This is a genomic window from Actinoplanes sp. NPDC048796 (assembly GCF_040650035.1).
Taxonomy (GTDB): Bacteria; Actinomycetota; Actinomycetes; order Mycobacteriales; family Micromonosporaceae; genus Actinoplanes.
Genome location: NZ_JBEZGO010000017.1, coordinates 55,977 through 112,082, shown reverse-complemented (window position 1 = coordinate 112,082; position 56,106 = coordinate 55,977). Strand labels below are relative to the sequence as shown.

Below are 56,106 nucleotides of genomic sequence, written 5' to 3'. Positions count from 1 at the left end.
TGGCTGGCGCAGGCCCTGGCCCTGGCCGGCGAGCAGGAACGGGCACGCGAGGTGTTCGAACGGGCAGCCGCCCACCGCAACGATGTGGATCTTCTGGCCGAGGAGGTGGACCCCGGCACCGGTGATCTGCTCGGGAACTTTCCGCAGGCCTTCAGCCACATCGGCCTGGTCAACGCCGCGTGGGCGATCACCGAGGCGGCCCGGGACCACCCGGGACCCCCTGGTGGGGCCGCCCGGTGGTGAGCCAGGGTCTTGCACGGGTTCGGTGAACACCCTGGCCGCGCGAACGTTAGGGACAACGACGCCAACGGCATCTGGGGGGATCGACCGTGGTAATTCACCTTCGCGCGGACCGCAGCAGGAACCCTCTGCGGATCGGCACACATGAGATCGACGTCAACGGCGTCGCGCAGCGCTACCACGTCCGCGGCAGCGGCACGGAGGTCTGCGTGGCCGTCCCGGGCGGCCCGGGACTGTCCTGGGAGTACCTGCGGATGCCGGCGGTCGAGCGGCGCGTCCGGGTCGTCTACGTGGAGCCGCTCGGCACCGGCGCCTCGGGCCGGCTGCCGTCGCATCCGGACGGTTACACCCGGCCCGTGTACGCCGAGGCGCTCGACCGGATCCTCGACCGTCTCGGCCGCGACCGGGTGCACCTGCTCGGCCACTGCCACGGCGGCCTGGTCGCCCAGTACTACGCGCTGCGCCGGCCCGAACGCCTGGCCGGGCTGATCCTGCACATGAGCTCGCCGGTCACCGGAGAGGAACAGGCCACCGAGACCCGTCACCAGCTCGAGCGTTTCGTCCGGCGCAACCAGTGGAACCCGGCCCTGCCGGCCGTGCTCGACGCCCTGCACGCCATCCAGGACGCGGCCGACGACCGCGCGCTGACCGCGGCCACCCGCGACGCGCTGCCCAGCCAGTTCGCGCACTACTGGGCCCGCCGCGACGAACTGGCCGGCCTGCGCCCGAAGATCCGCCGCTCGTACCTGTCGGCGCCGGAGCCGGTCGACGACCGCGCCGACCTGCCCGGCCTGCGGGTGCCGACGCTGGTGACGGCCGGCATGTACGACATCATCGGCGGCACCCGCTGGGCCCGGGAATTGCATTCGCTCATTCCGTACGCCCGTCTGCTGCTCCTGGCCCGCAGCGGCCACCTCGGCCACATCGAGGAACCGGAGCGCTTCGCCGAGGGCGTGCTCGATTTCGTGGCGGCCACCCCGGCGACCGCGGCCCGGGCGGTGGCGGCCTGAGCGCTTTTTTCCGTCTGATGATTCCGGTGGTCCTGAAATCGTTTCGCGTTGCCGATTCGTGCTACGGTCGGCGTCTCATTTCTTCCGTCTGCGGTGGCCGACTGATGCAGCGGTCGCCGCAGACGGGAACCACCATGCTGGAACCCTCCGGAAATCGAGGAAGAAATGATCGTTGCAAGGCAGCTCATCGTCGATGAGCTGCGGCGGCGCGGCCAGGCCAGGCGGGCCGAGTTCGTCGAGGAGCAGTTGCCGGACGAGGTCGACTCCACACGTCACGGCGGTCTGCTGGCCACCCTGCGCATCGACCTGGCCGACTTGGCGGCCGCCGCCGAGCGCCGTACGACGGACTGAAATTGTTTTCTGTGCTAGCGTGGCCCGCGTTGCGGACTTGATTTCCCGTAGGCGTTTTCTTTTCATTCTTTCGCCGGCGTGATCAATTCGGTGACCCTTCGCATCATCCATGCCCGCAGGGAGAAAAGATCATGGCTACCGGCACCGTCAAGTGGTTCAACGGCGACAAGGGCTTCGGCTTCATCACCCAGGACGGCGGCGGCTCCGACGTCTTCGCCCACTTCTCGGCGATCCAGACGTCCGGCTTCCGCAGCCTCGAGGAGAACCAGCGCGTCGAGTTCGACGTCGCCCAGGGCGCCAAGGGCCCCCAGGCGGAGAACATCCGCCCGCTCTGACTTCCGTACGCACGACGGCCGGCCCCGACGGGACCCGGCCGTCGTCGTTTTCCCGGCCCGTTCTCGTCAGGTCCAAGCCTCGGCCGCGGTGACCACCTCGCGCCCGGCGCCGGCGGCCTCCTCGACGGCCAGCGCCAAAGCCTGATCCTGAAGACCCTCGGCCAGCGGGTACGGGGGTGGGCCCTCACCCCGGACCCAGGCGGCCATCGCGTCCAGCAGGGTCGCGGTGGCGATCTCGTCGTCGTTGAAACGGTGACCGGGATAGGGGTTGCGGTAGAGAACCCGATCACCGCAGAGAATCGTCTCGGTGTCGAAGCCGTTGAGGTCGAGATCGTGCCCGCTCTGGCGGCGGATCAGCGGGGTGCGGGCGATCGTGCGCGGCGCCGGCATGTGAACGATGTCGTCGTCGTGGAGCTCGCCGTGCGTGCCCCGGACCAGCAGCCGCCGGTGGCGCAGCAGATTGCGGGTCTGCCCGCTGGTGAAGTCGTAGACAGCGGAACGACCGTCGCCAAAGTCGACAGTGGCGATCGTGGTGGTGGCCGCCCTAGGCAGCGGATCATCAGTCCACCCGGACCGATCGAGCGGCGCGAGCAGAGGCGCGGTGGTACGCACGGCCCGCACGGTGGCCGGCGCGCGTCCCACCCCCAGCATCCCGCGGATGAGGGAAATCGCATGGTGCTGCTGAGTGGAGGAGACGTGCACCTGCGTGGCGGCCCCGATGATGCCCGAACGCACCGCGGCAAGCCGAGCAGCATGCGACGGCACAAGCAGATATTGCTCGGCGACTTGCACCATCCCGGAGTCCCCAACTGCCGCCCACAGCGCCCGCAGCCCCGCCAAGCCGTATTCACCGCCCGCCGTCCCCGACGTCCGCAGACCTGGTAGGCCGGTTCCGCCGCTTGCTGTCCCGGTAGTTCGTGGATCGGATGGGCTGGTTTCGCTGCTTGCTGTCCCGGGCGCCCGCAGACTTGACAGGCCGGATCCTCCTCCTTGGTCCGCGGGCGGACCCGGCGGGCCGGATTCGCTGACCGCTGCCCACGGCGCTCGCCGACTCAGCAAACCCGAAATATCGGAAATGTCGGGAAGAAGGGGCCCTGCCGTGGGCGAAGGCAGCGCCGTGGCCGAGGGCAGCGCCGTGGCCGAGGGCAGCGCCGTGGCCGAGGGCAGCGCCGTGGCCGAGGGCAGCGCCGTGGCCGAGGGCGCGGCTGTGGGCGAGAGTAGCGCGCCGGGCAAGGGCGACGCGGTGGGTGAGGGTGGTGCGGTGGGTGAGGGTGGCGCGCCGAGTGAGGGGAAAGCGGTCGGCGACGGCGACGCTGTGGTCGAGGGCGACGCTGTGGTCGAGGGGAAAGCGGTGGGCGAGGGTGAGGCGCCGGGCGAGGGGAAAGCGGTGGGCGAGGGTGGTGCGGTGAGCGAGGGTGGCGCGCCGGGCGAGGGGAAAGCGGTCGGCGACGGCGACGCGGTGGGCGAGGGTGGCGCGGTGAATTGGAGTGCGGGGTTGGCCGGTGGAGTTTCGGCCAGGACCGGGAGGTTCAGCGCTATGGCTTCGAGGATGAAGGTGGGGTTCGCGGAAGGTGGGACCGCCGTGACCAGGAAGTCGGGATGGGTCTGGCGTACGCACTCCGCCAGCGACGTGAAGGTGGGCAGCGGCATCGGGCGGGATGTCCGCACGACCGCGCCTACGCATTCGAGGCCCGGCAATGCTTGCGCCAGCCGGTAGTAGGTGGCAGCCCGGAAGCCGAAGCCGGCCAGGACGAAGGAGGTCATAGGGCGGCATCCGGGTGAGGGGCCGCCGGGAAGGCCGGGATGGAGGAGCTCATAGGGTGAGGGGCCGCCCGGAAGGCCGGGATGGAGGAGCTCATAGGGTGAGGGGCCGCCTGGAAGGCCGGAGTTGGCGAGGTCATAGGGCGGCGGCCGGGCCGGTGGAGTCGCGGACTATCAGCTGGTGGCCGGTTCGGCGGCGGCGGGGGCGGGCCGCCCGTGGCTTGAGGGCCAGGTCCAGCGCCATTCGGCCCATGTCGGTCATGGGGAGGCGGATCGTGGTCAGGCTCGGGGCCAGGTCGGCCGCCACCGAGACGTCGTCGAAGCCGACCACCGACATGCGGGACGGGACCGGGATGTGGTGTTCCCGCAGGGAGGACAGCACGCCCATGGCCATCGCGTCGTTCAGGGCGATGATCGCCGTGGTCGACGGATGGTCGCGGAGGATCTGTTCGGTCGCCACCCGGCCGCCCTCGCGGATGAAGTCGGTGTGCAGTACCGGCATCGCCGCCGGGTCCAGGCCGTGGGCTCGCATCGCCGCCGCCACCCCGGCCATGCGGTCGGTGACCGTGGTCAGGGCGGCCGTGCCGGCCACGACGGCGATGTGGCGGTGGCCCAGGCCGATCAGGTGCTCGCCCAGCGCGAACCCGCCCGCCTCGTTGTCCGGCAGCACCGCGTCGGCGCTCAGGCTGTGCCGGCCGATCACCGCCAGCCGGCCGCCGTCACGCTCGTAACCCTCCAGCACCGAGCGGGACTGCGACTCCACCTGGGGGTCGCTGTATCCGGAGCCGGCCACGATGATGATGCCGACCCGCTGGGCGATGAGGCTGCGGATCTGGCGCAGCTCGTGGGCGGGGTCGCGGCCGGAGTGGCAGATCTGCACGAGCAGGCTCTGTTCGCCGGCCAGCTGGATGACGCCGCCGGCGATCTCGGAGAAGTACGGGTCGTCGACCTGGTGGACGACCAGGCCGACGGTCGAGCTGGCGCCGCCGGCCAGGGTGCGCGCGTACGGATTGGCGACGTACCCCATCTCGAGTGACACCTGCCGGACCCGGTCGGCCACTTCCTCGCTGACGCCGTCGCGCCCGGACAGGGCGCGGGACGCGGTCGCGAGGGAGACGCCCGCTCGTTGCGCGACATCGATGAGGCGAAGCCCGGGGCCTGGTTTCGGCATCGTCAACTCCCCAGCTATTGCCAGTGATCTATGGCACAGGTTAGCGTACGTAAGCGCTTTCGGAAGCGCTTTCGTACTCGGTGCAGAGGAGCGTCCGAGGATGCCGATAAATTCTTTCCGCGCCATGACTACCGCAACCGCCGTGTTCGCCCTGGCCGTGGGAGCGGCCGGATGTTCCGGAGATGATCAAGGAAGCAAGGGCGGCAGCGATCCCATCGTCGTGGGTGTCTCCCTCCCGCTGACCGGCGACTTCTCCGAGCCCGGCAAGGGTGTGCAGGAGGGCTACGAGGCCTGGGCCAAGGTGGTCAACGACAAGGGTGGCCTGCTCGGCCGCCAGGTCGAGCTGAAGATCCTGGACGACCAGTCCAACGCCGACCGGGTCGTCGCCGACTACGAGCAGCTGATCGGCAAGGACCAGGTCGACCTGGTCGTGGGCCCGTTCTCCACCCGCCTGGTGGTGCCCTCGGCCCGCGTCGCCGAGGAGTACGACATGCTTTTCGTCGAGCCCGCCGGCGCCGCCAAGGAGGTCTTCGAGCAGGGCTTCAAAAACCTGTTCTACGCCGCCCCGGCCGTCGCCAACGACCACTACAACCACCTGGCCGAGCACATCCTGGCCCTGCCGCCCGACCAGCGTCCCAAGACAGCCGCCTACGCGGCCATGGACGACCCGTTCGCGCAGGGTACGGCGTACGGCCTCAAGGAAAAGCTCGAAGCCGGCGGCGTCAAGACCGTCGTGAACGAGGTCTACCCGCCGAACACCACCGACTTCAGCGGCATCGCGGCCAAGGTGGCGGCGGCCAAGGCCGACGTGCTCGTGGGCGGCTCGCAGTACCAGGACGGCGTCAACCTGATCGTCGCGCTGCAGCAGCTGGGCTATCAGCCCAAGCTGGCCGCGTTCTCGACGGCTCCGACGAACCCCGAGTTCGCCAAGGCGATCGGCAACAAGACCACCGGTATCCTGTCGCCGACCGGGTACAGCCAGGACGCCCCGTACGAAAGCAACAAGGAGTTCGTCGAGAAGTTCAAGGCGCAGTTCGGCAAGGCGCCCGAGGAGGATCAGGCCAACGGCTACACGACGGGCCAGGTCGTCGCGGCCGCGGTCACCGCCGCCGGCTGCGCCGAGCAGGGCGAGTGTCAGAAGAAGCTGGTCGACTGGCTGCACTCGAACAAGGTGGACACCGTCGTCGGCCCGCTGAGCTGGGACGCCACCGGCAAGCCGCAGGGCGCCCACATGATCCAGCAGTGGGTGGACGGCGACATCAAGATCGTCCTGCCCGCGGACGTCAAGGAGGCCGACTTCGTCTACCCGAAACCGGCCTGGTGACCACGATGCTCCTCTTCCAGAGCATCCTGCTCGGCCTGCTGCTCGGCGGCCTGTACGCCCTGCTCGCCTCCGGGCTGACGCTCTACTTCGGCATCATGCGGGTCGTGATGATCGCCCACTCGGCGTTCCTCATCCTGGCCGCCTATCTGGCCTGGTGGATGCACGACCGGGTCGGCATCGACCCGCTGCTGTCGATGGTGGTCACGGTTCCGCTGTTCTTCGCGGCCGGTGTCGGGCTGCAGCGCCTGCTGCTGACCCGGCTCCGGCCGGCCACCCTCACCATGATGTCGGTGCTGTTGACCTTCGCCATCGCGCTGACCGTCGAGGGCCTGCTCGGCTACGCCTTCACCGGCACGCAGCGCCGGATCCAGCTCGGCTACAGCTCGGCCAGTCTCGAGATCTTCGGGGCCCGGGTCGCGGTGGTCAAGCTGATCGCGTTCGTCCTGGCCGTCGTGGCGCTTTCCGGGCTGTACGTCCTGATGAAGCGCACCCGGTTCGGATGGGCGCTGCGGGCGACCATCCAGCATCGTGACGCGGCCCGGCTGCTGGGCATCGACACCGAGCGGGTGGCCGGCTACGGCTTCGGCATCGGCCTGGCCACCGCGGCGATCGGCGGCACGGCGCTGTCGCTCGACACCACCATCTACCCGTCGCTGCACTGGCACTGGATCGGCCCGCTGATGGCCATCATCGTGGTCGGCGGCCTGGGCAGCGTGCCCGGCGCGGCGGCCGCGGCGATGGTCCTCGGGATGGCGCAGAGCCTGCTGCAGATCCCGATGGGCACGACGTGGGCGCAGACCGTCTTCTACGTGGCCCTGTTCGCGACGCTCGCGTTCCGGCCGCAGGGATTCTTCGGAGGCCGCCTTGCCCAACGCTTCTAAGAAAATTGCCATGGGTACGGCGATAGCGCTGCTCGCCGCCGCGATCCTCGTGTTCCCGAGCGTCGCCCCCAACCCGTACATCCTGTCCTCGGGTGTCCTGGTCCTGAACTACGCGGTTCTGGCCACCTCGTGGAACTTCGTCGGCGGCTTCACCGGCTACATCTCGCTCGGGCACGGCGCCCTGGCCGGTCTCGGCGGGTACGCGACGGCGCTGCTGGTCGTCAAGGCCGGGCTGCCCTCGTTCGCCGCGCTGGCGGCGGCCGCCCTGCTCGTGGCGGCGCTGGCCGTGCCGCTGGGCATGGCCGCCCTGCGGGTCCGCGGCGCCTCGTTCGTCATCGTGTCGATCGCGCTCGTGCTCATCCTGCTGCTGGTCTTCCAGAGCTGGGCGTCGTTCACCGGCGGCTCGCGCGGTCTCGTCGTGCCACGGCCGTTCGACCTGAGCCGGCCGGAACACCACCGGGTCTTCTACTACCTGTTCGCCGGGCTGCTGGCGATCGCGGTGCTGGCCTGGTGGCTGATCGACCGGTCGCGCTTCGGGCTCCGGCTCAAGTCGATCCGTGAGGACGAGGACAAGGCCGAGGCACTGGGTACGCCGACCTTCGCGTACAAACTGATCGTCTTCGTCGTCTCGGCCGGGTTCACCGCGCTCGCCGGTGGGCTGTACGCGCTGTGGTTCGGCGATCTCGACCCGGTGTTCCAGTTCTCCATCCTGACCGGCTCCTATCTCGTGCTGATGGCGCTGCTCGGCGGCGTACGCAACCTGTTCGGCCCGGTGGCCGGGGCGATCCTGGTCGGCACCGCTCTCGAATACTTCAAGGTCGAGTACGGCGACACGCCGCTGCACCTGGTCGCCACCGGCGTGCTGCTGGGGCTGGTCGTGCTCTTCATGCCCGACGGCGTTCTCCCGGCCATCGGTGATCTCTTCAAGCGGTTCGGCCGTACGAGGAGTTCCTCCATCCGCGAGGTGACAGCAGCCGAACTGGCCGAGCAGCGAAAGGCGGCGGTATGAGTCTCGCGACGCACGAGCTGCGCAAGGCGTTCGGCGGCGTCACCGCGCTCGACGGCGCCACCGTGGAGTTCCACGAGGGCAAGGTCAACGCCCTGATCGGGCCCAACGGCTCGGGCAAGACGACCTACTTCAACTGCGTCACCGGCATGATCAAGCCGGACTCGGGGCGGGTCACCTACCAGGGCCGCGACCTGACCGGAAAGGCGCCGCACCGGATCGCCCGGGCCGGTCTCGGCCGTACCTTCCAGCTGTGCCGCACGTTCCCGCGGATGACCGCCCTGGAGAACGTGCTCGCGGCCGTCCCGCGCGGCGGCCTGCGAAGCGCCGGAAGCCGGGCCGACATCGAGAAGGCCATGAGCTGGCTGACCCGGCTCGGCATCGAGCATCTCGCGGGCAGCGAGGCCCGCGACATGTCCTGGGGCCAGCAGAAGCTTCTCGAACTGGCCGGGGTGCTGATGGCCGAGCCCGAGACGGTCCTGCTCGACGAGCCGGCCGGCGGGGTCAACCCGGCGCTGCTCGACCGGATCGGCACCCTGATCCGCCAGCTGAACGCCGAGGGGCGCACCTTCGTCATCGTCGAGCACAACATGGACCTGGTCATGAGCATCAGCGACCACATTGTGGTCTTCGACCGGGGCCGGCCCATCGCGGAGGGACCGCCCTCGGTCATCCGCTCCGATGAACGCGTGCTGGGGGCGTACCTTGGCGTCTGAATTCGAATTCGAACTGGTCGATGTCCAGGCCGGCTACGGCCGGGCGGCGCCGGTGCTGCGCGGCTTCAGCGTCGCGGTGCCCGCCGGATCGATCGTGTGCCTGGTCGGGCCGAACGGCGCCGGCAAGTCGACGGTGCTGAAGGTGGCCGGCGGTCTGCTCAAGCCCCGCGACGGCCGCGTGATCGTGGCCGGGAAGGACGTGACCGGCGCCGGGCCGCAGCAGATGCTCCGGCATGGAGTGTCGCTGGTCCTGCAGGGACACAGCGTGTTCCGCGAGATGACCGTCGAGGAGAACGTGCTGCTCGGCGCGTACACCCTGCGGGACGCGGGCAAGATCGCTGAACGCGCCGCCTTCGTCAAGGAGATCTTCCCGGTGGTGGCCGACCGCTGGGGATCGCTCGCCGGGCTGCTCTCCGGCGGGCAGCAGAAACAGGTGGAGTTCGCCCGGTCGCTGATGGTGGATCCGAAGGTCGTCCTGCTGGACGAGCCCTCGATGGGACTGGACCCCAAGGCGACCAGCACGGTGTTCGAACAGGTCGTGCGGATGCGCGACGCCGGAACGGCGGTGCTGCTGGTCGAGCAGAACGCCCGGCGCGCGCTGGAGACCGCCGACCTCGGGTGCGTGCTCGATCTCGGGCGCGTGCACATCTCCGGGCCTGCCCGGCAGCTTCTGGCCGATCCACAGCTCGGGGAGCTCTACCTCGGCGGCCGTCCCGCCGAGCCTGTGCCGGATATCTGAAAGGTCGTCCTCTGTGAGACGAACTGGAGGAATCGCTGTCGCTTTGGGAATCGCGCTAGTGGCAGCGGGATCACCTGTAAGCGCGGACGCACCGGGTCCGCATGACGTCCATCCGTCCCTACGCTCCTCGGTAGTGGCTCTCTACGATTTCGATCACCCGGTGCCTGGGGACGCGGCCCTCGAGAAAGATCAAGGCCGTTCCGGTACGGAGATCGAGCTGATCAACGGGGGCGCGGCGCAGCGCGTGCGTGACGCGGCCTACCGCGGCGCCGGCCGGGCGCTGCAGACCCGCCAGATAAGTCCGTCTACATCGGGAAATGATGACTGGAAGGCCGGGATCTACGCGCAGCCCGGCGTGCGGACGCTGCGAGCCTTCAACGCGGTCGGTGGCACGACCGTCATGGGCTGGTTCAAGCGCTCCATGGACGGCCCGGCGCCGAACACGGTCACGGCCGATCCGGCCGATCTCTACAACGCGATCGGGCTGGCCGGGTTGCTCACCGGCGACTCCGACGGGCACGGCGTACGGGCCCTGCTGGAACTGATCGACGTGAACGGCACCCTGCGGCTGGTCGCGCTCGGCCGGCGCCTCGACGGCGGCAATTCGCAGACCTTCGCCGCGAACGAGGACTGGAAGACGCTGCTGCCCAAGGACCAGTGGGTGCACCTCGCGGCCACCTTCGACTTCAACGCCGGAACGATGGCGCTGTATCGCGACGGCAAGCCGGTCGAGGGCTTCTACACCCGCACCGACGATCCGTGGCTGGTCGCCGGGCCGGGCCCGCACGTGACGACCGCGAGCGATCCGCGCGGCATCAAGATCGGCGGGAGCTTCCCGCAGAACACGGTCGAGCGCAACCCGTGCGACTGCCGGATGGACGCGCTCGCGTTCCTCGACCGGTCGCTGACCGCGCGCGAGGTCGCCGCCCAGTACCGCTACTACTTCCGACGGGGCTGACTCATGAGACGTTTCCTTCTGGCGGGCATGCTCGCACTGTCCACATTGCTCGCGGCGCCCTCCGTGGCGCTGGCCGCTCCGGCCGGCGAGCCGATCGACGACCCGATCCCGGTCGAGCCGGTCACCTCGTCGCTCGGGCTCGAACTCACCGAGTACGCGTCGTTCCCGCAGTCGTTCACGGTGCCGCCGCTGACTGACCAGCGGCTCAACCGGGTCGCCCGGATCAACACGATCCTGGAGGTGCCGGACGGCTCCGGCCGCCGCGCCGTCCCCGACCTCAACGGCAACCTCTACCTGGTCGAGAACGGCGTGCCGCACGTCTACCTCGACGTGCGCGCCCAGTTCCCGTCGTTCTTCTCCGGGCGCGGGCTCGGGCAGGGCTTCGGGTACGTGACGTTCCACCCGGACTTCCGCCGCAACGGGCTGTTCTACACGATCCACACCGAGCAGGCCGCGCAGACCACCGCGGTGCCCGACTACCAGCAGCCCAACACGCTCTTCCACGGCGTCATCAACGAGTGGACGGCGACCGACCCGGCCGCCGGCACCTTCGCCGGCACCCACCGGGAGATCCTGCGCATCGGGTTCGCCGGCCAGATCCACGGCATCCAGGAGATCAACTTCAATCCTACCGCGCGCCGGGGCACGGCCGAGTACGGCAAGCTCTACCTCGCGGTCGGCGACGGCGGCCAGGGCTTCCGCAACACCGACCCGCAGAACCTCGCCCTGCCGCACGGCAAGCTGCTGCGGATCGACCCGAGCGGCACCAACGCCCCCAACGGCAAGTACGGCATTCCGGCCGACAACCCCTTCGTGGGGCGCGCGGGGGCGCTCGGGGAGATCTACGCGATCGGTTTCCGTGACCCGCACCGGTTCAGCTGGGACCGGGCCACCGGCCGGATGTACCTCGGGCACATCGGCGAGAAGTCGACCGAGGCGATCTACGAGGTGCGCGCGGGCGACAACATGGGCTGGAGCGAGCGCGAGGGCCGGCTGGTCTTCGACCGCGACGCCACGAACGTCTGCGACCGCCTCTACCCGTTGCCGGCCGACGACGCGAAGTACGGCTACACCTATCCGGTCGCCTCGTACGACCACAACCCGGCGCCCGGCTGGAACTGCACCGACGACGTCGGCGTGGCCGTCGCGGGCGGCTTCGTCTACCGCGGCACCGACATCCCGAAGCTGCGCGGCAAGTACGTCTTCGGCGACCTCGTCGCGGGCACGGTCTTCTACACCGAGGTGAGCGAGATGCGGCGCGGGCAGGCCCCGGCCACCATTCACCGGCTGCACCTGTTCACGCCCCAGGGCCAGTCCGTACGGATGCGGGACCTCTCCTCGCCGGGCGCGCCCGGCGACCCCAACCGCGTCGACCTGCGCTTCGGCACCGACGCCCGGGGTGAGCTCTACATCCTGGCCAAGGCCAACGGCAAGATCTGGAAGGTGACCGACGCCGCGTACTTCGCCGACGAGAAGGCCGGCCACACCCGGGTCACGAACACCGCGGCCGCGGGCAACTGGGCGCCCGTGACGCCGTCGAAGTGGAAGTTCGAGAACGGCCAGGTCATTCTGGCCGAGGCCGGCGAGGCCCGGCCCGGCCCGCGCCGCCCGTTCGAGTACGCGGTGCTCACCAAGGGTCCCGCGTTCTCCAGCGTCGAGGTGACGGCCCAGGTGCGCCTGGACGAACCGGTCGAGATAACGAACCGCGACGTCATCATCGTGTTCGGCTACAAGTCCGACACCGAGTTCTACTACGCCCACCTGTCGACCGACAACACGATCTACCCGCACAACGGCATCTTCAAGGTCGACAACGCCGACCGTGAACGCATCGACTACCAGTGGAACGGCCGCTCGCGGGGCGCCAACCCGGCCATCGTCGACACGGCCTGGCACAACGTCCGCCTCAAGCACGTACCGTCCACCGGCGAGATCGCCGTCTACGTGGACGGCGACTGCGACCCGCTGATGACCGCCCGCGACACCACGTTCGGCTCGGGCCGCGTCGGCTTCGGCTCCTTCGACAACATCGGCCGTACCCGCAACTTCACGGTGGTGGGCACGCCCGCCGCCTGACCGTTTCTCACATGATGCCGACGTGAGCCGGAAGGAACACCGGCGGGCCGGGGGAGACCTCGCCCGCCGGCGGCGGTTCGACGGCCACCGGCGTACCGAAATCGGAGAAGGTCATCTCCAGGAAATCCCCGGCCGTGGCCCGCGTGAACCGCCCGGCCTCGTCGAGGCTCAGGGTGAACGACTCGTCCCGCAGCCGGCCCGTGTACGTCCGGTCACCGGCCGCGGTGATCCCGGTGCCGGTCTCGGCCGCGGTGCGCGGCGCGTTCCACGGGAAGCCACCCTTGAACGAGGTCTGGTCCAGATAGTTCAGCGGCGCCTTGACCCACGTGTTGATCTGACTCTCGGGAACCGCGCCGAGCTCGTCCGGCTTGGTCACCTTGACCCAGACGTCATCGCGGACGCGCCGCAGCACCCAGCTGTCCCCGGTCGCCTCCCACGTGGTCCCGGCCGCGTCGACCACAGCGGTGTACTTCACCTCGTACGTGGGACTCCCGGTGAACCGATACCCGACCCGCACCGACTGCGTCCCGGCCTTCCCGCTGCCCACGGCAAGAGCCGCCTTCGGATCGGCCGGCAGCGAGACGCTGGGCGCCACCTCGGGCCGGGGCACCTCATCCTTCGGCGCCGCGCAGGCGGACAGCCCGAGCACCACCGCCAGACCAACAGCCAAGTACCGCATAGCCCCGTGCTTTCTCCACGCTGACGACAAGCCGCAGAAGTCAACCACAGTCGATGAGGTCACCGCATCGGGGATAGCGCGTTCAGGCGGCGCCGGGCCGCGTCGCGGGCTTCTGGCATCGCGGCCCAGCCCGCGGCCACAGCCGCCAGCTGCCGTCGATGGCGCACGGCGAACGCCCGCACGGCCGGGGCACTCACCGCGGCCGCCAGAGAGGCGTTGGCCGCGCGGCACCTTCCGTCGGCGGCGGCGCTGCTCACCTCGTACGCGGAAGCCTCGTTCCACGCCGCCCCACCGGCCGGGCCGGCCGTCGCGAACCTTCGCTCGACCCGCTGCCGGGCGTCGCCCAGGCTCTCGGCCGGCGTACCGGCGGCGGCCATGCACTTGGCGTAGGCCGCGCTCAGCCGGAGCGCGTGCTCGGCGCGAACGTCCGCCAGCGCCCAGTAGAAGCTCTCCACAAGGCGCCCCTGCCCGGCCGGGAGTGCGAGGGTGTCCAGCGGCGCCGCTTCCACGTCGCACTTGCCGGACTTGGTGATCAGGGCGTTGCGCTCGGCGGCGGTCAGGTCGTCCAGGACACTTCGTCCCGCGGCTTTCCCGAGACGCCGAGCCCGACATGGACAACGCGCCGGCCCCGGCGGCGTGGCGGCGGCCGGGCCGGGAGGTCTTCCGCGGGTACGTATCCTGACGTCCGTGCTTGATCATCTTGCTGGGTGTTCGTGTTGTGGGGCGCCGCTCGACGCGCTTGATCTCGATGTGCGGTCGGGGGTGCCGGACGCACTGCTCGACCTGTCGGCGGAGCAGCAGGCGAAGGTCTGGGGCAACAGCGACCTTCAGCGGCTCGAGGGGGTGGGCGGCTTCGTGCGCTGTCTCATGCCCGTCCGCCTGACCGGCGGCGGCAGCGTGACCTACTCGGTGTGGCTGAAGGTCGACGACGACCAGCTGCGCCACGCGAACGCCGTGTGGAGCGCACCGGCGTACGCCGATCTGGTCCTGAACGGCACGGTGGCCAACGCCGTCCGGCCGTGGCCGGAGATGCTGGGGGAGGCGGCGCGGGCCGAGGTCCGCGACGAGGGCACGTTGCCGTACCTGGCCGGGGCCGGCGGCACTCTGCTGTCGCGGGTCCTCACCGAACAGTGGGACCGCGACGACGTGCTCAGCCGGATCGGGCACGCGCTGCCGGCGCCGGTCCGGCAGGCCGTGACCGGCGAATGGTCGATCGAGCGCAGCGCCGGGCTCGAGCCGCGGGTCGCGGACGGCGTCCTGATGTTCGCCGGGCCCGGCCGGACCGTGCACGTGGAGGTGTTCGACCTGCGCGACGGCACGACCCCGGAGGCGGCCATCGCGCGGTTCACGAAGGGTGCGCCGGAGCCCGCGGGTGAGGTCTCGGAGCGGGACGGCGACGTGGCCCGGTACGCCTTCTGGCTGACGGCGGCGGTGCGGGGGCGGGAGCAGTTCGAGTTGTACGGCTACGCGGCCACCGCCTCCAGCGTCGCCGCCGTCACCTGCATGTACGACGACGCGGCCGATCTCGGCTGGGCGCAGGAGGTCTGGCGGTCGCTGCGGCGCCACGGCTGATTCGTCTGCTAACGGCAGATCGGCTTGGTGCGCCGGGCCGGCGGCTCCCATGGTGGAACCAGCGACGACGAGAGCTGGGAGAAGAACATGAGAGCCGACGCCGGGGTGGCGCCGTGGACCGCGGGGTCCATCGACGATCAGGTGGCCGCGAGGCTGCTGCATCAGCGCATCATCGTGCTGGGGTCCGAGGTCGACGACCAGATCGCCAACCGCCTGTGCGGGCAGCTGCTGCTGTTGTCCGCCGAGGATCCGCGAAGCGTCATCAGTCTGTACATCAACTCGCCGGGTGGGTCGGTCAGCGCGGGGCTGGCCATCTTCGACACCATGCGGCTCATCCCGAACGACGTCAGCACCCTGGCGCTGGGGCTGGCCGGCAGCATGGGGCAGTTCCTGCTGACCGCGGGTACGCCGGGCAAGCGGTTCGCCCTGCCGCACGCGCAGGTGCTGATGCATCAGGGGTCGGCCGGGTTCGGTGGCACGGCGGCCGACGTCGAGATCTACGCCGAGCAGCTGGAGCGGGTCGGCACGACGCTGCTGCGGCTCACGGCCGAGCACACCGGGCAGCCGATCGAGACGGTCGAGCGGGACAGCCGTCGCGACCGCTGGTTCACCGCCCAGGAGGCGCTCGAGTACGGGCTCATCGACCACATTCTGGACAGCGTCGACGACGTACGGCCGGCCCTGTCCCGTCAGCCGATGGGGTTGAGCGCATGAGCCAGTACACGATTCCCACGGTCGTCGAGAAGACCCCGAACGGCGAGCGGGCGTACGACATCTACTCGCGCCTGCTGTCGGACCGGATCATCTTCCTGGGCACCGAGATCGACGACGGCGTGGCCAACGTGGTGATCGCCCAGCTGATCCACCTGGAGTCGGCCGGCGAGCAGGAGATCGGCCTCTACATCAACTCGCCGGGTGGCTCGTTCAGCGCCCTGACCGCGATTTACGACACCATGCATTTCGTACGGTGTGACATCGCCACCATCTGCGTCGGCCAGGCCGCCTCGGCCGCGGCGGCGCTGCTGGCGGCGGGTACGCCCGGGCGGCGCTCGGTCCTGCCGCACGCCAAGGTGACCCTGCACCAGCCGTCGAGCCAGGCCCGGGGCACCCTGCCCGACCTGGCGGTGGAGGCCAAGGAGGTGGCCCGGGTGCGAGCCGAGATGGACGCGATCCTGGGGCGGCACACCGGCCATTCCGTCGAGAAGATCCGAGCCGACACCGACCGCAGCATGACGCTGTCCGCCGCCGGCGCGGTCGCCTACGGCCTGGCCGACCGAGTGATCACCAGCCGTCCGGAGCGCGCGTACCGGTTGTCAGCGGCCAGCTGACCGCCGCCCGCCGGGCCGAAGCGGGCGCGCCGGGCACGACGCGCTGGAGGCGGCCAGCTGATCAGGCCGCGAGGAGCATGACGTCGCCGGAGCGGTGTGGTGGCGCTGTGGGCCGGCGCACCGGGCGCAGGACGGGGGCGACCGGTGCGACCGGGCGCAGGCGGAGGACCGGGGCGCGGTGCTCGGCGAGCTCGCGTCCCACCTCGGCCAGCAGGTCGGACAGCTCGATCCGGAGCGCGTCGCAGACGGCGGCCAGGATCTCGGAGCTGGGCTCCTTGCGGCCGCGCTCCACCTCGGACAGGTACTGCACCGAGACGGCGGCGTCGCGGGCCACCTCGGCCAGCGTCCGCTCCTGGTCCAGCCGGTGGCGGCGCAACACCCGGCCGACCAGGGTGCGCAGCAGGGGACGCGACCTGTCCGTCATGCCGTCACCGTACCCAGCGCCGGCGGTCCGGGGATACCGGTTCAGCCCGGAGCGTAGAGGCCGCGGTGGTAGGTCAGCGACACCACGTCCTGCCGGCGCTGACCGAGGTACCAGTCGGCGGTGCGGGACAGGTCGATCGTCTGCCGGAGCAGGCCGGGCCGGCCGGCGGGGAGTTCGGCGAGCACTTCGCCGCGAGGGGACACCACCATGCTCGGGCAGTGCTGGGCCGGGCCGGGGATGTTGGCCGAGACGAGGTGGCGCTGGTTCTCGGCGGCCCGGCTCACCAGGTGGCTGCGCCAGACCCCGTCGGGTTCCCGGGGGTTCGCGGCGTTGGTGAGGTAGACGAACAGCTGGGCGCCGGCGGCGGCGAGGTGTTGCCACTGCTCGGGGAACCGGATTTCCCGGCACAGCTGTACTCCGGCGGTGACCGTGCCGTGCGGCTGCGGAATCCCGTACGTCGGCAGGTCGTCGCCGGCCCGCAGCGGGCCACGTTCGTTCATGGCCAGGTTGATCTTCCGGTAGACCGCGGGAGCGCCGCCGTCCCCCGAGAAGAACAGCCCGGCGTTGTACCAGTCGCCGCCGGCCGGCAGCAGCGCGCCGCAGAAGACGGACACCCGCTTCTCCGCGGCCAGCCGCGCCACGTGGGTCACGGCGCCGGTCACGGCCGCCGGGTCCAGCGTGTCCAGCGGCGTCAGATCCTCGCCGTAGCCGGACAGCAGCCCCTCGGGGAAGACGACCACGTCGCCGGGCTGTGTCTCGCCCAGGGCGTCCCGCACAGTGGCCAGGTTGGCCTCGACGTCCCAGACGGCCGGCACCTGCGCCACCACGATCGACATCAGCATGGCGACGATCGTGCATCAGGGGTTCAAGCCGCGACCAGCTCCTCGCGGGCGGCGCCGCGGAACCGGCCGCAGTTGGTGCAGGCCACGAAGTGGCGGGCCGGGCGGACCGGGAACAGCGGGACGAAGAAGAGGCTGAACTTCGACGTACGCCGGATCAGGGTCTGCGCCGCCGTGGCGCCGCAGACCTCACACCGGCCGAGCCGCGACCCGAGGATGGTGTCCTTGCTACGAATTCCGAAGATGAACAGCACACCATCAACAGTACGGGTGGGAGTCAGCCACCGCCCGCCGACGACGTCGCCGGGGTCTCGGCGCCCGCGGGGGCCGGGGAGACCGGTACCGGTGGCGTCTTGCCGCGGCGGCTCCGCAGGGCGCCGACGGCGACGTCGACGAGCAGGAACGCGGCCAGGGGGATGCCGAGCAGCGGCACCACCCAGCCCAGGGCGATGACCACCGGCACGCCCACGACGATGCCCCACGAGGGGATCCGCTGCCACGCTCCGCGGGCGGCCGGCGGCGCGCCCACGGGCGCGCGGCGGTCGGCCCGGGTGGGGCGGCGCTGCCACCACATGCGGTAGCCCCAGACGATCACGCAGAGCAGGCCGATCGCGAGGGCGGCCAGCAGGATCTGGTTGGGCAGCCCGAACAGCAGTCCCATGTGGGCGTTCACGCCCCATGAGGTCAGCTTGGCCAACAGCGGCCAGTCGGCGAAGTCCACCCGGTCGGTCACCTCGCCCGTGGCGGCGTCCACGGCGACGCTGTCCGCGCGGACCGGCCACCGGCTGTCGTCCTGGCTCACCTGCCAGGCCGCGGCGCCGTCGGCCGGCACGATCACCTCGACCGGTCCGTCCAGGCCGTTGTCGCGGGCGGTCGTCAGCACCCGGTCGATCGCGTCCGGGTCGGCCGTCGACGGGCCGGAGGCGCCGCCGCTGCTGTGGTGGCCGCCGGAGGCCGCGGGCGCGGCGCCGGTGAGGTCGGTGCTCACCGAGGGACGGCTGCCGTTCATCGCGTCCAGGGCCTCGCCGAAGTTGCCGCCGGCGTAGCGCGACCAGGTCAGGCCCGTGACCGAGAGGAGCAGCAGGCCGATCGAGAGCCACACCCCGGTGGCCGCGTGCCAGCCCCGGGTCCGGCGCACGCCCTTGCTCGCCGACAGGTCAGGGGCCAGGAGCTTGCGGGCCGTACGGTGACCGCGCTGCCGCCGCCACCACAGCAGCAGGCCGCCGAGCACGATGACGGCCAGCCAGCTCGCCGCCAGCTCCGAGTAGTGCCGGCCGGCCACCCCGAGGTGCAGGTTGCGGTGCATGTCGTCGAGCCACGTCCGGGTCGGCGTGTAGGAGAACCACGTCGTCAGCTGCCCGGTGACCTCGCCGGTGTACGGGTTCACGTACGCGGTCCGCGCGTGCTCCTCGTCCAGTGTGGGCAGCGCGAAGTCGACCTGCGTGGTGGCCGTGCCCTCGCCCGGGCGCAGCGAGATGAGCGTGCCGTCCGGCACCGCCGCCCGGGCCGCCGCGATCTGCTCGGCCATCGGCTTGGTGGCGCCGCCCGGGTCGTCGGCGACCAGCTCGTCCGCGTAGACGACGCGGTCGATCTGGGGCGAGAAGACGTACGCGAGACCGGTCAGCGCGGCGACCAGGAGGAAGGGCGCGACGAGGATGCCGGCGTAGAAGTGCAGGCGCAGCAGCAGCGGACCGAACGATGAGGCGGGGCGTGAAGGCGGCGCGGCGGTGGACATCTGTTCTCCGTCACAGTCGTCGGGGTGGCACTCGCAGCGTTGGTCGCCGCCCACCGCCGATTGGTTCCCGCCGATCCTTCTCAGCCCGCGGCCACGCTCCGGCCGGGGCCGAGGTCCCGCATCGCGGTGACCAGATCCTCGCGGGCCCGGGCCACCCGGGAGCGGATCGTTCCGACCGGGCAGCCGCAGACCTCCGCCGCTTCCGCGTACGACAGCCCGGCGATCTGCGTCATCAGGAACGCGTCGCGGCGGTCGCCGTCGAGCCCGCGCAGGAGGTCGGTCAGCGCGTGATGCTCCTCGAACCGGGACCGGCCGTGCGGGTCGGCGATCTCGGCGTGGCTCTGCCAGTCCGGCAGGGCTGCCGCCCGGGGCCGCCGGGTCGCGTACCGGACCTGGTCGGCCGCAACCCGCCGGGCGATCGCGAACAGCCACGTGCGTACCGACGAACGACCGGCGAAGCCGGGCAACGCCCGTACGGCCCGCAAGTAGGTCTCCTGGGTCAGGTCCTCCACCTCGCCCGGGGAGGCCAGCGGATGGAGGAAACGCATCACGTCGCCCTGGGTCGCGCGGATCAGGTCGGTCAGCGCCGACCGGTCGCCACGCGCGGCGTCGCGGGCGAGCCGGGTCAGCGCGTCCGCGTGCTCCTCGGAGGGGGTCACACCGATGAAGTCGCTCCGGGTGGGGGAAAAGTTCCCGGGTCGCCCGCACGGATGACTCCGGGAACCGCCGGCGCCCGCGGGGCGACCAATGGCCGGTCCACGCCGAGGAGGAGATCGACTTGCTGCCCGACCTTTCCGAGTACCGATTGCACCGCACCGTCGCCGACGCGCCCTTCGAGGGTGTGCCGGTGCCGGGCCTGTCCGCCGAGTTCTACCGGCGCGCCGACGGTGAGCGGGTGGCGACCGTCGGCCGCTACACGTTCGGCGGCCGGGATCTGCTGATGGCCTGGGGGTACGTGGACGAGGAGCACTGCCGGCACTCGGCCGTGCACGACAGCGAGTCCGGCGGCTGGCATCGGGCGACCGACGGATGCCCCGTCGTGCGGGTCGAACGGGCCGGCGACGAGGTGGTCGGCCTGGCCGTGCGCACGCCGGCCGGGGAGTGGCTCACCGCAGGCGCAGCGGCACCTCGAAGCTAGCGGCGCCGGTCTCGAGGTCGGCCCGAACGGTGAGGGTGGCGCTGTCGCCGGTCAGCGGCGCGGTGGCGATGGCCAGGCGGTCGCCCAGCGGCTGCACGGCGACGGGCACGCGGCGGCCGGCGGCGTCGGTCGCGGTGACCGACCACCGGCGTACGGCCTCGGTCCCCTCGTCGACGCAGAGGTGGAACAGCGTGGCCGTCTCGGGCCGCACGCGCAGGGTCTTCTCGCCGTCCGAGGCGACCAGCGACTTGCGGGCGGGGCAGGGGCTCGCGTCGGCGGCGTGCGCCATGGGGACGCCGGCGAAGAGCACCACGGCGGCGGCGATCCAGGCGATCACCGCGAGCGTCATGCCGATGATCACGCCGCGCAGCGACCGGGCTCGGTCACCGGCCCGGCGCCGGGCGTCGACGGTCAGCCCGTGTCCGCGATGCCGCAGCACCACCGGCGACCGGCCGCCGCTCGCACGGCGCAGGCAGGCCCGGCCGGTGCCGGTCTTCGAAGCCTCGTCAGCCATGCCTCACCGCTCTCCTTCGACGACCCCGAACTGTAGAGGAGGTCGTCCAGACCGCCGCCGAAGTTCCCGGGAACCGAAAGACCGCCGACCACGACAATCTTGTGTGCGTACGGATGTTCGGGTGGTTCCGCTGGTTCTCGGGCCGGCCCTGTTTGTGCTGGTAGGCGCCCTGCTGTTCGCTGGGGCGGTGGACGATTCGGTACTGGTGGGCATTCCCCGCCCGGGTCCGTTCACCGAGTGGGCCCTGCCGGTGGTCACCTTCACGGCGGACGTCCTCGGCGTCCTGGTGGCCGGAATCACTGTCACCGCGGCGTTCCTGCTGCCCGGCGACGGCCCCAGCGTGGCCGCGCACGGCTGGCTGCTGCTGCGGCGGGCCGCCGGGCTCGCCCTCGGCTGGGCGGCCGCCTCGCTCGCCCTGGTCGTGCTGACCGTGTCGGACGTGCTGGCGGTTCCGGTGGGCCGGCTCAGCGCGCACGCCGTCGCCAGCTTCGCCTTCTCGATCGGCCAGGGCCAGGCGCTGCTGCTGCAGGCGGCGCTGGCGCTGGCCGTCGTGGTGCTGAGCCGGGCCGGGGTGTCCCGCGGGCTCGCCTTCACGACAGCGGTGGTGGCCTCGATCGCGCTGCTGCCGCCGGCGTTCACCGGGCACGCCGCCTCGGCCGGCAACCACCAGATCGCGGTGACCAGCCTCGCGTTGCACGTGCTGGCCGCCTCGCTGTGGATCGGCGGTCTCGTGGGGCTGCTGGTGGTCCGCCGGGTCCGCCGCTTCGCCGAGACCGCCTCGCGGTACAGCCGGCTCGCTCTCGCCTGCTTCGTGGCGACGGGCGTCAGCGGCGTGGCCAACGCGGCCGTGCGCCTCGGCGGCCTGTCGCCGCTGTGGACCACCCGGTACGGCGTCCTCGTGCTGCTGAAGGTCCTGGCCCTGGTCGTGGTGGGCCTGATCGGCGCGCGGCACCGCGCCCGGACGCTGCCGGCGCTGGCCGACGGGAAGCCGGGCGCGTTCCCGCGGCTGGCGGTGGGGGAGCTGGCCGTGCTCGGCGCGGCGGTGGGCCTGGCCGTGGCGCTGTCGCGGTCACCGGCGCCCGAGGCCGTGGCGGAGCCGGATCCGCTGGTCGAGCTGCTGGGCTTCGGGATGCCGGCGCCGGCGACCGCGCTGCGGATGCTCGGCAACCCGCTGCCGGACATGTTCTTCCTGACGATCACGGTCGCCGGGGTCTTCTTCTACCTGGCCGGGGTGCTGCGGCTGCGCCGAGCCGGGCACGCGTGGCCGGTCAGCCGCACGGCGAGCTGGACCGGCGGCATGGTGGTGCTGGCGGCGATCACCGGCCTCGGGGTCGTCCGGTACTCGTACGTCCTGTTCAGCGTGCACATGGTCCAGCACATGGTGCTCTCGATGGTGGTGCCGATCCTGCTGGTCGGCGGCGCGCCGGTCACGCTGGCCCTGCGCGCGCTGCGCAAGCCGTCCGATCCGCAGGTCCGCGGCGCGCGGGAGTGGCTGCTGATCGCGCTGCACAGCCGGTACACGCGCTTTCTCACTCACCCGGTCGTGGCGCTGGCGATCTACGTCGCGAGCCTGTACGGGCTGTACTTCAGCGGGCTGCTGGGCACCCTGATGCGCTACCACCTGGGTCACCTGGCCATGCTGGCCCACTTCGTGCTGGCCGGCTATCTGCTGTTCTGGGTGCTGATCGGTGTCGACCCGGGACGCCGGCGCGTGCACCCGGCGCTGCTCACGCTGGTGCATTTCCTGGCGATGGTGTCGCACGCGTTCTTCGGTTTCGTGCTGCTGCAGGCGACGACCGTCATCGGCCTGGACTGGTACAGCGCCGTCCACCCGTCCTGGGCCTCGTCGTTGCTGGCCGACCAGCGGCTCGGCGCCGGGCTGGCCTGGGCGTTCGGTGAGCTGCCGGCCGCCGTCATCATGCTGCTGCTGGTCCGGCAGTGGATCCGTAGCGACGAGCGGGAGCAGGTTCGCCTGGACCGGGCGGCCGACCGGGCCGACGCCTCGGGCGAACAGGACGACCTGGCCCGCTACAACGCTTTCCTGGCCGCCGCGTCGGCCAAGGACGGCGGGAACTTTCGCGGCTCGGCGTCCGACTAAGTCCGCAAAGCCCCTCAAACAGGAAGATAACGATGTATACCATCGCTCGTCGGTCGTTCGCTCTCGCTCTCGTCGTCGCCGCTCTGGCCGGTTGCGGTTCCCAGTCCGCCGCCAAGTCCACTGAGGAGGGCTCCCTCACGGTCCGGGACCCCTGGGTGAAGGCCGTGGACAAGGGCATGACCGCCGCCTTCGGCACCCTGGTGAACGGCACCGGCAAGGACGTGACGGTGGTCAAGGCGGCCACCTCCGTCTCGCCGATGGAGCTGCACGAGATGGCCATGCAGGACGGGAAGATGGTGATGCGGCCCAAGGAGGGCGGCTTCGTCATCAAGGCCGGCGGCACCCACGAGCTCTCGCCCGGCGGCGACCACCTGATGATCATGGACCCGTCGGCGCCGATCAAGCCCGGCGACGAGCTCCGGTTCACCCTCACCCTCGGCGACGGCGGCACGGTCCAGTTCAGCGCGGTGGCCAAGCCGTTCACCGGCGCGGGGGAGAGCTACGCCCCCAGCGCCGCGCCGTCGATGGCGGGCATGTGAGGCTCCGCCGCCGCTACCTGCTCGCCGGCGGCGCGCTGGCCGGGGCCGGCGCCGCCGCGGGCTTCCTCGCGACCCGGGAGGAAGCGTCAGCGGTCGCGGCTTCGGACGTCGTTGCCTTCCACGGCGTACGCCAGGCCGGCGTGACCACCGAGCCGCCGGCGCACGCCTCGTTCGTCGCCCTCACCCTGCCCGCCGGCACCGACCGGCGGGCGCTGGGCCGGATGATGCGGCTGCTCTCGGACGACGCCCGCCGGCTCACCGCGGGGGAGCCGGCCCTGGGCGACACCGACGCCCAGCTGGCCGTGCTGCCGGCCCGGCTGACCGTCACGTTCGGCTTCGGGCCGGGCCTGTACCGGGCGGCCGGGCTGCCGTCGCCGGTCAAGGATCTGCCGGCGTTCCCGATCGACCGGCTGGAGGCGCGGTGGTCGGGCGGGGACCTGCTGCTGCAGATCTGCGCCGACGACCCGCTCACCGTCGCGCACGCCCAGCGCATGCTCGTCAAGGACGCCCGGCCGTTCGGGGCGGTCCGGTGGGCGCAGATCGGCTTCCGGCGCGCGTACGGCGTGCAGCAACCGGGCTTCACCCAGCGCAACGTGCTCGGCCAGCTGGACGGCACGGCCAACCCGGCCGGGGCCGCGAGGGACACGGCGGTGTGGCGGCCGGACGGCAGCACCACGCTGGTCGTGCGCCGGATCCGGGCCGAGATCGAGAAGTGGGATCTGCTCAGCGTCGGCGACAAGGAGAACGCGGTCGGCCGCCGGATGGTCAGCGGGGCGCCGTTCACCGGGACGAGGGAACACGACGAGCCCGACTTCGCCGCGCTCGACACCACCGGCCTGCCCGTCATGCCGGACTTCGCCCACGTGACCCGGGCCCACGTCACCGACCCGGCGCTGAAGATCCTGCGCCGGCCGTACAACTACGACGCCGCCCCGAACGCGGCCGGGCACCCCGACAGCGGGCTGATCTTCGCCTCGTACCAGGGCGACATCGAGCGGCAGTACGTGCCCATCCAGCAGCGTCTGGCCGAGAAGGACCTGCTCAACGAATGGATCACCCCGATCGGCTCGGCGGTCTTCGCCGTGCCACCCGGCTGCACCGAGGACGGCTGGATCGGCGAGGAAGTGCTCACATGACGTACCTCGGAAAGGTTCTGCTCGGGCTCGCGGCGCTGGTGGCGGTACTGCTGCCCGGCACGCCGGCGTGGGCGCACACCCAGCTGGTCGCCACGAGCCCGGCCAGGGAGGCCGTGCTGACGAAGGCCCCCGAGGCGATCACCCTGGAGTTCAGCCAGCGCCTCAACCCGTCGTTCACCACTATCGCCCTCAGCGACGCGGCCCGCCGCCAGATCGCCGCCTCCACCCCCGCCGTCGACACGGCGAAGGGCACGATCGTCCCGCGCGAGCCGTTGGGCAACGGCACCTACACGGTCGCCTACCGGGTGGTGTCGGTCGACGGTCACACGGTCCAGGGCTCGTACGTCTTCACCGTCGACGACCCCGCGCTGCCCCCGGCGGCGGCCACCACCGCCACCCCGCCGGCCGGCTCCGGAGGCGGCGTTCCCGCCGGCGTCCTGATCGGTCTCGCCGCCTTGGGCGTGGCCCTCGCCGGCACCGCTACCTGGTTCTTCGTCGCCGGTAAGCACCGGTCGGCGGCCCGTGCCTGACCGCGGCTACCGTGTCCGGATGCGAGGATGCACCCTGACCGTCTGCCGGGACTGCTGCTGCGGCAACGCGCTCAAGCACCCGTCGGTCGACCACGACGCCCAGCTGGACCGGTTGCGGTCGGCGCTGGCGCCGGCCCATCGCGTACGGACCAGCCGGTGCCTCGACGTATGCGACGAGGCGAACGTGATGGTGGTGCACCCCACGCCCGCCGCCCGGCGGAGTGGCGCCGCGCCGGTGTGGTTCGGCCTGGTCCTCAGCGACGCGGTCGAGGCCGACCTGGTCGCCTGGGTCGAGGCCGGCGGGCCGGGTGTGGCCGAGATTCCGCCGGTGCTGGACCTCTCGGTGATCCCGGCCCCGGGCCGCCGCCCCGGATGATCATGACGGGGTGCGGCGGCTATGGTGGTCGGGCCGTGGTGCTCGGGAAGCCGGTGTGAGACCGGCGCGGCCCTCGCCACTGTGAACGGGATGCCGGAGCCACCGTGAGGTCACTGGGCGTAACCGCCTGGGAAGGCCGGCCGCCGGCGCATCATCCCGTCAGCCAGGAGACCGGCCACGGCACCGCAACGACCCGTCCACGAGGTGCTGGAAGGCGGTCCCGATGCGCGTACGCGCCGTACGGTCCCCTGTGTCCTGGCTCGCTGCCGTTCTGGCAGTGGGTCTTCTCGCCGGCTGTGGCGGCGCGTCCGAGGCCTCGGACAAGCCGCCCACCGAGGCGTCGATCACGAACTGCGGGATCGCCGTGCCCACCGGCACACCGCCGGCGCGGATCTTCGCCGCCTTCCACAACGCCATCGAGGCGGTGTACGCGCTCGGCGCCGGCGACAAGGTGGTCGGCGCCGCCTACCTCGACAATCCGCTGCTCCCCGAGTACGCCGCGCGGTTCACGCCGGCCTACTACCCCGAGGAGTACCCGAGCCGCGAAGAGGTGCTGCGGCTCGACCCGGACTTCGTCGTCTCCGGCTTCACCGGTGCCTTCACCCCCGAGGGCCTCGGCACCCGGGCCGAACTGAACAAAATCGGCATGGGGTCGTACCTGTTCTCGCAGTACTGCCCGTCGGCCGACGGCAAGGACCAGAAGGACCTGGCCGCCAACGACGTCTCCCTCGACAGCGTCTACGGCGACCTCACCGGCCTCGGCCAGGTGCTCGGCAAGACAGCCGAGGCCCAGGAGCTGGTCGCGAAGATGAAGAAGACCGTCGCCGACACCGGGAGCAAGCTCACCGGCGTGACCCGGCCGCGGGTCGCCATGCTCAACCGGCCCGGCGGCGGCGAACTGCGGGTCTTCGGCACCGGGGACGTCGCCACCACCATCATCGAGAAGGCCGGCGGCACCCAGGCCTTCGACGACGTGCCGGGCCGGCTCACCCGGGTCGGCACCGAGGAGCTGATCCGGCGCGAGCCCGACGTGATCGTCGTCCCCGCCTGCTGCGGCGCCGATGTCGGACCGTCCGGGGCACAGGACGTCATCGACGGGCTCAAGAAAGATCCCGCGCTGGCCAACGTGCCGGCGGTCCGCGCCGGCCGGATCTACGCGGTCACGTTCGCCGAGGTCACCCCGGGCGTCCGCAACGCCGACGCCGTCGCGAATCTGGCCAAGCTCCTGCACCCGGAGAAGTTCTGAGCCGGCGCGCCGTGGGCCTGGTCGTGGCCGTCGCCGTGCTGGCGGCGGCCACGACCGGTTCGGTGCTGCTCGGCAACCAGACCATCGGCGTACGGGCGGCGCTCGGCACCTGGCTGCACCCGGACGGCTCGGACGTGCAGCGGATCGTGGAGTACCTGCGGGTGCCGCGCACCCTGGTCGGCCTGCTCGCCGGGGCCGCGCTCGGCGTCTCCGGCGTGCTGCTGCAGGGGCTGACCCGCAACGCGCTGGCCGGTCCCGAGGTGCTGGGGGTGAACGCCGGCGCGGCGCTGACCGTGGTCCTGGGCATCACCCTCTTCGGCGTGCACAGCTTCGGCGGCTGGGTCTGGTTCTCCTTCGCCGGCGCCGCGCTGGCCGGCCTGGGGGTCCATACCCTGGCCTCGTACGGGCGAGGCGGGGCCACGCCGGTCAAGCTGGCCCTCGCCGGGGCGGCCGCGACCGCGTTCCTGGGCGGCCTGACCACCGCGCTCACGCTGCTCGACATCAACACCTTCAACGCCTACCGGTACTGGTCGGTGGGCGCCCTCACCTCGGCCGACGCGGCGGTGATCCGGACCGCGCTGCCGTTCCTGGCGGTGGGCGCGGCGCTGGCCGTGCTGTCGGCGCGGGCGCTGGACGCGCTGGCCCTCGGCGACGACATGGCCCGCTCGCTCGGGCAGGGCCTGATGGTGGGCCGGGCCACGGCCGCACTGGCCGCCGTGGTGCTCACCGGCACGGCGGTGGCCCTGGCCGGGCCGATCGCGTTCGTCGGCCTGACCGTGCCGCACATGGCGCGGGCCCTGGCCGGACCCGGGCATCGGTGGCTGCTGCCGTACGCGGCCGTCCTCGCCCCGATCGTCCTGCTGACGGCCGACGTGCTCGGCCGCGTGGTGGCACGGCCGCAGGAGCTCCAGGCCGGAATCGTCACCGCCATCGCCGGGGCGCCGTTCTTCGTGGCTCTGGTACGCCGTCGCAAGCTGGCCGAGCTGTGAAGCGCCACGCCGACCGGAGGGCGGTCGTGGTCACCGTGGTCGCGTTGCTGGTGGGGCTGGGCGCGCTGCTCGTCTCGCTGACCAGAGGCGACTATCCGATGCCGCTGTCCGACGTGCTCACCGTGCTGGCCGGCGGCGACGGCGCGACCCGGCGCAGCGCGTACGTCGTCCTCGAGTTGCGCCTGCCCCGCGCGCTCGGCGCGATCGCCGTCGGGGCGGCGTTCGGGCTGTCCGGGGCGATCGTGCAGCGGGTCGTCCGCAACCCGCTGGCCAGCCCGGACATCATCGGCATCAACGCCGGGGCGGCCGCGGTCGCGGTGTTCCTCATCGTCGTCCTGGCCGCCGGCCCGCAAACCGTGGCGGTAGGCGCGCTGGCCGGGGCGGCGGCCACCGCGGCCGCCATCTACCTGCTGTCGAGGCGCCGCGGGGTCACCGGCTACCGGCTCGTGCTGGTCGGCATCGGCGTCACCGCCATGCTCACCTCGGTGACCGCCTACCTGCTCAACACCGCGAACATCTACACCGCCGAGCAGGCGTCCATCTGGCTGACCGGCAGCCTGGCCGGCCGGTCCTGGGGACAGGTCGCGCCGGTCGTGGTCGCGGTGGTGCTGCTGCTTCCGGTGGCCCTGGGGCTGGCCGCGCCCCTGCGCGCCCTGGAACTGGGCGACGACCTGGCGCTGGCCCTGGGCGTGCGAGCCGAACGGGCCCGCGCCGCGCTGCTGCTCACGGCCGTGGCCCTGGCCGCGGTGGCGACCGCGGCGGCCGGCCCGATCGCCTTCGTCGCGCTGGCCGCACCACAGATCGCCCGCCGCCTGGTCCGCGAGCGCGGGCTGGCCCTGCTCCCGTCGGCCGCGGTGGGCGCCGCCCTGCTCTCCCTGGCCGACCTGGCCGCCCGCCGGGTCCTCGCCCCGGCCGAGCTGCCCGTGGGCGTGCTGACGACGGTACTCGGCGCTCCCTTCCTCATCTGGCTGCTGGCCAGAGCGAACCGCATCGGGAGAACCGGATGACTGAACTGCGCGCGGCCGGGCTCGGCCTCGGCTACGAGGGCCGCCCGGTCGCCACCGGACTCGATCTCACGGTGGCGCCGGGGCGGATCACCGCGATCGTCGGGCCGAACGCCTGCGGCAAGTCGACGCTGCTGCGCGGTCTGGCCCGGCTGTTGCGGCCGTCGGCCGGGGCCGTGCTTCTGGACGGGGCCGACATCCACCAGCTGCCGACGCGGGAGGTCGCGGCCCGCGTCGGCGTGCTGCCGCAGCAGCCGGTCGCCCCCGACGGCATCAGCGTCGGCGATCTGGTCGCGCGCGGCCGCCATCCCCACCAGCGGTGGCTGCGCCAGTGGTCCGCGCGCGACGAGGACGCCGTGGCCGCCGCGCTGGCCGCCACCGGGGTCGCCGACCTCGAACACCGGCCGGTCGACGAGCTCTCCGGCGGCCAGCGCCAGCGGGTCTGGATCGCCCTCGTGCTGGCCCAGGAGACCGATCTGCTGCTGCTCGACGAGCCGACCACCTTCCTCGACCTCGCCCACCAGCTCGAAGTGCTCGACCTGCTCGCCGACCTCAACGCGGCCGGCCGCACCGTCGTCGCCGTGCTGCACGACCTCAACATGGCCTGCCGCTACGCCCACGACATCGTCGCCATGCGCGACGGCGCCGTGATCGCCCAGGGGGCGCCGGCCGAGGTGGTCGACGCCGCACTGGTCCACAAGGTGTTCGGCGTACCCGCCCGCGTCATCACCGACCCGGCGGCGGGAACCCCACTGGTCGTGCCGGAGCTCAGAAGTCGTCGTCGAAGCTGACGCTTCCGGTCACCCCGACCTGGTACGCCGAGACGCGGCGCTCGAAGAAGTTCGACAGCTCCTGGACGTCCTGCAACTCCATGAAGGCGAACGGATTCGCGCTGCCGTAGCGGGGCGCGATGCCCAGCGCGGCCAGCCGCCGGTCGGCCACGTGCTGCAGGTATTCGCGCATGTCGGCCGGCGACATTCCGGAGACGCCCTGGTCGAGCAGGTCCTCGGCGAACTGCACCTCGCATTCGACGGCTTCGGCGAGCATCGCGCTGACCTGTTTCTCCATGTCGGCGTCGAACAGGTCCGGCTCCTCCCGCCGTACCTGGTCGACCACGTCGAACGCGAACGCCATGTGCATCGACTCGTCGCGGAAGACCCAGTTCGTCCCCGAGGCCAGGCCCGGCAGAACGCCGCGGGAGCGCAGGAAATACACGTACGCGAAAGCGCCGTAGAAGAACAACCCCTCGATGCACGCCGCGAAGCAGATCACGTTGAGCAGGAACGCGCGGCGGTCCTCTCTCGACTTCAGCTCACGAAGCTCGTGGACGGAGTCGATCCACCTGAAGCAGAACTCGGCCTTCCGCGCGATCGACGGGATGTTCTCGACCGCCGCGAACGCCTCGAACCGCTCCCGTTCGTCGGGCACATAGGTGTCGAGCAGGTTCAGGTAGAACTGGACGTGCACGGCCTCTTCGAACAACTGCCGGGAAAGGTAGAGCCGCCCCTCCGGCGAATTGACGTGCTGGTAGAGGTTGAGCACGAGGTTGTTGGCGACGATGGTGTCGCCGGTGGCGAAGAAGGCCACCAGCCGCGAGACGAGGTGCCGTTCGGCGGGCGAGAGCTTGGCCAGGTCGGCGAGGTCGCCGTGCAGGTCGACCTCCTCGACGGTCCAGGTGTTCTTGATGGCGTCCTTGAACCGGTCGAAGAAGTGCGGGTACTTCATCGGCCGCAGGGTCAGGTCCATTCCGGGGTCGAGCAGCATTACTGGCAGGCCTCACATGACTCGGGGTTCTCCAGGGAGCAGGCCTCGGCCGGGGAAAGCACCGGCACGGTCGCCTGCTGAATGCGCGTCGCCGGTCGCGAGCGCAGGTAGTACGTGGTCTTCAGGCCGGTCTTCCAGGCGTAGAGGTACATCGACGAGACCTTGCCGATGGTCGGCGCGCTCATGAAGAGATTCAGCGACTGCGACTGGTCGATGTACGGGGCGCGGGCGGCGGCCAGGTCGATCAGGGCCCGCTGCGGAAGTTCCCACGCCGTACGGAAAAGCTCGCGCACCTCGGCCGGCAGCTCGGTGATTCCCCGCACCGATCCCTCGGCCCGTTTGATCCGCTCGCGGATCGGGGCGGTCCACAGGCCGCGGGCCTTCAGTTCCCGCACGAGATAGGAGTTGATCTGAAGGAATTCGCCGGACATCGTCTCGCGCTTGAACAGGTTGGACACCTGCGGCTCGACGCATTCGTAACAGCCGGCGATCGACGCGATCGTCGCGGTCGGAGCGATCGCGATCATCAGCGAGTTCCGCAGGCCGTGCTCGCCGATCCGGGCCTTCAGGGCGGCCCACCGATCGGCTTGGGCGGGAGTGGCGCCCCACAGTTCGTGATGCAGATCCCCCTTCGCCGCCCGCGTTTCCGGATACGCCGGATGCGGGCCGAACCGCTCGGCCAGCGCCACCGACGACTCCAGCGCGGTCAGGAAGATCTCCTCCTGTACGCGGGTGGACAGCTCCCTGGCCTCGGCCGAGTCGAACGGCAGCCGCAGCTGGAAGAAAGCGTCCTGCAGGCCCATCAAGCCGAGCCCGACCGGCCGCCACCGCGGATTCGACCTGGCGGCCTGCGGCGACGGGTAATAGTTGATGTCGATGACCCGGTCCAGGAAGACCACTGCCGTACGCACGGTCTCGCGCAGTTTCTCCCAATCGACGCCACCGCCGGCGAGGTGCGCGCCGAGATTGACCGAGCCGAGGTTGCAGACCGCGGTCTCGTCGTCCGAGTTGACCTCGAGGATTTCGGTGCACAGATTCGACAGGTGAATGGTGTTGCCGGGCGCGCCGGTCTGGTTCGACAGCCGGTTCGACGGGTCCTTGAACGTCATCCAGCCGTTGCCGGTCTGTGCGAGCGTGCGCATCATCCGCCCGTACAGGTCGCGGGCCTTGACGGTTTTCACCGCCTTCTTCTCGGCCCTTCGGTACGCCTCGTCGAACGCCTCACCGAACAGGTCGGGCAGTTCCGGCGCGTCGGACGGGTCGATCAGCGACCAGTCGCCGTCGGCCTCGACCCGGCGCATGAACTCGTCCGGGATCCAGTTGGCCAGATTCAAGTTGTGGGTACGGCGTGACTCCTCACCCGTGTTGTCGCGCAGTTCCAGGAATTCCTCGACGTCGGGATGCCACGGCTCCAGATAGACGCACGCGGCGCCCTTACGGCGGCCGCCCTGGTTGACCGCGGCGACCCCGGCGTCGAGCGTCTTGAGGAACGGGACGATGCCGTTGGATCTGCCGTTGGTGCCGCGGATCAGAGCGCCCCGGCCCCGGATCCGGCTCCACGAGACACCGATGCCGCCGGAGAACTTCGACAGCTTCGCGACCTGGTGGTAGCGCTCGTAAATGGAGTCGAGCTCGTCCTTGGGGGAGTCGACCAGGAAACACGACGACATCTGCGTGTGCCGGGTGCCGGAGTTGAACAGCGTCGGCGAACTCGGCAGGTAGGCCAGCGACGACATGAGCCGGTAGAAACCGATCGCCTCGTTGGCGTTCCCGGAGAGACCGCAGGCCACCCGGAGCAGCCAATACTGCGGCGTCTCGACGACATCCCGGGAATGCGGATGCCGCAGCAGATAACGATCGGCCACGGTACGCAGCCCGAAGTATTCGAATCGGCGGTCCGCGTCCCCGTCGATCGCGTCGTCGAGCTTGCGGGCGTTACGCCGTACGAAAGCGGCCGTCTCATCCCCGATCAGCCCCAGCTGATGGGCGTAGCGGATGGACTGGGAGAAGCTCGCGACCCCCTGCAGGCGGACTTCCTTGTCCACGTACGCGGCCAGCAGCCGCGCGGCCAGCAGCCGCGCGGCCAGCTTCGAATACTGCGGCTCCTCGCCGATCAGCTCGGCCGCCGTCTGAATGGAGAGCTTGTCGAGTTCGGCGGTGGTGGCACCGTCGTACAACCCGCTGATGGTCTTCGTGGCGACCCGTAACGGGTCGACCTCGTCGAGATCGCCGGACCAGCGCTCGACCGCCTTGACGATCTTGCTGACGTCGACCGTTTCCCGATCGCCGTCGCGTTTGCGTACCCGCACCATGTCTCCCTCGCCTGGGTGAAGGCACGCGGGAGACGCCGACGGCCACGGCACGGCCGACTGGTGGCGTCGGCCGTCCCACGCGGCCTTCGACCGCCGCACACCGGACGGCGTGCGGCGCGCTGGCAGGTCTTCGGACTCGTGGGCGCTCAGCTTCTTCCTACCGGCCGTCGCTTCCCAGGCTCGCGCCCAGTGCTGTGTGACGGCTTTCGTTCCCACTCACCGCTGCGGGGCAGTCCCGGACTCACACCGGGTTCCCTCTTGCCTCGGCCGCACCGTGACGGCGCGGCCGAACCAGCTGCGTGAGACACCATATATGGGCGGACCCCCAAAGCGACAACACCAGATGCTGTGATCGGCGTGTCGCCTCCCGTGATCACCGGTCGCCCACCGGCTACCCTGCGCCCGTGCCGCCGAACCGCCGTACCGCAGCCCGCGCCCTCATCCTCGACGAGAACGGCCACGTCCTGCTGTGCCGGTTCGTCACGCCTCACCCGGCCGTCCCCGAGGAGCCCAGGTGGTCTGGTCCGCCCCACCCATTTCGAACCTCAGGGCGAGATCGCCGGATACCGCGGGCCTGACCTGTTCTCGTTCCGCCACCTGGCCACGCTACTGACCGCCCTGCTCACCTCGGATCGTGCTCGGCCTGTGAACACCGCCCCGCTGGTGGTTCTCAGCCCCGGACTTTCCTGACATCCGCCGGCCAAACGGCGAGCTTCATCCGTCCGTACGCGAACACCCGCAACTCCGGGTCAAGCCACCACAGCCGCTCGGCCCGCGTCATTCCCAGCTCCCGCCCGACCCGAAGCTCACCCAGCGGAACCCGCCACCCCAGCCGTGGCACCCAGGTGCGGAGGCCGTCCGCCCCGAGATCGAGATAGCCGTGCCGCCACCGGCGCCCCGGTCTCTTGAGCGCCGCCTCAACCCGCACGACGCCCGCCCGAGCCCGCCCGATCCGCAGCCGTCCGAGCGCTTCCCCCAGCTCGCCGCCCACGGCCCCGGCGATGAGGTCACCCACCAACTCAGAGATCACCAGCCAATGCTCGTCGCCGAGCATCCCTCACTCAACGTGACGATCATGACAGTCGGCCGCTGCTGAGGGCCGCTCCGGCGGCGCCGTGCCTCCAGGGCCGGGTGCCGGGATGGCCGTCGCCGATCCGGAACCCCGTGTCGGCGTGCGCGGGAAGCGCCGCGAGCTTGCCGGCAGCGGGTTACTGACCCGGGCGTTCGTCGCGGCCCGGCATCGTGATGCGGCCCACCGCCTCCTCCATGGCGAAGTGGCCCAGGTATTCGTCGGGCTGGCCGGGGCGGCGGCGGTAGGCGTGCCAGTCGTCGCTGACGCCCGCGTGGATGTAGCCGATGTCGGTGCCGTCGAGGGTGACGCTGTAGCCGCCCATCGTGCTGACGGTCAGGGTCGCTCCGGCGATTCTGCGACTGTTCAGAGGTACGCGGCGCTCCATCCGTCCACCTCCACACTCCGGAGTCACGTGGCTCCAGATGGTGGCCCGGTTGCCGGCCGGAAAACAACAGCCGAACGGCCGATTCGATGAACCACCTTGGGGGCCACTGCCTTCATCGGCCACTGATCATGCTGTTAGGTTGTTGCACATCTTTGGCAACAACCAACTGTGGGGGTTTGTGGTGTCCGCCGATGTGCTGGGGCTGACCGCCCGACGGCGCCGCACGACCCTCTGGGTGCTGGGCCTGGTCGCCGGGCTGATCGCCACGGGGGTGATCGCGGTCGGCACCGGCGCGATCGGGATCGGCCCGGTGACCGTGGCCAAGATCCTGGGGCACCGGCTGATCGGCTTCCCGTCGGACGTCACCTGGACGCCGCCGCAGGAGGCCATCGTCTGGCAGGTGCGGCTTCCCCGCGTGCTGCTGGGAATGCTCGTCGGCTCCGGTCTTGCCACCTGCGGCGTGGCGCTGCAGGCGATGGTGCGCAACGTGCTCGCCGACCCGTATCTGCTGGGCATCAATTCGGGCGCCTCCAGCGGCGCCGCGGCGGCCATCCTCTTCGGGGTCGGTGCCGGCTTCGGTCAGTACGCCCTGTCGGCCAGCGCCTTCCTCGGCGCGCTCGCCGCGTCGCTGCTCGTCTTCCTGATCGCGCGCGGCGGTGGCCGGGTCACCTCGATGCGCCTGCTGCTCTCCGGCGTCGCCGTCGGCTACGCGCTCTACGCCCTCACCAGCTTCCTGATCTTCGCGTCGGGCTCGGCCGAAGGCTCCCGTTCGGTGATGTTCTGGCTGCTCGGCTCGCTCGGCCTGGCCCGCTGGGACGCGCTGCTGGCGGTGGCCGCGCTCGTCATCGGCGGCACCATCGCCTACCTGACCGTCAGCGGCCGCCGGCTCGACGCCCTCGCCGTCGGCGACGAGACCGCGCACACGCTCGGTGTCTCCCCCGACCGGTTCCGGATGCGGTTGCTGATCGTCGTCTCGCTCGGCGTCGGCGTGCTCGTCTCCGCCTCCGGCAGCATCGGCTTCGCCGGGCTCGTCGTACCCCACCTGGCCCGCCGGATCGTCGGCGCCACCCACACCCGCGTGGTGCCGGTGGCCGCGCTGCTCGGCGCGATCCTGCTGGTCTGGGCCGACGTGGTGGCCCGCGTCGTGCTGGCCCCGCAGGAGATCCCCATCGGCATCATCACCGCGCTGCTCGGCGCCCCGTTCCTGCTGATCCTCATCCGCCGCCTGCACGCCACCGGAGTCTGAGATGAAGAAACTGGCCGCCACCCTCCTCGCCCTCACCCTCGCCGGCTGCGGCGCCGCCGACGCGGCCGGTGACGCCGAGGCCGTCGTCGTCACCAACTGCGGGGTCGACGTCACCTTCGACCAGGCCCCCGAACGGGTCGTTCTGCTCAAGAGCGCCGCCGTGCCCTACCTCCACGACCTCGGCGTGCTCGACCGGGTCACCGCCCGCGCCGGCGCGTACCCCAAGGAGTACTACGACGCGGCGACGCTGGCCGAGCTCGACCGGATCCCGCTGCTGACCGACAAGACCGACACCAGCGGCCACCTTCAGATCTCCCCGGAGGTGGTGATCAGCCAGCAGCCCGACCTGGTCCTCGGCCAGGTCGACAACCTGTCACGCGACACGCTCTCCGCAGTGGACATTCCGCTGCTCGAGGAGCCGGCGATGTGCCCGAACAGCACCGTCGGGCCGACCTTCGACGACGTCTACACACAGCTGGAGACGTACGGCAAGGTCTTCAACCGTCCCGGGCAGGCGGCCACGGCGGCCGCGGCGCTCAAGGACCGCGTCGCCAAGATCGAGAAGACGGGGAACGGCCGTACGGCCGCGGTCCTGTACCCGACGGTCGGCGGCGGCGTGACGTACGCGTACGGCAGCACCAGCATGGCCCACCCCCAGCTGGAAGCCGCGGGCTTCACGAACGTCTTCGGCGACAGCGAGGAGCGCGTCTTCGAGGTGACGCTGGAGGAAATCCTCGGGCGCAACCCCGACGTACTGATCCTGCTGCACAGCGACGGCGATCCCGAGGCCGTCGAGAAGGCGCTGACCGGCCTGCCCGGCTCGGAGAAGCTGAAGGCCGTCCGGAGCGGCAACGTCATGACCCAGCTGTTCAACTTCACCGAGCCACCGTCCCCGCTCTCGGTCGACGGCCTCGAGAAGATCGTGCGGCGCTTCAAGTGATCACCGCGTCGTCCCTGTCCTGGCGCTACGGCGCGAATCCCGTCATCGACGGCGTCGGCGTGACCGCGCGGCCCGGGCGCGTGCTCGGCCTGATCGGCCCCAACGGCAGCGGCAAAACCACACTTCTTCGCTTGCTGTACGGGGCCTTGCGCACCCCCACCGGAACGGTGACCGTCGACGGCACGGCGCTGACGGACCTCTCACCGCGCGAGACCGCCCGCCGCATCGCCGTCGTGGTCCAGGAATCCGGCGGCGAGACCGCCCTGACCGTGGCCGAGATGGTGCTGCTCGGCCGCGGCCCGCACCTGACCACCTTCCAGCGCGCCGGCGCCACCGACCACGACATCGCGGCCGACTGCCTGGCCCGCGTCGGCGCGACCCACCTGGCGGGCCGCGCGTTCGGCGGCCTGTCCGGCGGCGAGCGGCAACGGGTGCTGATCGCCCGCGCGCTGGCTCAGCAGGCCACCCACCTGCTGCTGGACGAGCCGACCAACCACCTCGACATCCGCTACCAGCACGAGATCCTGCACCTGGTCCGCGCCCTCGGCACCTGTTCGATCGTCGTCCTGCACGACCTGAACCTGGCCGCCCGCTACTGCGACGACCTGATCCTGCTCGGCCGGGGCGACGTCGTAGCGGCCGGCCCGGCCGCCGACGTGCTGGACCCGGCGATTCTCGAACCCGTCTACGGCATCGGCATCAGGCGCCTCGACCTCGACGGCAACCTGCACCTGCTCTTCGACCTGGAGGCTCGCCCATGAACACGCAGGACCGCATCAACGAGTACTGGACCGGGCGCGCCCCTTCGTACGACGCGTACCAGCAGCGCCCGTCGCGGGTCGAAGCCGACAACGCGGCCTGGTCCGCGATCTGGTCCGGCGCCCTGCCCTTCGCCCGCGGCGACGTGCTCGACGTCGGTACCGGAAGCGGGCATGTAGCCCTGACTGTGGCCGGCCTCGGCCACCGGGTCACCGGCATCGACCTGTCCGAGGGCATGCTCGCCGAGGCCCGCCGGCACGCCGCGGCGGTTGACTTTCCGCCGGCGTTCCAGCCCGGCGACGCGGTGCAGCCGCCCTTCCCGCCGGCAAGCTTCGACGCCGTGGTCGGCCGCTACGTGATGTGGACGCTGCGGTCGCCGGTCACCGCCGTACAGAATTGGATGCGCCTGCTCCGCCCCGGCGGCGTGGTGGCGGTGGTCGACAGCACGTGGTTCCCAGAGGGCCTGGACAGCGCCGGGGAGAACTTCACCGGCTTCTACGACGCCGAGGTCCAGGCCGAGCTTCCCTTGGCCGCCGCCACGTCGATCGACCAGACCGCCGCCGTGCTGCGCGAGGCCGGCCTGACCGAGGTGACCGTCACCCCACTGACCACGATCTACGAGCTGGATCAGCGGTACGGCGTGGCCCCCGGCCACCACTTGCGGACCCAGTACCTCGTCACCGCCCGCGTCAGCTGACTCCGGGGCCGTCAGCTGTCGGTGGCGAGGGCTGAGCGCAGCGTCAGGCGGTGCTTGCGGCGGATCTCGGCCTCGTGGAAGGCGCGGTGGTCGTCGTCCGTCTGGGGCAGGAGCGGTGGGACGGCGCGGGGCTTGCCGTCGTCGTCGACCGCCACCATCACCAGGTGGGACGTGGCCACCGTGGTCGGGGGCACCGCCTTGTCCCAGCGGTCGGCGGTCACCTTCACCGCCACCTCCATCGAGCTGCGCCCGGCCCAGGTGATGCGGGCGGCCACATGGACCACGTCGCCCACCCGGACCGCCCGCAGGAACAGGGTCTCGTCCATGGCGGCGGTCACCGCCGGGCCGTCGGAGTGGCGGGCCGCGACCACGCCGGCCACCGAGTCGATGAGGTTGAGGATGCGGCCGCCGTGGACCGTGCCCATCAGGTTGGTGTGGTGCTGGTCCATGATCTGGGACAGGGTCAGTTCGCTGGCGGAGGGCGGGCGGCCGGGCTGTGACACAGCAACGGAGGCTAGCCACGGGGGTGGGGCGGGTCCGTAGGGTGGTGGCGTGTCAGAGGTCGACGCCACACCCGCGCTGGACGCGGCCGCCCGCTTCGGGCCCTACTTCGTGTGGGAGCCGTACGACGGCGGGAGCGACTGGCGGCCGTACACCGACCTCGTGAAACCCGAGGTGGTCGCGGAGCGCGTCGAGGTCGCGCGGGGGATTCTCGGACGGATGTCGGGCCTGCGCCGTGACGACATCGAGGAACGGGTCGTGGCCTCGATCACCTTCCTGGGGCTGGCGTCCCGGCTGCTGTCGCCGGTGCTCGGCGCGGCCGTGGCCGGTGGGGCGCTGCCGGTGCCCGATCCGGCGAAGCTGTGGTGGCGGCCCGTCGCCGGCGGCCCGATCCCGTTCGCGCAGCGTGGCCTGACCGCCGTCGAGGGCGGGCGGGTTCCGGGCCTGGAACTGGTCGAGCCCGTCCTCGAGGTGTTCCGGCGCCGCTTCGTGCTCTCGCCGAAGGTGCTGTGGGGCAACGTCGCCTCGGCGCTGGGCGGCGCCGCCGCGATGATCGGCCGGCCCGAGGCCGCGCCCCTGGTGGCGGCGGCGCTCGATCTGGTTCAGCTGCGGGGGATGGCCACCTGGGACGGCAGTCGCCTGGCCCGCCGCAACTGCTGCCTGTACTACCGCATTCCGGGTGGCGGCACCTGCGGCGACTGTGTGCTCGCGGCATGACCGCCATCCAACAGAAGTTCACGGGCGGGTCGGATGGCCCGACGCCAACTACTTCGCGCGGCGCTTTCGGGCCCATCACGGCCTGAGCGCCTCGGAGTACCGGACCCGGTTCACGCCTCGGTACCAGCTCGGGCGTCCTGTGATTGGATGAGGCATGACGTTCGTGATCACCGACGTGCCCGACAAACAGCGGTTCGAGGCGCGCGACGAGCAGGGCGAGCTCGCGGGCCTCGTCACCTACCAGACCAGCGGAAACATCATCGCCTACACCCACACCGAGGTGGAGCCGCGGTACGAGGGGCACGGCCTCGGCTCCCAGCTGGCGCGCGCGGTGATGGACGACGCCCGCGCCCAAGGCCGTACGGTCGTGCCGATCTGCCCCTTCATCAGCGGCTGGCTGGAGACGCACCACGACTACGACGCGATCCTGGCCCGGCAGGGCCGGCGTATCAAATAGAGCGGGTGAAGTAGTGATCAACTGACGCCGGTCCGTGATTGGCGGGCCGGCCGTAGGCTCGACGCCGATGAAGACGCTATCGAGGGTCGTCGTCGCGCTCGCCGCGGCCGTGCTCGGTGCCGGCGCCGCCGGCACGCCCGCGCACGCGATCGCCGACGGCCAGACCGTCGTCAACGGCCAGTACCGGTTCGCGGTGAAGCTGACCGACCTCGGCATCCCGACCGCCGACGGCGGCCGCCGGGACAGCTCGTGCTCCGGCGGCCTGATCTCGCCGCACTGGGTGCTCACGGCTGGCCACTGCTTCAAGGACGCCACCGGCCGGCGGGTGTCCCGGCCGGTCGCCGAGCGCACGATCGCGACCGTCGGCCGGGCCGACCTGAAGACCAAGGTGGGCCTGAGCGCCAACGTCGTCGAGGTGCGCCAGCACGGCAGCGCCGACGTGGCCCTGGCCCGGCTCGACCGGCCGATCACCGGCATCGCCCCGCTCAAGCTCAACCGGGTCAAGCCGGCCAACGGGCAGCGGCTGCGGCTGGTCGGTTTCGGCCTGACCGACGGCGACGCCGTGCAGACCAGCCCCACGTTGCAGACCGGCCAGTTCCGGGTCACCAACGTCGACAAGGTCGAGATGGGTGTGGCCGGCGTCGCGCCGAGCAAGAGCACCAGCGCCTGCCCGCACGACTCCGGCGGGCCGTACTTCTCCGGCGGCCCCACCGGCGTGGCCACCGTGGTCGCCGTGGTGAGCCGCGGCCCGACCTGCCCGCACACCGGCGCCGACACGGCGACGCGGGTGGACGCGGTCGCCCCGTGGATTCTCGGCGTCATCAAGGCCGATCTCCAGCCGGCCACTCAGCCGACAAACCGGATAAAAACACCGGCTAGCAGCGTCGCTCAGCAAGCACTTCCCCCGGCCGAGGAGACCAATTACCTCTGGCTCGGCGTGATCCCGGTCGCCGTCCTCGCCGTGGCTGGGGCTCTCTGGCTGCGCAAACCCCGCCGGGGGACGCACCGCAGGTGAGAGATCGCATGGATGTGTGATGTGCCGGACGGCCCGGTCGGCCAGATTCGAAGGCATGCGATCTTCAAGTAATCTCGCTGAGTGGAGAAGGACACCCCGGTACGCGGGCGCGACCGCGAGCTGGCAGCGCTCCACCACACCCTCGACCGCGTCGTCGCCGGGCAGGGCTCGGTCACGCTCGTCACGGGCCCGGCGGGCAGCGGCAAGTCACGCCTTCTCCGCGAGGCGGCACTCGCTGCAGGACTGAGAGGCGTCCGCCGGGTCGCCATCGCGGCCGACCCCGACAGCGCCCTGATCCCCGGCGACAGCCTGCTGCGCGGCCTGCTCGGCGGCCCCGAGCCGATCCTCGCCTCCGAGCGGATGCGCGAGCTGGTCGCCGATCCCGAGCGCCGCTACTGGGTGCTGGCCGAGGTGCGGGACGCCATCGAGCGCGCCGCCCTGCGCCGGCCCCTGCTGGTCACCGTCGACGATCTGCAGTGGTGCGACGACCTGACCCTGCTGGCCGTCCGGGCCCTGCCCGAGCGGCTGGCGGCCGACGCCGTCATGTGGCTGCTCGCGGGCCGGGGGGCCGACGGGCCGCCCGGCTACCTCAGCACGCTGGGCCGTCTCACCGACGGCGGGGCCGGCACGATCGAGCTGGACCGGCTCGACGACGACGCGGCGGCCGCGATGGCGGCCGACCTGCTCGGCGCGGCCCCGTCGGCCGATCTGCTGGCCGCTGTGCACGGGACCGGCAACCGGCCGATGCTGATCAGCGCGCTGGTTCGGGGCGCCCGCGAGGACGGTTCGCCGGTACGCCTGCGGCAGCTGATCCGGCGGCAACTGTCCCGGCTCGGCGCGGACGCCCGCACCATGCTCGAGGTCGCCTCGGTGCTGTCCCGGCGGCTGTCGCTGCCGCTGATCGCCGAGCTGACGCACCGGTCGCCGGCCGCGCTGCTGGGCCCGGTGCGCGAGGCCCACGACTTCCTGAGCGAGGACGACGACGGCCACCTGGTCTTCCAGCACGACCTGATCCGCGAGGCGGTGCGCGCGACGGTGCCCGGCGCCGTGGCCCGCACGCTGCGCCGCGAGGCCGCGCGGATCGCCGTACGGGAAAACGCTCCGGCCGTTGAAGTCGCCGCACTGCTGGCCGACAGTGCCGAGCCCGGTGACGAGGAGGCGATCGCGGCGTTGCGCCGGGCGGCCGGCGAGCTGGCGTCGGTGGCGCCGTCGAGCGCGGCCGACGTGAGCCGGCGGGCCCTCGAGCTCACCCCGGCCGGTTCGCCTCTGCGAGGCGAGATCATCGCCGACAGCGTACGGCTGCTGTGGCTGGCCGGGCGCGCCCACGAGGCCACCCGGCTCGCCCACAGCCTGCTCTCCACCGGCGCCGGACCGGCCGCCGAGGCCGTGGTCCGGCTCGCCATCGCGGCCGTGTCCAGCCAGTACTCCTTTGTGGAGGCCGTACGCCAGTGCGAGCGCGCGGCCGCCTTGCCCGGCCTGCCCGACACCACGCGGGCATCGCTGCTGGCCCTCGAGGGGGTCAACCTGACGATGGTGGGCGACCCGCCGCGGGCCGACGCGGTCCTGGCCGAAGGGCTCGACGCGGCGGCCCGGGCCGGCGACGACGCCGCCCGGGCGATCTGCCTCGCCTCCCAGTCGGTCCTGGCCCTCAACGACCAGAACTGGACCACCGCCCGCGACCTGGCCGACGAGGCCGTGGCCATCTCGGCCCGGGTCGGCGCGGCCGCCGCGCTGTGGGGATCGACGCAGTGGCGCGGCTGGCTCGACGGCATCGCCGGCCGGCCCGACCTCGCCCTGGAGCACGCCGACCAGGGCATGCGGGCGGCCCAGCGTGACGGGCAGGCCTGGCTGCTGCGGCAGTGGAGCATGGACCGGTGCAAGCTGCTGTACGACGCGGGCCGGCTCGAGGACGCCCGGGCCGAGGCCGAGGGCGTGCGGGCGATGAGCGACGAGCTGGGCGCCGGCAACTACGCCGACTGCACGGCGCTGGTGACCGTGGGCCGGGTCGCCCTGCACGCCGGCGACCTGGCCGCGGCCCGCCGCTACGACGCCGAGGCGGCCCGGATGCGCGCCGACGAGGCGCCGATCGTCCGGCACGCCGGCCTGTGGCTGGGCGCGCTGGTCGCCCTGGCCGACGGGGGCGATCCGGCGCGGGTCCGGGAGCTGCTGTCCGAGGCGGCGGCCAGCTTCGGCGACCGGATCCCGGCGCTGGGCACACCCCTCGACCCGGCCGACGACGTGCTGTTCGTGCGCATCGCCCGCGACCTCGGCGAACCGGAGTGGGCCGCCCGCGCGACCGAGACGATCAGGCGGCGCGCCGCCGCGAACCCGTCGTTCCGTTTCCTGGCGGCCACCGTCGCCCACGTCGAGGGCCGCCTGACCGAGGCCGTGGCGATCTACCGCGAGTTCCCGCGGCCGCTGCCCCTGGCGGTCGCCCTGGAGGACGTGGGCACGGTCGAGGCGCTGGATGAGGCCTGCCTCATCTACGACGAGGTCGGCGCCACCCGCGACAGCTCACGCGTCCGCGGCGCCCTGCGCAAGCGGGGCGTACGCCGCCGCCCCCGGACGGCCGCCGCGCCCGGCGGCGACGGCTGGGCCGGGCTGACGCCCACCGAGCGGGAGGTGGCCCGCCGGGTCGCCGAGGGCGCCACGAACCGCCAGGTGGCCACGGCGATGTTCCTGTCGCCGCACACGGTCAGCACCCACCTGCGGCACGCCTTCACCAAACTGGGACTCAGCTCCCGGGTGGAACTGGCCCGGCTGGCCCACCAGCACAGCGACTTCTGACGATATCCTGGCCCGGTGACGGACGCCTTCGACACCGGCCGGCCCCACCCCGCGCGGGTGTACGACTTCCTCCTGGGCGGCAAGGACAACTTCGCCGCCGACCGCGCCGCCGCCGAGGAGGGTCTGAAAGCCAACCCCAACGCGGCCACAGCCCCCCGGCAGAACAGGGCGTTCCTCCAGCGCACGGTGCGTTTCCTGGCCGCCGAGGCCGGCGTACGCCAGTTCCTCGACATCGGCACCGGCCTGCCCACCGCGCCGAACGTGCACGAGGTGGCCCAGGAGGCCGACCCGTCCGCCCGCATCGTCTACGTCGACAACGACCCGATCGTCCTCAGCCACGCCCGCGCGCTCCTGACCAGCAACCCGTCCGGCCGTACGGCGTATGTCGGCGCCCGCCTCCAGGAGGCGGCGACCATCCTCGACGCCCCCGAGGTCCGCGACACCCTCGACCTGGACGAGCCGGTGGCGCTGCTGCTCTTCGCCATCCTGCACTTCATCGAGGACGACGAGAACCCGTACGACATCGTCGAGTCTTTGATGTCCCGCCTGCCGAGCGGCAGCTACCTGGTGCTCTCCCACATCACCGGCGACCACGACCCGGAGTCCTGGGCCCGCTTCACCGCCATCATGCGCGAACAGGGCATCCCGACCCGGCTGCGCTCCCAGCCCGAGGTGTCCCGCTTCTTCGCCGGCCTCGACCTGATCGACCCCGGCGTGGTCCCGATCCTGCGCTGGCGCCCCACCACCGCCACCGACCTCACCGACGCCCAGGTGGCCCTCTACGGCGGCGTCGCCCGCAAACCCTAGGCAAGGCCGCCGCCGGGCTCAGCTGTCAGCCGTCGCCGCGCGATCTCGGCGACGCCATCCGCCCGGCACTACGCGCCGACGGTCGCCTTCGACCACCTGGCGCAGGAGCGGTTCTCCGGGAGTCCCGGGTGGCCGGCCAGCGCCGCGGCTCCGGGTTCCCGCCCCGCGGGCCGTTGCGCAGAAGCTGCCCGACCAGCGCGACGAGTCCCATCCGTGCCGCCTCGTCGTCCTCGTGATCCCACCGGCGCCGGACCGCCTCCCATATCGCCTCGGGCCGGTCCGTGACCTGAGCCAGTGGGAAAGCGACATGCCGGCGAACTTCCCAGGCCGCCGATCAGCTCCAGAGTCGGCGCACGGACGGCGATCCGTTCGTCGAGAACCAAGGCGACCAGACAGGGCAACGCCCTCGGCGCGGCCGAGTAGATCGTCCCGCCTTGGTGATAGATCCGCACGCTGAGCGCGGACACCGCGGCGCGGCTTCCGGCCGGGTCGGCGATCGCGGCTGTCCGGCCGGGCACATCGCTCGCGGAGTCGTAGGCATGGTCCCGCGAGGCCCGGATCGGTGCGTCCGGTCCCAGCAAGAGGACTTCTTTTCGGCTAGGTCGGTCAAGTGACTTATGGCGGTGTGCGGCGCCCGGGTGAGTGTAAAGGGGTGACTACTTACCTGGCTGATCGGGCTGAGACCCGGTTTGTGGATGGCTTCGCGTATCGGCGGTTCGGGGAGGCGGGCGGCATTCCGCTCGTGTTGTGCATGCGGCTGCGCGGGACGATGGACCACTGGGATCCGGAGCTGCTGGACCGGCTGGCCGCGGAGCGGGAGGTCATCGTCTTCGACAACCGGGGGACCAACTTCTCCGAGGGTACGGCGCCGGACAGCATCGAAGGGCTGGCCGACGGGGCCATCGCGTTCATCCGGGCGCTCGGGCTCGACCAGGTCGACGTGCTCGGGTGGTCGATGGGCGGCATCGTCGCTCAGGGGATCGCGCTTCGGGCGCCGGGGCTGGTCCGCCGGCTGATCGTGGCCGGGAGCTCGGCCGGGGGTGTGCCCGATCTGCCGCCGCCGCCCGCGAAGGTCAACGAGACCCTGGCCCACCCGGAGAACCACGACGAGGACTTCCTCTACCTGTTCTTCCCGGAGACCGAGCGGGCCCGCGCGAAGGGTCTGGCCTCGCTGCGCCGGCTCGACCACCGGCTCAGCGAGTCGAAGGCGGCCGTGCAGCCCGAGACCTTTAGGGCCCAGCTCAAGGCCATCGGCACCTTCAAGGGCTTCTGGGACCGGCAGGGCGAGCTCACCCTGCCGGTCCTGGTGGCCAACGGCGCGCACGACGTGATGATCAATTCGTACGCCACCTACGCGATGTCACAGCGGCTGCCGGACGCGAAGGTCGTGCTCTACAGCGACGCCGGGCACGCCTTCCTGTTCCAGCACCCGGAGGACTTCGCGGACGAGGTCAGCCGGTTCCTGAGGTAGCGGAGGCCCGGATCGCCGTCACGGGCGCCGGTCCGCGTTCGGGGACGTGCGGTTGGCCGCCGCCCGGAGCGCGTGTTCCTCGGCAGGCCCGGCGCCCCACGCTCGGTGCCCGTCGACGGCGCATTCCGCGTACACCCAAGCTCCGTCCCGGTGAATGGCCGTCGCCTCGCCCGGCCGGACCGGGGATGTGACGCCGGGGGAGACGTACGTGTCGTGGAAGAGCTGCCACAGCTCGGCCGGGCGCAGTTCGCGGCCCGTGTTGTCGGTGACACCCTGGACCGTGCGGGCGAAGTCCGGGCGCATCCCGGGCGGCAGGTCCAGGCCGTGGTGGATCCGCAGGATGTGCGCTATGCCGCCCTTTCCGGACTGTGAATTGATCCGGATGACCTCTTCGTAATCGCGGCCGAGGTCGCCCGGGTCGATCGGCAGGTAGGGAACCGCCCACGGCGCCTGACTCTCCGGCACCCCGAGCTCGGCCGCCTGTTTGGCGTGCCGGGCCAGGCCCTTGGCGATCGCGTCCTGGTGGGTGCCGGAGAAGGCGGTGTGGGTGAGGCTTCCCGCGTACGGGTGGCGCGGGTGCAGCGGCAGCCGGGTGCAGTGTTCGACGACCTCCACGACGGCGTCGATCTCCGAGAAGTCGATCATCGGGTCGACGCCCTGCGCGTACAGGTTGAGGGCCAGGGTGGCCAGGTCGACGTTGCCGGTGCGCTCGCCGTTGCCGAACACGCAGCCCTCGACGCGCTGCGCGCCGGCCAGCACCGCCAGCTCGGCGCAGGCCACGCCGGTGCCGCGGTCGTTGTGCGGGTGCACCGAGAGGATCACCGCGTCGCGCCGGGCGAGGTTCTTGTGCATGTATTCGATCTGGTCGGCGTACACGTTGGGGGTGGCGACCTCGACCGTCGCCGGCAGATTGAGCACCACCGGGTGGTCGGGGCTCGCGTCCCACAGGTCGGTGAGGGCGGCGCCGATCTCGAGGATGAAGTCGGGCTCGGTGAGGTTGAAGACCTCGGGCGAGAACTGGAAGCGGCGTCCGGGCGCGCGCCGGGCCAGGTGGGCGGCGGCGTCGAGGATCAAGGACTTGACTTCTTTGCGGGTACGCCCGAGCACGACGTCCCGCCACACCGGGGCGGTGGCCGTGTACAGATGGATCATCACCCGGTCCAGGCCGTCGACCGACTCGACAGTGCGGTCGATCAGCTCGGCGCGGGCCGGCGTGAAGACGACCACCGTGACGTCCTCGGGCAGTTCGGCCGCGGCCAGATGGCGTACGAAATCGAAATCGGTCTTGCTGGCTGACGGGTAACCGATCTCGATCTCCTTGTAGCCCATGGCCACGAGCTGGTCGAAGAAGCGGCGCTTGCGGCCGGCGTCCATGGGTTCGGCCAGGGCCTGGTTGCCGTCGCGCAGGTCCACCGGCACCCAGAGCGGGGCCTCGGTGATCCGGTTGGTGGGCCAGTCGCGCTCGGTCAGCGGCAGGGCGACGCGGTCGTGGACGGGACGGTAGCGGTGGAAGGGCATGCCGCTGGGGCGTTGCGGGTTCATCGTGATCTCCAGGGTCGGTCGGGTCCGATCGACCGGCGCGCGGGCCACCCGCTGCGGGGTGCCGGCCGTGTCAGGCCCCGCAGCGGCGACCGAGGAGGAGAAGTGCCATGCGCCCACGATAGAACTTGTCAGGTTGTATGACAAGTTAGTCTGGTGCGATGGATCCGGTCAGCCCGTCACCGCTCGTCGCCCAGGTCGCCGAGCGGGTACGCGCCCGGATCAGCTCCGGCGAGTGGGGCGTCGGCACCAAGCTGCCCGGCGAGCACAAACTGGCGCCTTTGCTCGGCGTCAGCCGCCCCACCCTGCGCGAGGCCATGCGCATCTTGGCCGGCGCCGGCCTCGTCGAGTCCCGTCAGGGCGCCGGCGTCTTCGTGGTCGCCGCCGAGCCGAAGGTCAACTGGGCGGTCCAGCTGCGACGGGCCGAGCTTTCCGAGGTGTACGAGGTCCGCGTGGCCCTGGAGGTGGAGGCGGCCCGCCTGGCCGCGGCCCGCCGGACCGACGACGACCTGACCGCCATCGACGCCGCCATGCGGCGCCGGGTCGAGGCCGCCGGCGAGGACGACGCCGCGTTCGTCGACGCCGACATCGCGCTGCACGCCGCCATCGTCGCCGCCGCCCACAACCCGATCCTGCTCAACCTGTTCACCGAGTTCCTGCCGGTCCTGCGGGACGGCCTGATCGACCTCGTCCGGCTGCTGGACCTGCGCGCGCAGCTGCCCAACCCGGGCGAGGACAGTCACGCCGCCCTGGTCGCGGCGGTCGGCGCCCAGGACCCGGAGGCGGCCGAGCGGACCCTGCGCCGGGAGCTGAGGAACACGCTGGCCCTGTTACGGCGGGACTGAACCGAAGATCCGTGGGTAGTCGGCGGCCATGCCCGACTACCTGACCGCGCACCGCGCGGATCTGATCCGTGAGCTCACCGAATGGCTGCGGGTGCCGTCCGTGGCCGGTGTGCCGGAGCACGAGATCGACGTGCTGCGCTCGGCCAACTGGCTGGCCGGAACGCTGCGCCGGACCGGCTTCCCCACGGTGGAGGTGTGGGACGCCGACGGTTCGCCGGCCGTGTACGCGGAGTGGTGCGCGGCCCCGGGCGCCCCGACGGTGCTGGTCTACAGCCATCACGACGTGCGGGCGGCCAAGGACGAGGAGTGGAAGGAGACGGCGCCGTTCGAGCCGATCGAGCGGGACGGCTACGTCTACGGCCGGGGCAGCTCCGACGCCAAGGGCCAGGTGATGGCGCACGTCTGGGGCCTGCGCGCCCACGTGGACGAGGCCGGCGCGCCCGCCGTGAACATCAAGCTGCTGGTCGAGGGCGAGGAGGAGACGGGCTCGGCCGGCTTCTCCGGCCTGCTGGAGAGCAACCGGGAACGGCTCGCCGCCGACCTGGTCGTCTTCTCGGACACGCTGCTCTGGCATCGCGACCATCCCGCGGTGTGCACGAGCATGCGGGGCATGATTCTGGCCCAGTTGGAGGTACGCGGCCCGCTGCGCGACATGCACAGCGGCGCGGTGTCCGGCCCCGCGCCGAACCCGCTGATCGAGCTCAGCCGCCTGATCGGTTCCCTGCACGACGAGAAGGGCGTGATCACCCTGCCCGGCTTCTACGACGACGTGGCCGAGCCGACCGCTCGCCGCCGGGCCGAACTGGCGGCGTTGCCGTACTCCGACGAGGACTGGCTGGAGCGCTCGGCCACCCGCAGCATCGGCGGCGAACACGGCTGGACGGTCCTCGAACGCCTGTGGCTGCGCCCTCAGGCCGAGGTGATCAGCCTGATCGGCGGCGACCCGATTGGCCCGTCCCGCGGCGCCGTCCCGTCCCAGGCCGAGGCCACCCTGAGCATCCGCATCGTCCCCGACCAGACCCCCGAGGCGGTCGCCGACCAGTTGTACCGCTGGGCCGCCGAGACACTGAGCGACCGGGTCGACTACGAGATCACGGTCTCCGCCGAGACCGGCCAGAAGCCGTACGCGACCCCACCCGACCACCCCGCGGTGGCCGCCCTGGCCGCCGCGATGGAGGACGGCTTCGGCACCCCCGCCGGCCGCATGGGCAACGCCGGCGGCGGCCCCGCCGAGGTGCTGGCCCGCATGCTGGAGGCCCCGGTCGTCTACTTCGGCACCGGCCTCCCCGAGGACCGCTGGCACGACAGCGACGAACGAACCGCCATCGACGTCCTCCTAGCCGGCGCCGCCACACTGGCTTCCTTCTGGCCCCGCCTGGCCAAACTCCCACCCGCCGCCCTGGCCCACCCCGCCCGCTGACCCACCGCGCCCCGACGCCCTTCACCAGCGCGCTGGCGCGGCCCGTTTCACCAGCGCGCTGGTGCGGCCCGTTTCGCCGGCGCGCCGGCCCGGCCCGCTTCACCAGCGCGCCGGGTCGGCCTGCTTTACCGGCGCGCGGGTATCGCCTCCCGCCCACCTGGCGCGTCCCGGCGGCTTCACTGGCGTCTGGGCATCGCGCTCCCGCCCGCCGTGTTTCGGCCGCTTTGCCGGCGTCTGGGCATCGCGCTCCCGCCCGCCGTGTTTCGGCCGCTTTGCCGGCGCCTGGGCATCGCGCTCCTGGCCGCCTGGCGTGTGTCGGCGGCTTTGCCGGCGTCTGGGCATCGCGCTCCCGCCGGCCCGGCGCGTCTCGGCGGCCCAGCCCGGGCCGGCGTTTACGGCAGCAGTTCAGCGCATAGGCCCACCCGCAGATAGGCGTCGGCCCACACCTCGAAGGCCTCGTCGCCCGGATCCGGCCCCAACCGGGCGACGAGCGCGGAGACCGCCGCACCCGCCTGGCGCAGTCCCACCGTCTCCAGGCGTTCGGCGGCGCCGCGCAGCCGCCCGCCCATGGACGACGGTAGATGCAGCAGCCCGCGGTGCGCCACCTCGGCCAGCAGTTCCAGCGCGTCCACCACGGCCCGCCCGAGCGGATCCGTCACCTCGCCCAGCCGGTCCCGGGGATCGCCGACCCCACCGCCCTCCGCCAGATCCGGCACGACAACCCCGTCACCGGAGGCGAACCCGATCGGGTCGATCACGACGGTGCCCCCGCTGCGCCGAACGCTGCCCGCCACGAACCGCGCGCCGCCCTCCAGCGCCGCCACCACCGCGTCGAGCCGCCCCGGCGCGCACGCCGCGTGCACCGCGCTCACCCGGGCGGTCACCCCGTTCCCGTCCGCGATCTCGGCGTCGACGCGTTGCGCCCCCGGCGCGTACGTCACCGACCGCACCTCCGCGATCGGCACGACCCGCACCAGTTCGGCCTCCACCCGAGCCCGGATCGGCCGCGGCGGCAGGGCGTCGAGTTCCACGGCCAGCCCGGCCAGATCCGGGACGAGCAGACTCCCCGGCAGATGCTGCCACGTGTCCCGGGTGGTCATCGCTTCCGTCCGGCTCAGCCGCCGCGTCCCCAGCCGCACCGCCCGGCTCGCACTCCGCGCCGCCGACTCGGTGATCACCGCCCCGCCGGCCAGCGCCCCCAGCGTCACCCCGGCCACCCGCCGCCGCCCCAGTTCCGGCCCACTCTCGTCGGTCACGTACCGCCGCCGCAGCACGAGCACCGCCGAACTGTCCGCATGGGCCAGAAACACGTCGACCGTACGTTCGTCCCCCACCGCCGACACCCGCGCCCCGAGCCCGTCCAGCCGCGCCCGCCGCAGCGGCGTCTCCGACGCCTCATCGGTCCCCAGCACCCGCGACGCCAGCGAAGCCCCACCCCGCGTCACACTGCGATACCGGGCCACCAGCTCAGCCACATGATCGGCCAACGCCTCGGGCCGATAACGAGCACTGCGTTCCCGGTACGCCGTCAACTGCTCCGCAAGGTCGTCGACGGCCCCCAGAGGCCACCGCATCCGAGCCGCTTCCAGCCCCGCCCGTACCGCCGCGATCTCCCCGCCCATCCCGGCCCCGAGATGAACGGCCCCTTCCCGCACCACCGTCCCGGCCAGCGCGACCGCCCGATCAAGCCCTTCCACGCCCGTCTGACCGGCCGGCGCCCCGCCCACCTGCACCTGAACGTCAGCCTCACCGGCACCCTGCTCGTCGGCGGCCCGAAACGCCCACACCGCCAGCGCCAGCACGTCATCCCGGCTCCCGGCCACGGCATCGCTGCGAGCAAACCCCAGATCATGCGGTACGAGAAACCGCACCGTCGCCGTGGGAAGCTCCACAGTGGGAACCGGGTCCGACACCCGCCCCCGATGAACCCGAGCCACATACCCCGCCCGCAGGACCCGCCGGGCCGCCGCCATCATCCGGGCCCCGACCCGAGCCGTCAGCTGCTCATCCGTGAACGCCCCAGGCGACCACCCACCCGCCCCTGCCTCCCCACTGCCAGCACCCATGCGGCCCGGCCGGCCGCCAGCGACGCCGCCCCGAGCCGTCGCAGTCGCCGCACCACCCGCCACCGCCCAAGAACCAAGACCGCCGCTCCCGGCGGCCGGATCCAGCGCCTCTCCACTCGAATGACCCGCCGAGGCGCCGTCACGGTCGCCCCCGCCCGAGTTGCCCACACCGCCGTCCCGGCCCGCGTTGCCCATGCCGCTGTCTCCGGCCGCGCCGGCTTTGTCGCCGTCTCCGGCCGCGCCGGCTTTGTCGCCGTCTCCGGCCGCGCCGGCTTTGTCGCCGTGTCCGACCGCGCCGGCTTTGTCGCTGTCTCCGACCGCGTTGCCCGTGCCGCTGTCTCCGGCCGCGCCGGCTCTGTCGCCGTCCCCGACCGCGCTGCCCTTGCCGCCGTGCCCGACCGCGCGGCCTTTACCGCTGTCCCCACCCGTGTCGGCTTTGCTGCCGTTCGGGTTCGCGTTGGGGCCGCTGTCGGTTCCGGCCGCGTCGGCGTTGCTGTCGGTTCCGGTCATTAGCGCGTCGCCGCCCGGTGCCGTAGTCGCCGGCGCCTCACCCGGAGCGGCTCCGGAGCCATCGGCCGGCGGCCCTTCCGACCAAGGCGTATAGGCCAGGACGAGCCCGATCACGTGCCGGCAGATGCCGGTGGCGCCACAACTACAGGTGCCCGCTTCGAGGCCACCGGGCGGCAGATCAGTGACGGTCCCGTCCGGGAAAACCGCGTGTACCGTGCCGTCGGCGTCCTCGGAGAGCTTGGGAGTGTCGCGTTCCAGCTCGCGCGCGGCCCGCTTGACCAGGCCCCGATTGGTCAGCTCGGCCAGCGTCGCCGCCGTGAGCGCCCCCAGATCGGCCCTCATGACACCCTTCCCTCGACAGCAGGCCGCATGCTCGTCCCAGCACCGAGCCGCGCGTTCGTTTCCGGATCGAGCTGTGCGCTTGTCGCGGCGAAGAGTCGTGTGCTCATCGGGTCACCTGCTCGGCGATGAACTGGGCCAGTTGGCCGGGGGTCATCGCGCCGATCGGGGCGCCGACGTTGGCCAGCCTCTGGGCGGTCGACCGGTCGTACGCCGGGTTGGCCTGGCTGTCCAGCGCGGCCAGGCCGAGCACCTTCGTGCCCTGCTCGACCAGGTCGCGGACCGCGCGGACCAGCGTCTGCTCGGAGCCGCCCTCGTAGAAGTCGCTGATCAGCGCCACGATGGCCCGCCGCGGCTGTTCGATGAGGCTCGCGCCGTACAGGACCGCCTTGGCGATGTTGGTGCCGCCGCCGAGCTGGACCTTCATGAGCAGTTCGACCGGGTCGTCCACGTCGCTGGTCAGGTCGACCACCTCGGTGTCGAAGGCGACCAGGTGTGTCCGCACGCCGGGCAGGCCCCACAGGCACGCAGCCGTCACCGCCGAGTGGATGACGGAATCGGTCATCGAGCCCGACTGGTCGACGAGCAGGATCACCTGCCACTGGTCGACCTGCTTGCGCGTACGGGAAAAGAAGTGTGGTGTTTCCATGTAAAGCCGCCGCTCGTCGGGCCGGTAGTGGCCCAGGTTGGCGCGCAGCGTCCGGGTGACGTCGAAGTCGCGGGCCTGCTTCCAGCGGCTCGGCTTGCGGGCCCGCGTGCCGGTGAACGCCGTCCGCACCTCCGTCGCCATCGTCGCCATGAGGTCGCGGACGACGGCTTCGACGATCCGCCGTGCCAGCCGCAGCACCTCGGGGTTCATCAGATGCTTGGTTTGCAGTACGGCCCGGAGCAGCCCCGGGTTCGGCTCGATCGTCCGCAGCACCTCGGGGTCGGTGACCACGTCGGTGATCTCGTAGAGCTCCACCGCGTCCCGCTGCAGCCGCTCGACCGTCTCCTGGGGGAACAGCCGCGTGATGTCGCCGAGCCAGTCCACGGTGGTCAGCGCCGGCGCGCCGTCCCCGCCGGTGCGCACGTCCCGCTTGGCGTGCTCGTCGTCCCGCCCGTAGAGCCATCGCAGCGCGGCGTCCCGCCGGACCGCGTCGGGTCCGAGATCACCCAGGGCGGCCGCCGGGTCGCCCAGCACGAGCCGCCAGCGCTCGAGATCAGAATCGGTCACGGCACGTCTCCGATGATCAGGGCTTCACGCCGCAGGACGGTGTCGACGCGGCTGTCCAGCACCATTCCGGCCGCTACGACGGAAGGGCCGGGCCCGGCCGTACGAAGGAGCGCGCGCCCCGAGCCGGCCAGGCCCCGCCGGGCGAGGATCTGGCCGGCGATGGTCTCGCGTTCGCGGGGCGGGAAGTACTCGAAGGCCTGGCGCAGGGCCGGCAGCGAGACGAGGAAGTCGTCCGGGGACATGCCGGACAGCAACTCGTCGAGCAGGCCGATCACGTCGGGGGAGTGCAGAACCTCCTCCCGGGCGACCGCGAACAGCCCGGCCAGCCAGTCGCCGGCCGACCGGGGCACGAAGGCTCCGCGGACTCCGCGCAGGGGCTCGACGGTGTACGGGTCGTCGTGCAGGGCCCAGCGGAGACCGAACGCGGCGCCGCGCAGGTCGGGTGGGGCCTCCCGGTCGGTGCAGACGCGGGCGGCGACCTCGATCGCGGCGTCCCGGTCGAGTCCGAGCGCCCGGCCGGCGTGCCGCAGCCCGTCGCGGCAGGCGGCCAGCGCGCCGATGCGTCCCGGATCGGCCGGGGCGTCACCGCCGCGGACGCCCTCGGCCAGCCACAGCACCCGGCGGACGGCGGCGGCGATGACGGTGCCCAGGGTGGCGCCGCGGGCGGTCCCGAACAGCCCGTCGTGCCGCCACATGGTCAGCACCACGGCCAGCATCCGCCCGAGCGGTCCCAGGTCGGGCGCGGCGCCGACGGCCGCCTCGATGTCGGCGAGGGTGCGCGCGGAGACGTCGGCCGTGCCGGACAACGCGGCGTCGAACAGGACGAGGGCGAGCGCGTCGACGTCCCGCCCGGCCTGGGCGGCACGCTCGGCGAGCACGGCCGCGCAGGCGTCGGCGAGCGTCGCCCCGTACGCCCCGGCCTCGATCACCGCGGTCAGCCGTCCGGGTCCGGGGCGCAGCGTCCAGCGTTCCCGCAGAACCGGGTCGAGGCCCGTGGTGGGGCCGCTGTCCCGCTCGAACCCGGGCACACCGAGCAGGCGCACCCGGTGCAGCAGGCGGCTGCGTTCCCGGCCGGTCGCGAGCGTGAGGTCGAGCTCCACCTCGGCCGCCCCGTCGAGCCCGGCGCGTTCCAGCTCCGCGTCGAGGTCGTGCACGAGCGGCGGCGCCGGCGTCTCCGGGTGCAGCCGGCCGACGCGGGTACCACTGAGCGCGGCCACCATCTCGACCACGACCGGATGGCTGCCGGCTTCCAGCGTGCCCCGCCGCGCCCACGGCAGCGGCACGTCGAGCGCCTCTTTGACCAGCGCCGACGCGAGCCCGTCGAGCACGTCGGTACGCCCGGGCCGATGATGCCCGCGCACGGTGGCCAGCCCTTCCGCCGTGGCCCGGGCCGCGATGAGATCCGCCGTGGACACGGGCTGCCGCTTCCGGCGAAGCCGCTCCGCCACCGCCTCGACGAGATGCCGGGCGGCCCCGTCCGGACCCGACTCCCACAGTTCCTGGTAGTACCCGGGCGACGGCATCCCCGACTGATACCCGTCGAACGAGTCCAACCGCCGAAACGAGTACGGCACGAGAAAGCTCCCGCCGACCGCCCCGTCCGGCATTTCGGGAATGTGCGGCCAAGAGGCGCCGGAACGGGGCCGGGCCGCCTCGGAAGCGGCGAGCGCTCGGACCAGCGCCGGCCGGTGGAAGCCGCCGGTGACGACCACTACGTGCCGGTCGCCGGCGGCGGCCGCGGCGGCTGCCACCCAGGAGGCCATGTAGGACTCGCGGGCGGTGTCGGAGTCGCCGGCCGCGGACTCACCCCGTACCAGATCGAAGTAGGTCTCCAGCCTCTCGGCCAGGCCCTCGGTGGGCGCGATCTCGAACAGGTGGTCCCACAGCGCGTCCACGTTGTCGACCTCGAAGGCGCGGCACAGGCGCTCCATCACGTCGGCGTAGCGGAGCTCCGCGTCCGCGTAGCGGTTGCTGCGGCCCTCGAACGCCGGATGCCACGCCGGCAGGTCGATGAAGCGCAGCGCCGCGCCGGCCGCGCGCCCGTGGGTCAGCGCGGCCCACTCCGGTGAGTACTCGCAGAACGGCGCCCACGAGGCGTGCCGCCGGGTGTCGTCCCGGTAGCTGCTGAACACCGCGACCGGCAGCTGGTGACCGAGCAGCAGCTCGCCGATCCGGCCGTTGACGTCGGCCGGGCCCTCGATGAGCACGTACGCCGGTCGCAGGCGGCCGATCGTGTCGGCCACCAGCCGCGCGCAGGCGGGGCTGTGGTGGCGGACCCCGATGAACGTGACCGGCATGGCTCAGCCCGGCAGCAGGTGGCGGGCCTGGTGCAGCGCCTGCCACTGGTTGCCGTCCCGCCAGGTGATCTGCTGGGCCAGGTAGCGGCGCAGCTTGGCGAGATCTTCCGCGTTGTCCTTGGCCGCCGTGCCGGCCAGGCAGGCGACGATGTCCTCGGCGTTGCCGGGCTCGCCGCGCAGGAACCAGCCCCGCAACCCGACCGCGTGCGCCACCGACACCGCCTCGGCC

At 71.9% G+C, this 56,106-nt stretch carries 56 protein-coding genes, 1 pseudogene and 2 riboswitches (2 of these 59 running past the window's edge); of the genes and pseudogenes, 37 read left to right on the top strand and 20 right to left on the bottom strand.

The window, feature by feature from the left end:
• The 4 genes from AB0C26_RS40300 to AB0C26_RS40285 form a co-directional block, all read left to right on the top strand.
• Positions 1-243, top strand: partial view of a glycoside hydrolase family 15 protein gene (locus AB0C26_RS40300; protein ID WP_360258870.1) — the 3' portion only. It extends 1,575 nt beyond the left edge of the window; the window shows 243 of its 1,818 coding nt (coding positions 1,576-1,818); the start codon falls outside the window, past its left edge; it ends in the stop codon at positions 241-243.
• Positions 244-329: 86 nt separating this feature from the next.
• Positions 330-1,250, top strand: coding sequence for an alpha/beta hydrolase (locus AB0C26_RS40295; RefSeq protein WP_360258867.1), 921 nt, complete (start codon positions 330-332; stop codon positions 1,248-1,250).
• Positions 1,251-1,415: 165 nt separating this feature from the next.
• Positions 1,416-1,601, top strand: coding sequence for a hypothetical protein (locus tag AB0C26_RS40290; RefSeq protein WP_360258864.1), 186 nt, complete (start codon positions 1,416-1,418; stop codon positions 1,599-1,601).
• A 131-nt stretch (positions 1,602-1,732) separates the two neighbouring features.
• Positions 1,733-1,936 (top strand): cold-shock protein, encoded by a 204-nt coding sequence (locus AB0C26_RS40285; RefSeq protein WP_360258861.1) that lies wholly within the window; start codon positions 1,733-1,735, stop codon positions 1,934-1,936.
• A 66-nt stretch (positions 1,937-2,002) separates the two neighbouring features.
• Here the strand turns inward: AB0C26_RS40285 and AB0C26_RS40280 are convergent, their stop codons facing one another.
• Positions 2,003-2,731, bottom strand: coding sequence for a hypothetical protein (locus tag AB0C26_RS40280; protein ID WP_360258858.1), 729 nt, complete (start codon positions 2,729-2,731; stop codon positions 2,003-2,005).
• 304 nt (positions 2,732-3,035) lie between these two features.
• Between AB0C26_RS40280 and AB0C26_RS40275 the strand changes: the two genes are divergently transcribed.
• Complete coding sequence (locus AB0C26_RS40275; protein ID WP_360258855.1) at positions 3,036-3,653, top strand: hypothetical protein; 618 nt, start codon at positions 3,036-3,038, stop codon at positions 3,651-3,653.
• Positions 3,654-3,833: 180 nt separating this feature from the next.
• Here the strand turns inward: AB0C26_RS40275 and AB0C26_RS40270 are convergent, their stop codons facing one another.
• Entirely contained in the window at positions 3,834-4,868 is a 1,035-nt protein-coding gene (locus AB0C26_RS40270) for a LacI family DNA-binding transcriptional regulator (protein ID WP_360258852.1), read from the bottom strand.
• Between the two features lie 124 nt (positions 4,869-4,992).
• Here AB0C26_RS40270 and AB0C26_RS40265 point away from each other — a divergent pair, with 124 nt between their 5' ends.
• The 7 genes from AB0C26_RS40265 to AB0C26_RS40235 all read left to right on the top strand — a co-directional run bounded on the left by AB0C26_RS40265 (position 4,993) and on the right by AB0C26_RS40235 (position 12,568).
• Positions 4,993-6,192 (top strand): amino acid ABC transporter substrate-binding protein, encoded by a 1,200-nt coding sequence (locus tag AB0C26_RS40265; protein ID WP_360258849.1) that lies wholly within the window; start codon positions 4,993-4,995, stop codon positions 6,190-6,192.
• A gap of 5 nt (positions 6,193-6,197) precedes the next feature.
• On the top strand, positions 6,198-7,073 hold the full coding sequence (locus tag AB0C26_RS40260; protein ID WP_360258950.1) for a branched-chain amino acid ABC transporter permease: 876 nt from the start codon (positions 6,198-6,200) through the stop codon (positions 7,071-7,073).
• Between the two features lie 10 nt (positions 7,074-7,083).
• Positions 7,084-8,082, top strand: a complete 999-nt coding sequence (locus tag AB0C26_RS40255; RefSeq protein WP_360258846.1) for a branched-chain amino acid ABC transporter permease — start codon at positions 7,084-7,086, stop codon at positions 8,080-8,082.
• Entirely contained in the window at positions 8,079-8,795 is a 717-nt protein-coding gene (locus tag AB0C26_RS40250) for an ABC transporter ATP-binding protein (RefSeq protein WP_360258843.1), read from the top strand. Before AB0C26_RS40255 ends, AB0C26_RS40250 begins: the two co-directional genes overlap by 4 nt.
• Positions 8,785-9,534 carry an ABC transporter ATP-binding protein gene (locus AB0C26_RS40245; protein ID WP_360258840.1) on the top strand — a complete coding sequence of 250 codons (750 nt, stop codon included), beginning with the start codon at positions 8,785-8,787 and terminating at the stop codon, positions 9,532-9,534. Before AB0C26_RS40250 ends, AB0C26_RS40245 begins: the two co-directional genes overlap by 11 nt.
• A 133-nt stretch (positions 9,535-9,667) precedes the next feature.
• Positions 9,668-10,492 (top strand): LamG-like jellyroll fold domain-containing protein, encoded by an 825-nt coding sequence (locus tag AB0C26_RS40240; protein WP_360258837.1) that lies wholly within the window; start codon positions 9,668-9,670, stop codon positions 10,490-10,492.
• Positions 10,493-10,495: 3 nt separating this feature from the next.
• Positions 10,496-12,568 (top strand): PQQ-dependent sugar dehydrogenase, encoded by a 2,073-nt coding sequence (locus AB0C26_RS40235; protein ID WP_360258834.1) that lies wholly within the window; start codon positions 10,496-10,498, stop codon positions 12,566-12,568.
• A gap of 7 nt (positions 12,569-12,575) precedes the next feature.
• Here the strand turns inward: AB0C26_RS40235 and AB0C26_RS40230 are convergent, their stop codons facing one another.
• Together AB0C26_RS40230 and AB0C26_RS40225 are read right to left on the bottom strand one after the other, a co-directional pair.
• Positions 12,576-13,247, bottom strand: coding sequence for a hypothetical protein (locus tag AB0C26_RS40230; RefSeq protein WP_360258831.1), 672 nt, complete (start codon positions 13,245-13,247; stop codon positions 12,576-12,578).
• A 59-nt stretch (positions 13,248-13,306) separates the two neighbouring features.
• Entirely contained in the window at positions 13,307-13,756 is a 450-nt protein-coding gene (locus tag AB0C26_RS40225; RefSeq protein ID WP_360258828.1) for a hypothetical protein, read from the bottom strand.
• Positions 13,757-13,934: 178 nt separating this feature from the next.
• Between AB0C26_RS40225 and AB0C26_RS40220 the strand changes: the two genes are divergently transcribed.
• The 3 genes from AB0C26_RS40220 to AB0C26_RS40210 all read left to right on the top strand — a co-directional run bounded on the left by AB0C26_RS40220 (position 13,935) and on the right by AB0C26_RS40210 (position 16,147).
• The gene (locus AB0C26_RS40220; protein WP_360258825.1) at positions 13,935-14,819 is read left to right on the top strand and encodes a DUF2199 domain-containing protein; all 885 of its coding nucleotides are present in this window, start codon (positions 13,935-13,937) and stop codon (positions 14,817-14,819) included.
• A gap of 87 nt (positions 14,820-14,906) precedes the next feature.
• Positions 14,907-15,533, top strand: coding sequence for an ATP-dependent Clp protease proteolytic subunit (locus tag AB0C26_RS40215; protein ID WP_360258822.1), 627 nt, complete (start codon positions 14,907-14,909; stop codon positions 15,531-15,533).
• On the top strand, positions 15,530-16,147 hold the full coding sequence (locus tag AB0C26_RS40210) for an ATP-dependent Clp protease proteolytic subunit (protein ID WP_360258819.1): 618 nt from the start codon (positions 15,530-15,532) through the stop codon (positions 16,145-16,147). The genes AB0C26_RS40215 and AB0C26_RS40210 overlap by 4 nt, the downstream gene beginning before the upstream one ends.
• A gap of 202 nt (positions 16,148-16,349) precedes the next feature.
• On the opposite strand, the pseudogene AB0C26_RS40205 reads toward AB0C26_RS40210, so the two are convergent.
• The 5 genes and pseudogenes from AB0C26_RS40205 to AB0C26_RS40185 form a co-directional block, all read right to left on the bottom strand.
• A pseudogene (locus AB0C26_RS40205) lies at positions 16,350-16,571 on the bottom strand (helix-turn-helix transcriptional regulator); the annotation flags it as partial.
• Positions 16,572-16,612: 41 nt separating this feature from the next.
• A complete protein-coding gene (locus tag AB0C26_RS40200) occupies positions 16,613-17,413 on the bottom strand; it encodes a carbon-nitrogen hydrolase family protein (protein WP_360258816.1) in 801 nt (266 codons plus the stop codon).
• Positions 17,414-17,436: 23 nt separating this feature from the next.
• Positions 17,437-17,664: a zinc-ribbon domain-containing protein gene (locus AB0C26_RS40195; protein WP_360258813.1), complete on the bottom strand. Its 228-nt coding sequence runs from the start codon at positions 17,662-17,664 to the stop codon at positions 17,437-17,439.
• Between the two features lie 23 nt (positions 17,665-17,687).
• A complete protein-coding gene (locus tag AB0C26_RS40190) occupies positions 17,688-19,145 on the bottom strand; it encodes a PepSY-associated TM helix domain-containing protein (protein ID WP_360258810.1) in 1,458 nt (485 codons plus the stop codon).
• Positions 19,146-19,225: 80 nt separating this feature from the next.
• Positions 19,226-19,804: a sigma-70 family RNA polymerase sigma factor gene (locus tag AB0C26_RS40185; protein WP_360258807.1), complete on the bottom strand. Its 579-nt coding sequence runs from the start codon at positions 19,802-19,804 to the stop codon at positions 19,226-19,228.
• A gap of 119 nt (positions 19,805-19,923) precedes the next feature.
• Between AB0C26_RS40185 and AB0C26_RS40180 the strand changes: the two genes are divergently transcribed.
• Positions 19,924-20,283 (top strand): hypothetical protein, encoded by a 360-nt coding sequence (locus AB0C26_RS40180; RefSeq protein WP_360258804.1) that lies wholly within the window; start codon positions 19,924-19,926, stop codon positions 20,281-20,283.
• Here AB0C26_RS40180 and AB0C26_RS40175 read toward each other — a convergent pair.
• Positions 20,252-20,797: a hypothetical protein gene (locus tag AB0C26_RS40175; RefSeq protein WP_360258801.1), complete on the bottom strand. Its 546-nt coding sequence runs from the start codon at positions 20,795-20,797 to the stop codon at positions 20,252-20,254. The two genes, AB0C26_RS40180 and AB0C26_RS40175, sit on opposite strands and share 32 nt — an antisense overlap.
• Before the next feature lie 121 nt (positions 20,798-20,918).
• Between AB0C26_RS40175 and AB0C26_RS40170 the strand changes: the two genes are divergently transcribed.
• The 9 genes from AB0C26_RS40170 to AB0C26_RS40130 all read left to right on the top strand — a co-directional run bounded on the left by AB0C26_RS40170 (position 20,919) and on the right by AB0C26_RS40130 (position 29,506).
• A complete protein-coding gene (locus AB0C26_RS40170) occupies positions 20,919-22,895 on the top strand; it encodes a cytochrome c oxidase assembly protein (RefSeq protein ID WP_360258798.1) in 1,977 nt (658 codons plus the stop codon).
• Between the two features lie 32 nt (positions 22,896-22,927).
• Positions 22,928-23,434, top strand: a complete 507-nt coding sequence (locus AB0C26_RS40165) for a copper chaperone PCu(A)C (RefSeq protein WP_360258795.1) — start codon at positions 22,928-22,930, stop codon at positions 23,432-23,434.
• Positions 23,431-24,570, top strand: a complete 1,140-nt coding sequence (locus tag AB0C26_RS40160) for a Dyp-type peroxidase (protein ID WP_360258792.1) — start codon at positions 23,431-23,433, stop codon at positions 24,568-24,570. The genes AB0C26_RS40165 and AB0C26_RS40160 overlap by 4 nt, the downstream gene beginning before the upstream one ends.
• On the top strand, positions 24,567-25,100 hold the full coding sequence (locus AB0C26_RS40155; RefSeq protein ID WP_360258789.1) for a copper resistance CopC family protein: 534 nt from the start codon (positions 24,567-24,569) through the stop codon (positions 25,098-25,100). Before AB0C26_RS40160 ends, AB0C26_RS40155 begins: the two co-directional genes overlap by 4 nt.
• A 34-nt stretch (positions 25,101-25,134) precedes the next feature.
• Positions 25,135-25,476 carry a hypothetical protein gene (locus AB0C26_RS40150; RefSeq protein ID WP_360258947.1) on the top strand — a complete coding sequence of 114 codons (342 nt, stop codon included), beginning with the start codon at positions 25,135-25,137 and terminating at the stop codon, positions 25,474-25,476.
• 19 nt (positions 25,477-25,495) lie between these two features.
• A riboswitch (cobalamin riboswitch) is annotated at positions 25,496-25,671 on the top strand.
• A gap of 82 nt (positions 25,672-25,753) precedes the next feature.
• Positions 25,754-26,722, top strand: coding sequence for an ABC transporter substrate-binding protein (locus AB0C26_RS40145; protein WP_360258786.1), 969 nt, complete (start codon positions 25,754-25,756; stop codon positions 26,720-26,722).
• Between the two features lie 11 nt (positions 26,723-26,733).
• Entirely contained in the window at positions 26,734-27,711 is a 978-nt protein-coding gene (locus AB0C26_RS40140; RefSeq protein WP_360258783.1) for an iron ABC transporter permease, read from the top strand.
• Positions 27,708-28,718 carry an iron chelate uptake ABC transporter family permease subunit gene (locus AB0C26_RS40135; RefSeq protein ID WP_360258780.1) on the top strand — a complete coding sequence of 337 codons (1,011 nt, stop codon included), beginning with the start codon at positions 27,708-27,710 and terminating at the stop codon, positions 28,716-28,718. Before AB0C26_RS40140 ends, AB0C26_RS40135 begins: the two co-directional genes overlap by 4 nt.
• A complete protein-coding gene (locus AB0C26_RS40130) occupies positions 28,715-29,506 on the top strand; it encodes an ABC transporter ATP-binding protein (protein WP_360258777.1) in 792 nt (263 codons plus the stop codon). The genes AB0C26_RS40135 and AB0C26_RS40130 overlap by 4 nt, the downstream gene beginning before the upstream one ends.
• Here AB0C26_RS40130 and AB0C26_RS40125 read toward each other — a convergent pair.
• The 4 genes from AB0C26_RS40125 to AB0C26_RS40110 form a co-directional block, all read right to left on the bottom strand.
• Positions 29,484-30,479 carry a ribonucleotide-diphosphate reductase subunit beta gene (locus AB0C26_RS40125; RefSeq protein WP_360258774.1) on the bottom strand — a complete coding sequence of 332 codons (996 nt, stop codon included), beginning with the start codon at positions 30,477-30,479 and terminating at the stop codon, positions 29,484-29,486. The genes AB0C26_RS40130 and AB0C26_RS40125 overlap by 23 nt on opposite strands.
• The gene (locus tag AB0C26_RS40120; protein ID WP_360258771.1) at positions 30,479-32,791 is read right to left on the bottom strand and encodes a ribonucleoside-diphosphate reductase subunit alpha; all 2,313 of its coding nucleotides are present in this window, start codon (positions 32,789-32,791) and stop codon (positions 30,479-30,481) included. The genes AB0C26_RS40125 and AB0C26_RS40120 overlap by 1 nt, the downstream gene beginning before the upstream one ends.
• A gap of 103 nt (positions 32,792-32,894) precedes the next feature.
• A riboswitch (cobalamin riboswitch) is annotated at positions 32,895-33,102 on the bottom strand.
• A gap of 359 nt (positions 33,103-33,461) precedes the next feature.
• The gene (locus AB0C26_RS40115) at positions 33,462-33,845 is read right to left on the bottom strand and encodes a hypothetical protein (protein ID WP_360258768.1); all 384 of its coding nucleotides are present in this window, start codon (positions 33,843-33,845) and stop codon (positions 33,462-33,464) included.
• Positions 33,846-33,999: 154 nt separating this feature from the next.
• Complete coding sequence (locus tag AB0C26_RS40110; RefSeq protein WP_360258765.1) at positions 34,000-34,248, bottom strand: hypothetical protein; 249 nt, start codon at positions 34,246-34,248, stop codon at positions 34,000-34,002.
• Between the two features lie 139 nt (positions 34,249-34,387).
• On the opposite strand from AB0C26_RS40110, the gene AB0C26_RS40105 reads away from it, so the two are divergent.
• The 4 genes from AB0C26_RS40105 to AB0C26_RS40090 are packed head-to-tail and all read left to right on the top strand — an operon-like array spanning position 34,388 to position 37,890.
• Positions 34,388-35,494 carry an iron ABC transporter permease gene (locus AB0C26_RS40105; protein ID WP_360258762.1) on the top strand — a complete coding sequence of 369 codons (1,107 nt, stop codon included), beginning with the start codon at positions 34,388-34,390 and terminating at the stop codon, positions 35,492-35,494.
• Between the two features lies 1 nt (position 35,495).
• On the top strand, positions 35,496-36,434 hold the full coding sequence (locus AB0C26_RS40100; RefSeq protein WP_360258759.1) for an ABC transporter substrate-binding protein: 939 nt from the start codon (positions 35,496-35,498) through the stop codon (positions 36,432-36,434).
• Positions 36,431-37,195 carry an ABC transporter ATP-binding protein gene (locus AB0C26_RS40095; protein WP_360258756.1) on the top strand — a complete coding sequence of 255 codons (765 nt, stop codon included), beginning with the start codon at positions 36,431-36,433 and terminating at the stop codon, positions 37,193-37,195. Before AB0C26_RS40100 ends, AB0C26_RS40095 begins: the two co-directional genes overlap by 4 nt.
• Positions 37,192-37,890 carry a methyltransferase domain-containing protein gene (locus tag AB0C26_RS40090; RefSeq protein ID WP_360258753.1) on the top strand — a complete coding sequence of 233 codons (699 nt, stop codon included), beginning with the start codon at positions 37,192-37,194 and terminating at the stop codon, positions 37,888-37,890. Before AB0C26_RS40095 ends, AB0C26_RS40090 begins: the two co-directional genes overlap by 4 nt.
• An 11-nt stretch (positions 37,891-37,901) precedes the next feature.
• Here AB0C26_RS40090 and AB0C26_RS40085 read toward each other — a convergent pair whose 3' ends face one another.
• Entirely contained in the window at positions 37,902-38,339 is a 438-nt protein-coding gene (locus tag AB0C26_RS40085) for an acyl-CoA thioesterase (RefSeq protein WP_360258944.1), read from the bottom strand.
• 103 nt (positions 38,340-38,442) lie between these two features.
• Here AB0C26_RS40085 and AB0C26_RS40080 point away from each other — a divergent pair, with 103 nt between their 5' ends.
• The 6 genes from AB0C26_RS40080 (at position 38,443) to AB0C26_RS40055 (ending at position 45,645) form a co-directional block, all read left to right on the top strand.
• The gene (locus AB0C26_RS40080; protein WP_360258750.1) at positions 38,443-39,108 is read left to right on the top strand and encodes a (2Fe-2S)-binding protein; all 666 of its coding nucleotides are present in this window, start codon (positions 38,443-38,445) and stop codon (positions 39,106-39,108) included.
• A gap of 154 nt (positions 39,109-39,262) precedes the next feature.
• Entirely contained in the window at positions 39,263-39,565 is a 303-nt protein-coding gene (locus tag AB0C26_RS40075; RefSeq protein WP_360258747.1) for a GNAT family N-acetyltransferase, read from the top strand.
• A 67-nt stretch (positions 39,566-39,632) separates the two neighbouring features.
• The gene (locus AB0C26_RS40070) at positions 39,633-40,580 is read left to right on the top strand and encodes a trypsin-like serine protease (protein WP_360258744.1); all 948 of its coding nucleotides are present in this window, start codon (positions 39,633-39,635) and stop codon (positions 40,578-40,580) included.
• Between the two features lie 81 nt (positions 40,581-40,661).
• Positions 40,662-43,367 (top strand): AAA family ATPase, encoded by a 2,706-nt coding sequence (locus AB0C26_RS40065; protein WP_360258741.1) that lies wholly within the window; start codon positions 40,662-40,664, stop codon positions 43,365-43,367.
• 15 nt (positions 43,368-43,382) lie between these two features.
• On the top strand, positions 43,383-44,174 hold the full coding sequence (locus AB0C26_RS40060) for an SAM-dependent methyltransferase (protein WP_360258738.1): 792 nt from the start codon (positions 43,383-43,385) through the stop codon (positions 44,172-44,174).
• Positions 44,175-44,865: 691 nt separating this feature from the next.
• Complete coding sequence (locus AB0C26_RS40055; RefSeq protein ID WP_360258735.1) at positions 44,866-45,645, top strand: alpha/beta hydrolase; 780 nt, start codon at positions 44,866-44,868, stop codon at positions 45,643-45,645.
• Positions 45,646-45,663: 18 nt separating this feature from the next.
• Here AB0C26_RS40055 and AB0C26_RS40050 read toward each other — a convergent pair whose 3' ends face one another.
• Complete coding sequence (locus AB0C26_RS40050) at positions 45,664-47,304, bottom strand: 2-isopropylmalate synthase (protein WP_360258732.1); 1,641 nt, start codon at positions 47,302-47,304, stop codon at positions 45,664-45,666.
• Between the two features lie 41 nt (positions 47,305-47,345).
• Between AB0C26_RS40050 and AB0C26_RS40045 the strand changes: the two genes are divergently transcribed.
• Together AB0C26_RS40045 and AB0C26_RS40040 are read left to right on the top strand one after the other, a co-directional pair.
• Positions 47,346-48,029: an FCD domain-containing protein gene (locus tag AB0C26_RS40045; protein WP_360258729.1), complete on the top strand. Its 684-nt coding sequence runs from the start codon at positions 47,346-47,348 to the stop codon at positions 48,027-48,029.
• Between the two features lie 28 nt (positions 48,030-48,057).
• Positions 48,058-49,449, top strand: coding sequence for a M20/M25/M40 family metallo-hydrolase (locus AB0C26_RS40040; RefSeq protein WP_360258726.1), 1,392 nt, complete (start codon positions 48,058-48,060; stop codon positions 49,447-49,449).
• A 392-nt stretch (positions 49,450-49,841) separates the two neighbouring features.
• Here the strand turns inward: AB0C26_RS40040 and AB0C26_RS40035 are convergent, their stop codons facing one another.
• The 4 genes from AB0C26_RS40035 to AB0C26_RS40020 all read right to left on the bottom strand — a co-directional run.
• The gene (locus tag AB0C26_RS40035; RefSeq protein ID WP_360258723.1) at positions 49,842-52,367 is read right to left on the bottom strand and encodes a hypothetical protein; all 2,526 of its coding nucleotides are present in this window, start codon (positions 52,365-52,367) and stop codon (positions 49,842-49,844) included.
• A 103-nt stretch (positions 52,368-52,470) separates the two neighbouring features.
• Complete coding sequence (locus tag AB0C26_RS40030; protein ID WP_360258721.1) at positions 52,471-53,580, bottom strand: VWA domain-containing protein; 1,110 nt, start codon at positions 53,578-53,580, stop codon at positions 52,471-52,473.
• Positions 53,577-55,877, bottom strand: coding sequence for a DUF5682 family protein (locus tag AB0C26_RS40025; RefSeq protein ID WP_360258718.1), 2,301 nt, complete (start codon positions 55,875-55,877; stop codon positions 53,577-53,579). Before AB0C26_RS40025 ends, AB0C26_RS40030 begins: the two co-directional genes overlap by 4 nt.
• Positions 55,878-55,880: 3 nt before the next feature.
• On the bottom strand, positions 55,881-56,106 hold the 3' end of the coding sequence (locus AB0C26_RS40020) for an AAA family ATPase (RefSeq protein WP_360258715.1). The gene runs 890 nt beyond the window's last position; only the last 226 of its 1,116 coding nucleotides appear in the window; its start codon lies off the right edge, out of view; the stop codon is at positions 55,881-55,883.

Coding starts and splice junctions, on each gene's coding strand:
- AB0C26_RS40155 (WP_360258789.1), top strand. CDS start 24,567: ATGACGTACCTCGGAAAGGTTCTGCTCGGGCTCGCGGCGCTGGTGGCG.
- AB0C26_RS40290 (WP_360258864.1), top strand. CDS start 1,416: ATGATCGTTGCAAGGCAGCTCATCGTCGATGAGCTGCGGCGGCGCGGC.
- AB0C26_RS40070 (WP_360258744.1), top strand. CDS start 39,633: ATGAAGACGCTATCGAGGGTCGTCGTCGCGCTCGCCGCGGCCGTGCTC.
- AB0C26_RS40125 (WP_360258774.1), bottom strand. CDS start 30,479: ATGCTGCTCGACCCCGGAATGGACCTGACCCTGCGGCCGATGAAGTAC.
- AB0C26_RS40190 (WP_360258810.1), bottom strand. CDS start 19,145: ATGTCCACCGCCGCGCCGCCTTCACGCCCCGCCTCATCGTTCGGTCCG.
- AB0C26_RS40255 (WP_360258846.1), top strand. CDS start 7,084: ATGGGTACGGCGATAGCGCTGCTCGCCGCCGCGATCCTCGTGTTCCCG.
- AB0C26_RS40115 (WP_360258768.1), bottom strand. CDS start 33,845: ATGCTCGGCGACGAGCATTGGCTGGTGATCTCTGAGTTGGTGGGTGAC.
- AB0C26_RS40025 (WP_360258718.1), bottom strand. CDS start 55,877: ATGCCGGTCACGTTCATCGGGGTCCGCCACCACAGCCCCGCCTGCGCG.
- AB0C26_RS40265 (WP_360258849.1), top strand. CDS start 4,993: ATGACTACCGCAACCGCCGTGTTCGCCCTGGCCGTGGGAGCGGCCGGA.
- AB0C26_RS40090 (WP_360258753.1), top strand. CDS start 37,192: ATGAACACGCAGGACCGCATCAACGAGTACTGGACCGGGCGCGCCCCT.
- AB0C26_RS40200 (WP_360258816.1), bottom strand. CDS start 17,413: ATGCTGATGTCGATCGTGGTGGCGCAGGTGCCGGCCGTCTGGGACGTC.
- AB0C26_RS40110 (WP_360258765.1), bottom strand. CDS start 34,248: ATGGAGCGCCGCGTACCTCTGAACAGTCGCAGAATCGCCGGAGCGACC.
- AB0C26_RS40165 (WP_360258795.1), top strand. CDS start 22,928: ATGTATACCATCGCTCGTCGGTCGTTCGCTCTCGCTCTCGTCGTCGCC.
- AB0C26_RS40250 (WP_360258843.1), top strand. CDS start 8,079: ATGAGTCTCGCGACGCACGAGCTGCGCAAGGCGTTCGGCGGCGTCACC.
- AB0C26_RS40285 (WP_360258861.1), top strand. CDS start 1,733: ATGGCTACCGGCACCGTCAAGTGGTTCAACGGCGACAAGGGCTTCGGC.
- AB0C26_RS40035 (WP_360258723.1), bottom strand. CDS start 52,367: ATGAGGGCCGATCTGGGGGCGCTCACGGCGGCGACGCTGGCCGAGCTG.
- AB0C26_RS40085 (WP_360258944.1), bottom strand. CDS start 38,339: ATGGACCAGCACCACACCAACCTGATGGGCACGGTCCACGGCGGCCGC.
- AB0C26_RS40120 (WP_360258771.1), bottom strand. CDS start 32,791: ATGGTGCGGGTACGCAAACGCGACGGCGATCGGGAAACGGTCGACGTC.
- AB0C26_RS40130 (WP_360258777.1), top strand. CDS start 28,715: ATGACTGAACTGCGCGCGGCCGGGCTCGGCCTCGGCTACGAGGGCCGC.
- AB0C26_RS40280 (WP_360258858.1), bottom strand. CDS start 2,731: ATGGTGCAAGTCGCCGAGCAATATCTGCTTGTGCCGTCGCATGCTGCT.
- AB0C26_RS40100 (WP_360258759.1), top strand. CDS start 35,496: ATGAAGAAACTGGCCGCCACCCTCCTCGCCCTCACCCTCGCCGGCTGC.
- AB0C26_RS40230 (WP_360258831.1), bottom strand. CDS start 13,247: ATGCGGTACTTGGCTGTTGGTCTGGCGGTGGTGCTCGGGCTGTCCGCC.
- AB0C26_RS40260 (WP_360258950.1), top strand. CDS start 6,198: ATGCTCCTCTTCCAGAGCATCCTGCTCGGCCTGCTGCTCGGCGGCCTG.
- AB0C26_RS40215 (WP_360258822.1), top strand. CDS start 14,907: ATGAGAGCCGACGCCGGGGTGGCGCCGTGGACCGCGGGGTCCATCGAC.
- AB0C26_RS40175 (WP_360258801.1), bottom strand. CDS start 20,797: ATGGCTGACGAGGCTTCGAAGACCGGCACCGGCCGGGCCTGCCTGCGC.
- AB0C26_RS40270 (WP_360258852.1), bottom strand. CDS start 4,868: ATGCCGAAACCAGGCCCCGGGCTTCGCCTCATCGATGTCGCGCAACGA.
- AB0C26_RS40045 (WP_360258729.1), top strand. CDS start 47,346: ATGGATCCGGTCAGCCCGTCACCGCTCGTCGCCCAGGTCGCCGAGCGG.
- AB0C26_RS40040 (WP_360258726.1), top strand. CDS start 48,058: ATGCCCGACTACCTGACCGCGCACCGCGCGGATCTGATCCGTGAGCTC.
- AB0C26_RS40210 (WP_360258819.1), top strand. CDS start 15,530: ATGAGCCAGTACACGATTCCCACGGTCGTCGAGAAGACCCCGAACGGC.
- AB0C26_RS40235 (WP_360258834.1), top strand. CDS start 10,496: ATGAGACGTTTCCTTCTGGCGGGCATGCTCGCACTGTCCACATTGCTC.
- AB0C26_RS40075 (WP_360258747.1), top strand. CDS start 39,263: ATGACGTTCGTGATCACCGACGTGCCCGACAAACAGCGGTTCGAGGCG.